Origin of the sequence: Microseira wollei NIES-4236, from assembly GCF_020521235.1 — a bacterium.
GTDB classification, from domain to species: domain Bacteria; phylum Cyanobacteriota; class Cyanobacteriia; order Cyanobacteriales; family Aerosakkonemataceae; genus Microseira; species Microseira wollei.
In genome coordinates this window covers 1-57,671 of sequence record NZ_BLAY01000027.1, presented here as the reverse complement: position 1 = coordinate 57,671, position 57,671 = coordinate 1, and the positions used below count along the sequence as shown (strand labels likewise).

Annotated in this window: 40 protein-coding genes and 6 pseudogenes (1 of these 46 running past the window's edge); 22 read left to right on the top strand and 24 right to left on the bottom strand. The window is 45.4% G+C overall.

Annotated elements, in window-relative coordinates:
• Positions 1-34, bottom strand: the beginning of a protein-coding gene (tnpA, locus tag MiSe_RS11075) for an IS200/IS605 family transposase (RefSeq protein WP_226578804.1). 323 nt of this gene lie to the left of the window's left edge; 34 of the gene's 357 nt are visible here — the first part of the coding sequence; its start codon is at positions 32-34; its stop codon lies beyond the left edge, outside the window.
• A gap of 124 nt (positions 35-158) precedes the next feature.
• On the opposite strand from tnpA, the pseudogene MiSe_RS11070 reads away from it, so the two are divergent.
• From MiSe_RS11070 to MiSe_RS11005, 10 genes and pseudogenes are all read left to right on the top strand, one after another.
• Positions 159-1,560: pseudogene (locus tag MiSe_RS11070) on the top strand (RNA-guided endonuclease InsQ/TnpB family protein).
• A 408-nt stretch (positions 1,561-1,968) separates the two neighbouring features.
• Positions 1,969-2,553 carry a helix-turn-helix domain-containing protein gene (locus tag MiSe_RS11065; protein WP_226578799.1) on the top strand — a complete coding sequence of 195 codons (585 nt, stop codon included), beginning with the start codon at positions 1,969-1,971 and terminating at the stop codon, positions 2,551-2,553.
• 70 nt (positions 2,554-2,623) lie between these two features.
• Positions 2,624-5,674, top strand: a pseudogene (locus MiSe_RS11060) (peptidase domain-containing ABC transporter).
• Positions 5,675-5,850: 176 nt separating this feature from the next.
• Positions 5,851-7,468: pseudogene (locus MiSe_RS53740) on the top strand (beta-barrel domain-containing protein).
• Positions 7,469-7,535: 67 nt separating this feature from the next.
• Complete coding sequence (locus MiSe_RS11035) at positions 7,536-8,276, top strand: peptidylprolyl isomerase (protein ID WP_226578785.1); 741 nt, start codon at positions 7,536-7,538, stop codon at positions 8,274-8,276.
• A gap of 504 nt (positions 8,277-8,780) precedes the next feature.
• Positions 8,781-9,407, top strand: a pseudogene (locus tag MiSe_RS11030) (phosphotransferase family protein); the annotation flags it as partial.
• Between the two features lie 26 nt (positions 9,408-9,433).
• Positions 9,434-10,516 (top strand): annotated as a pseudogene (locus MiSe_RS51995) (T3SS effector HopA1 family protein).
• A pseudogene (locus MiSe_RS53735) lies at positions 10,510-11,526 on the top strand (aldo-keto reductase family protein). The pseudogenes MiSe_RS51995 and MiSe_RS53735 overlap by 7 nt, the downstream one beginning before the upstream one ends.
• 5 nt (positions 11,527-11,531) lie before the next feature.
• A complete protein-coding gene (locus tag MiSe_RS11010; RefSeq protein ID WP_226578778.1) occupies positions 11,532-12,317 on the top strand; it encodes a peptidylprolyl isomerase in 786 nt (261 codons plus the stop codon).
• An 18-nt stretch (positions 12,318-12,335) separates the two neighbouring features.
• On the top strand, positions 12,336-12,644 hold the full coding sequence (locus tag MiSe_RS11005) for a hypothetical protein (protein WP_226578776.1): 309 nt from the start codon (positions 12,336-12,338) through the stop codon (positions 12,642-12,644).
• 70 nt (positions 12,645-12,714) lie between these two features.
• Here MiSe_RS11005 and MiSe_RS11000 read toward each other — a convergent pair whose 3' ends face one another.
• The 3 genes from MiSe_RS11000 to MiSe_RS10990 all read right to left on the bottom strand — a co-directional run bounded on the left by MiSe_RS11000 (position 12,715) and on the right by MiSe_RS10990 (position 14,361).
• Entirely contained in the window at positions 12,715-12,894 is a 180-nt protein-coding gene (locus MiSe_RS11000; RefSeq protein WP_226578773.1) for a hypothetical protein, read from the bottom strand.
• A gap of 103 nt (positions 12,895-12,997) precedes the next feature.
• Positions 12,998-13,243, bottom strand: a complete 246-nt coding sequence (locus tag MiSe_RS10995) for a hypothetical protein (protein WP_226578760.1) — start codon at positions 13,241-13,243, stop codon at positions 12,998-13,000.
• Between the two features lie 890 nt (positions 13,244-14,133).
• Positions 14,134-14,361 carry a hypothetical protein gene (locus tag MiSe_RS10990; RefSeq protein ID WP_226578756.1) on the bottom strand — a complete coding sequence of 76 codons (228 nt, stop codon included), beginning with the start codon at positions 14,359-14,361 and terminating at the stop codon, positions 14,134-14,136.
• A gap of 306 nt (positions 14,362-14,667) precedes the next feature.
• Between MiSe_RS10990 and MiSe_RS10985 the strand changes: the two genes are divergently transcribed.
• The 3 genes from MiSe_RS10985 (at position 14,668) to MiSe_RS10975 (ending at position 17,104) form a co-directional block, all read left to right on the top strand.
• Positions 14,668-15,060 carry a Nif11-like leader peptide family RiPP precursor gene (locus tag MiSe_RS10985; protein WP_226578753.1) on the top strand — a complete coding sequence of 131 codons (393 nt, stop codon included), beginning with the start codon at positions 14,668-14,670 and terminating at the stop codon, positions 15,058-15,060.
• 596 nt (positions 15,061-15,656) lie between these two features.
• A complete protein-coding gene (locus MiSe_RS10980; protein ID WP_226578750.1) occupies positions 15,657-16,895 on the top strand; it encodes a nif11-class peptide radical SAM maturase 3 in 1,239 nt (412 codons plus the stop codon).
• Positions 16,896-16,954: 59 nt separating this feature from the next.
• Positions 16,955-17,104, top strand: a complete 150-nt coding sequence (locus MiSe_RS10975) for a hypothetical protein (protein WP_226578748.1) — start codon at positions 16,955-16,957, stop codon at positions 17,102-17,104.
• Between the two features lie 506 nt (positions 17,105-17,610).
• Here MiSe_RS10975 and MiSe_RS10970 read toward each other — a convergent pair.
• From MiSe_RS10970 to MiSe_RS10935, 8 genes are all read right to left on the bottom strand, one after another.
• Complete coding sequence (locus tag MiSe_RS10970; protein ID WP_226578745.1) at positions 17,611-18,051, bottom strand: nitrogen fixation protein; 441 nt, start codon at positions 18,049-18,051, stop codon at positions 17,611-17,613.
• A gap of 239 nt (positions 18,052-18,290) precedes the next feature.
• The gene (locus MiSe_RS10965) at positions 18,291-18,539 is read right to left on the bottom strand and encodes a hypothetical protein (RefSeq protein WP_226578742.1); all 249 of its coding nucleotides are present in this window, start codon (positions 18,537-18,539) and stop codon (positions 18,291-18,293) included.
• 660 nt (positions 18,540-19,199) lie between these two features.
• On the bottom strand, positions 19,200-24,611 hold the full coding sequence (locus MiSe_RS10960) for a hybrid sensor histidine kinase/response regulator (protein ID WP_226578739.1): 5,412 nt from the start codon (positions 24,609-24,611) through the stop codon (positions 19,200-19,202).
• Between the two features lie 97 nt (positions 24,612-24,708).
• Positions 24,709-27,585: a methyl-accepting chemotaxis protein gene (locus tag MiSe_RS10955; protein WP_226578736.1), complete on the bottom strand. Its 2,877-nt coding sequence runs from the start codon at positions 27,583-27,585 to the stop codon at positions 24,709-24,711.
• A gap of 113 nt (positions 27,586-27,698) precedes the next feature.
• Positions 27,699-28,229, bottom strand: a complete 531-nt coding sequence (locus MiSe_RS10950) for a chemotaxis protein CheW (RefSeq protein ID WP_226578733.1) — start codon at positions 28,227-28,229, stop codon at positions 27,699-27,701.
• A 10-nt stretch (positions 28,230-28,239) separates the two neighbouring features.
• The gene (locus MiSe_RS10945; protein ID WP_226578730.1) at positions 28,240-28,605 is read right to left on the bottom strand and encodes a response regulator transcription factor; all 366 of its coding nucleotides are present in this window, start codon (positions 28,603-28,605) and stop codon (positions 28,240-28,242) included.
• Between the two features lie 116 nt (positions 28,606-28,721).
• Positions 28,722-28,925, bottom strand: coding sequence for a hypothetical protein (locus tag MiSe_RS10940; RefSeq protein ID WP_226578727.1), 204 nt, complete (start codon positions 28,923-28,925; stop codon positions 28,722-28,724).
• A gap of 116 nt (positions 28,926-29,041) precedes the next feature.
• A complete protein-coding gene (locus tag MiSe_RS10935; protein ID WP_226578724.1) occupies positions 29,042-30,277 on the bottom strand; it encodes a response regulator in 1,236 nt (411 codons plus the stop codon).
• 803 nt (positions 30,278-31,080) lie between these two features.
• Here MiSe_RS10935 and hmpF point away from each other — a divergent pair.
• Positions 31,081-32,847 (top strand): pilus motility taxis protein HmpF, encoded by a 1,767-nt coding sequence (hmpF, locus tag MiSe_RS10930; RefSeq protein WP_226578721.1) that lies wholly within the window; start codon positions 31,081-31,083, stop codon positions 32,845-32,847.
• Positions 32,848-32,849: 2 nt separating this feature from the next.
• Here hmpF and tilS read toward each other — a convergent pair whose 3' ends face one another.
• The 5 genes from tilS to cofH form a co-directional block, all read right to left on the bottom strand.
• Positions 32,850-33,866 (bottom strand): tRNA lysidine(34) synthetase TilS, encoded by a 1,017-nt coding sequence (tilS, locus tag MiSe_RS10925; protein ID WP_226578718.1) that lies wholly within the window; start codon positions 33,864-33,866, stop codon positions 32,850-32,852.
• 130 nt (positions 33,867-33,996) lie between these two features.
• Positions 33,997-34,353: a KGK domain-containing protein gene (locus tag MiSe_RS10920; protein ID WP_226578715.1), complete on the bottom strand. Its 357-nt coding sequence runs from the start codon at positions 34,351-34,353 to the stop codon at positions 33,997-33,999.
• Between the two features lie 319 nt (positions 34,354-34,672).
• Complete coding sequence (gene ccsB / locus MiSe_RS10915) at positions 34,673-35,710, bottom strand: c-type cytochrome biogenesis protein CcsB (RefSeq protein WP_226578714.1); 1,038 nt, start codon at positions 35,708-35,710, stop codon at positions 34,673-34,675.
• 359 nt (positions 35,711-36,069) lie between these two features.
• A complete protein-coding gene (locus MiSe_RS10910; RefSeq protein ID WP_226578712.1) occupies positions 36,070-37,857 on the bottom strand; it encodes a DUF3352 domain-containing protein in 1,788 nt (595 codons plus the stop codon).
• A 118-nt stretch (positions 37,858-37,975) separates the two neighbouring features.
• Positions 37,976-39,112: a 7,8-didemethyl-8-hydroxy-5-deazariboflavin synthase subunit CofH gene (cofH, locus tag MiSe_RS10905; protein WP_226578831.1), complete on the bottom strand. Its 1,137-nt coding sequence runs from the start codon at positions 39,110-39,112 to the stop codon at positions 37,976-37,978.
• 368 nt (positions 39,113-39,480) lie between these two features.
• Between cofH and MiSe_RS10900 the strand changes: the two genes are divergently transcribed.
• On the top strand, positions 39,481-41,154 hold the full coding sequence (locus tag MiSe_RS10900) for an LA_3751/LA_3752 family putative glycosyltransferase (RefSeq protein WP_226578711.1): 1,674 nt from the start codon (positions 39,481-39,483) through the stop codon (positions 41,152-41,154).
• Between the two features lie 57 nt (positions 41,155-41,211).
• On the opposite strand, the gene MiSe_RS10895 is transcribed toward MiSe_RS10900, so the two are convergent.
• From MiSe_RS10895 to MiSe_RS10880, 4 genes are all read right to left on the bottom strand, one after another.
• Positions 41,212-42,831, bottom strand: coding sequence for a glycosyltransferase family 39 protein (locus tag MiSe_RS10895; protein ID WP_226578708.1), 1,620 nt, complete (start codon positions 42,829-42,831; stop codon positions 41,212-41,214).
• A gap of 41 nt (positions 42,832-42,872) precedes the next feature.
• The gene (locus MiSe_RS10890) at positions 42,873-43,592 is read right to left on the bottom strand and encodes a TVP38/TMEM64 family protein (protein WP_226578707.1); all 720 of its coding nucleotides are present in this window, start codon (positions 43,590-43,592) and stop codon (positions 42,873-42,875) included.
• Positions 43,593-43,626: 34 nt separating this feature from the next.
• Positions 43,627-45,237, bottom strand: a complete 1,611-nt coding sequence (locus MiSe_RS10885) for a glycosyltransferase family 39 protein (protein WP_226578705.1) — start codon at positions 45,235-45,237, stop codon at positions 43,627-43,629.
• A gap of 63 nt (positions 45,238-45,300) precedes the next feature.
• A complete protein-coding gene (locus MiSe_RS10880) occupies positions 45,301-46,296 on the bottom strand; it encodes a glycosyltransferase family 2 protein (RefSeq protein ID WP_226578703.1) in 996 nt (331 codons plus the stop codon).
• 163 nt (positions 46,297-46,459) lie between these two features.
• Between MiSe_RS10880 and MiSe_RS10875 the strand changes: the two genes are divergently transcribed.
• From MiSe_RS10875 to MiSe_RS10855, 5 genes are all read left to right on the top strand, one after another.
• Entirely contained in the window at positions 46,460-48,196 is a 1,737-nt protein-coding gene (locus tag MiSe_RS10875; RefSeq protein ID WP_226578700.1) for a glycosyltransferase family 39 protein, read from the top strand.
• Positions 48,193-49,398 carry a glycosyltransferase gene (locus tag MiSe_RS10870; RefSeq protein WP_226578697.1) on the top strand — a complete coding sequence of 402 codons (1,206 nt, stop codon included), beginning with the start codon at positions 48,193-48,195 and terminating at the stop codon, positions 49,396-49,398. The genes MiSe_RS10875 and MiSe_RS10870 overlap by 4 nt, the downstream gene beginning before the upstream one ends.
• A gap of 31 nt (positions 49,399-49,429) precedes the next feature.
• Complete coding sequence (locus tag MiSe_RS10865) at positions 49,430-51,355, top strand: glycosyltransferase family 39 protein (RefSeq protein ID WP_226578695.1); 1,926 nt, start codon at positions 49,430-49,432, stop codon at positions 51,353-51,355.
• Between the two features lie 67 nt (positions 51,356-51,422).
• The gene (locus MiSe_RS10860) at positions 51,423-51,995 is read left to right on the top strand and encodes a hypothetical protein (RefSeq protein ID WP_226578693.1); all 573 of its coding nucleotides are present in this window, start codon (positions 51,423-51,425) and stop codon (positions 51,993-51,995) included.
• 7 nt (positions 51,996-52,002) lie between these two features.
• Positions 52,003-52,533, top strand: a complete 531-nt coding sequence (locus MiSe_RS10855; RefSeq protein WP_226578691.1) for a hypothetical protein — start codon at positions 52,003-52,005, stop codon at positions 52,531-52,533.
• Between the two features lie 160 nt (positions 52,534-52,693).
• Here the strand turns inward: MiSe_RS10855 and MiSe_RS10850 are convergent, their stop codons facing one another.
• Positions 52,694-53,299 carry a DUF3318 domain-containing protein gene (locus MiSe_RS10850; protein WP_226578689.1) on the bottom strand — a complete coding sequence of 202 codons (606 nt, stop codon included), beginning with the start codon at positions 53,297-53,299 and terminating at the stop codon, positions 52,694-52,696.
• A 151-nt stretch (positions 53,300-53,450) separates the two neighbouring features.
• Between MiSe_RS10850 and MiSe_RS10845 the strand changes: the two genes are divergently transcribed.
• Together MiSe_RS10845 and MiSe_RS10840 are read left to right on the top strand one after the other, a co-directional pair.
• Positions 53,451-53,720, top strand: a complete 270-nt coding sequence (locus tag MiSe_RS10845; protein WP_226578686.1) for a hypothetical protein — start codon at positions 53,451-53,453, stop codon at positions 53,718-53,720.
• Positions 53,717-53,941, top strand: coding sequence for a zinc ribbon domain-containing protein (locus MiSe_RS10840; RefSeq protein ID WP_307731330.1), 225 nt, complete (start codon positions 53,717-53,719; stop codon positions 53,939-53,941). The genes MiSe_RS10845 and MiSe_RS10840 overlap by 4 nt, the downstream gene beginning before the upstream one ends.
• A 144-nt stretch (positions 53,942-54,085) precedes the next feature.
• On the opposite strand, the gene ltrA is transcribed toward MiSe_RS10840, so the two are convergent.
• Both ltrA and MiSe_RS10830 read right to left on the bottom strand, forming a co-directional pair.
• The gene (ltrA, locus tag MiSe_RS10835) at positions 54,086-55,852 is read right to left on the bottom strand and encodes a group II intron reverse transcriptase/maturase (protein ID WP_226578684.1); all 1,767 of its coding nucleotides are present in this window, start codon (positions 55,850-55,852) and stop codon (positions 54,086-54,088) included.
• Between the two features lie 693 nt (positions 55,853-56,545).
• Positions 56,546-57,574 (bottom strand): RNA-guided endonuclease InsQ/TnpB family protein, encoded by a 1,029-nt coding sequence (locus tag MiSe_RS10830; RefSeq protein WP_226578681.1) that lies wholly within the window; start codon positions 57,572-57,574, stop codon positions 56,546-56,548.
• Positions 57,575-57,671: the final 97 nt, after the last annotated feature.

The following is a 57,671-nucleotide window of genomic DNA, read 5'->3' as shown; positions in this document are numbered from 1 at the left end:
TGAAAATTTTGTAGCGATACTTTGGGTTTAACACTCAATGACACTTGAGGTTTGAAACCCCTCTCGCCTTGTGAATAAAATCCTTACTCATACCTTAACACTAAATAGATTCCTGGTGCTATGATAACACTAAATCAAGCGAATAAGGTCGAATCGCCATGAAGACTACATATCAATACAGATTCTATCCAGACAATAAACAGAAGCTAGAACTAAATTACTGGCTGCGTGTCTCTCGCTACTGGTATAACTATCAGTTGGGGGATAGATTTGATTGGTGGGGAATGAACCGTACAGCGGTTAATTATTGCCCCCTGGTAAGTAGCATCGCTTCGCGTGAAAAACCTAACTTCTATTCCCAAAAAGCACAATTGCCAAGCTTAAAAAAGGAATTGGTGAAAGTGCATCACAGCGGAGAGTTGCTTGATTTTTCACGGGTTGATTCAACTATCCTTCAGGAAGTCTCTAAGCGAGTAGAAAAGGCTTTTCAACGATTCATCGTGGGTGACAGCAACGGGAATCGAAGCGGTAAGCCTAGATTCAAGACTGAAGCTGATTTCCGCACTATGACTTTTGCCACAGCCAAAAACGACTGGCTCAAACTGATTCGGAAGAATTGGTTTTACTTGAGACTGCCTAAACTGGGAGTTGTGAAAGTCCGAATGCACAGGGCTTTACCTGAAGGTTTCAACCTCAAACAAGTCAGTGTGACTAAAAAAGCGGACGGTTGGTACATCAACCTGATACTAAGAGAAGATGATTCGGTACCTGAATTCACCCCAGATGAAATTGTTCCGACTTGGGACAATTCAACAGGGTTGGATGCAGTTTTGCATGAGGATGTGTACTTGGCAACATCAGAGGGTGAAAAAATCCCATCGCTGAAGCCACTTGGCAAAAATCAAGCCAAATTGGATCGAATCTCTACCAAACGCAACAAACGTAAACGCGGATCTAAAGCCCGTCGTAAACTGGCAAAGCGAGAAGCTAGGCAGCATCAACGCATTGCCAGATCGCGTCAAGATTTCCAGTACAAAACCGCTCACAAGTTGGTGAGAACTGGGAAAAAGGTTTTCTTCCACGAAGACCTTAACCTCAAGGGTTTAACTAAACGCAATCAAGCGAAGCAAGAAGAGAAAGGGCATTATCTCCCTAATGGACAAGCCGCTAAATCTGGCCTGAACAAGTCCTGGAATGATGCAGCATTCGGCCAATTCTTCGCAACACTGGACTACATAGCCGCAAAAGCTGGAGCAGTGGTAATTGCCAAAAATCCCGCCTACACGTCAATGGTTCTCAGCTATCGGAATGAACTGATATTCACCGATTGCAGCATCAGAGGCTATTGGGATGAAGCGGAAAACTTGATGGTTGATCGTGATGTCAATGCCGCGATCAACCTCAAAAGAGTGGGGCCCTAGCATTTTCCCCACTATAAAACGGCGTAGTGGGAAACCGAGCATAGTTGGAACTATGGACAACAGTACCACGAAGTCAATCTTGAATATCCTTAACCGGACTTCAGGGGATGCCTACGCTGTACCTGAAAGGTCAGCGTAGGAGGATGTCACCCTTTTACTGCCCCAATTAGCTTTTTGCGATCGCTGTGCCAGTTGCGTAATTCCTCTGGGCATTAAGGCATCTTTACTTTATTTACTTGCACCTACTTACTCGACAACAGTCTCTCAGCTTATGAAAATTTCATACTTTAACTTTACTACTTTACAAAAAATTCATCAAAGCATATCCAGCTGGCGAGTATCAATAAGTAAAATCATTTGTAAAAATTTGTAAATATTTGGCTATTATCAGCTTTTAGTTGATAGGGTAGGTTTCAGAAAAACATGAGACAGATTTAACTGTCTATTAACCTTTTGGATAAATAGTACTATTATGTTTGGGGAATATTAAAAATAAAAAATCTGTCAGTTACAAAAGATTCAGTGTTTTAGTGAGAAGGTGTCTATCGTGGAAAATCAGGGGCTTTACTTGACATCTTTTCAGCGAAAACTATTGCTGAAAAGTCTAGAAACAGATCTGCGTCCGGAGTATCGTCGTCGGATTGAAATCATGCTAAGAACAGACATGGGACAGTCTCAGGCGCAAATTTGTACCGAACTAAAATGTTCCCAAGAAACAGCTCGATATTGGATTTCTATGGCACGTTCTGGTAATGCTCATCGCTGGAACGAGCAACCAATGGGACGTCCAAAGGCTATTAATGAAGAATATATAGAGCATTTGAAGGAATTGGTAAGCCGCAGTCCTCGCGAGTATGGCTATCCATTTCAACGTTGGACAGCGCAATGGTTGAAGAAACATTTAGCCAAAAAACTAGGGATTGAAGTCAGCGATCGCCACATCAATCGCATTCTGAAGAATCTGGGGCTGAGTACTCGTTACAAAACAGAAAAAATAGAACAGGATGATTGTTTGGTTCAAAAAAAATCTGCTTTTAAAATTTGCGATTTACCCGCTTCTGCATCACCAGTTTTTGTAGGAACAATTGATTTTATCAAAGTCAATAAAAGCCAGTCGAGCGAAAATATTTAATATTTTTTGCTCGGAATATTTTTTTGGCAATGATGTAGCCGATCCGGTAGTTGTCAATCCTCTACAATTTATGGATCAAAATTTATCAGGGTTTTCTGCTCAGCAGCTACAGCAGCAACTAAAGCAAGCATTAAATTTAGTTCTGGCAGAACCAGAATTAGTTAACTTTTGCAGCCAAGCTGAGCTGCAAAAGCCAGCGGCAGGAAAACGTTTTTGGCAAACAGCAGATGCTGGCGAGGGAATTTATATCATTCTGGGGGGTAAAGTTCGACTACTGGACAGTAACGATAACTTAGTCGCTTCATCAGAAACGGGAGCATCTTTTGGAGAGTTAACGCTGTTTCCAGAAGAACAATTTCAGGCCGACGCGATTAGAGCCTCTGTTAATTCCAATCTCTGCTATATTCCCGGCAATTATTTGTCATTGTTATGCAGGCAATATCCTAACTTACGGGAACATCTTTATCAAAAAGCAACCCTGGGAGATTTGCTGCTACTTTGCCGCCAAACCGCTTGTCTTAACGAGGCACCCACAGAAGAGTTGATGCAAGTGCTTTCACTGCTGAAACCAAATCATTTGGAAGCGGGAAGACTGCCAAAATCTTTGACGCAAAATCCACAACTTTGGCTGCTGCGTCAGGGGGAATTGGTACATTCGTCTGGTCAAAGGCTAATGGTGGGAAATATCTACGGGACTTCCCAGCTACCAAAAAATGGGACTTGGCAGGTGACGCGGTTGACTCAACTTTATAGCTTGCACAAGTCCGACTGGGAAACAGCTTTACAGCATTTGCCACAATTGGCAGCGCTTACCAAGTCCAATCCTACCCCATCTGTGGCAACACAACCAGTGGAAACGCGGGTAAGGAAACCGTTACCGCCTAACGAATCAAATAAACAGAAAAAAGTCAGTAAAGCTTATTTTCCCAGTCCCAGCGTCAGAATCGGTCATTTGTGGCAGCGAATGACTCGCCGCTATCCTTTTTTTGCCCAACAAAGTGCCTCTGACTGCGGTGCAGCTTGTTTGGTGATGATCGGTCGTTACTGGGGTAAGCAGTTTAGCGTCAATCGCCTGCGGGACATTGCTAATGTGGATCGCAATGGTGCTTCCCTGGGAGGTTTGTCGGCAGCGGCAGAAAGTATTGGGTTTACGACTCGACCTGTGAAGGCGAGTTTAGACAAGCTGGCAGAACAACAATTACCCGCGATCGTGCATTGGGAGGGAAAGCACTATATTGTGGTGTATGAAGTGACGAGAGAGCGCGTAATAGTCTGCGACCCAGCGATCGGTCAACGCCAGCTGACCTATGCAGAGTTTAAAAAGGGTTGGACTGGTTACGTACTTTTATTAAAACCAACAGCTTTACTGAAAGCGGCAAAAGAAGCAAGTCAACCTTTCTGGCAATTCTTCGAGTTAGTCAAACCTCATTGGCTAATTTTGTTAGAAGTATTGATTGCCTCGATTCTGATCCAGATTTTTGGATTGATTACACCTCTATTTACCCAGTTGTTATTAGATCGAGTAATCGTACAGCGAAGCGACCTCAGTCTGCTAACTATTGGGTTGGGCTTACTGATTTTTGGCTTATTTCGAGTAGCAATTACGGGATTGAGGCAATATCTTTTGGATCCCACGGCAAGTCGAGTGGATTTAGCCTTAATTGTCGGGTTCATTAGTCATACGTTCCGATTGCCGCTCAATTTTTTTGAAAATCGCTATGTGGGAGATATTATTTCCCGCGTTCAAGAAAACCGAAAAATTCAGCGGTTCTTGACAGGGGAAGGTTTATCGATCGTCCTGGATTTATTCACAGTCGTCATCTACGTCGGATTGATGTTATGGTACAGCTGGAAAATGGCGCTATTGACCTTAGTAATAGTGCCGCCATTTGTCCTACTAGCATTAATTGCCACTCGCTTCTTACAAAAAGTTTCTCGCGAAACTTTTGTTGCTTACAGCGAAGAAACGGGTTACTTAATTCAATCATTAACGGGGATTCGTACTGTTAAATCGATGGCTGTAGAGCAGACAGTACGCTGGCACTGGGAAGACTTGTTTGGCAAGTCTCTGAAAGCGATGCTTTCGGGACAAACAATCAATAATATCCTGCAAGTATTTAGTTTGGGGATTCAAACTATCGTCACGACCGCGTTACTTTGGTTTGGCGCGTGGTTAGTGATTCAGAACGAGTTAACAATCGGTCAGCTAGTGGCTTTTAATATGCTACTAGGTAATGTAATTACTCCCTTCCAGCGACTGATCGTGCTGTGGAACGAGTTACAGGAAGTGGTGATTGCAATGGAACGAATCAATGACGTGATCGATGCCGAACCAGAAGAAGACTTGCCAAATCAAACTCGTCAATCTTTGCCTTATCTTCAAGGTCATATTCGCTTCGATAAAGTGACGTTTCGCTACCATTCAGAAAGCGATACTAACACGCTATAAAATCTCAGCTTTGAAGTTAAACCAGGCCAAATGGTAGCAATGGTAGGACGCAGTGGTTCAGGCAAAACAACGATTTATAAACTAATTTTAGGGCTTTATCCGCCCAGGGAAGGTAAAGTTTTAATTGACCGTTATGATGTGACGAGTATATCCTTGCGCTCGCTGGGGCGACATATTGGTGTCGTCGAGCAAGATTCCTTCCTATTTGGCAGTACAATTCGAGAAAATATCAGCGTCGGTCATCCAGAAGCATCTTTAGAAGATATTATCGAAGCGGCAAAATTAGCAGGCGCTCATGACTTTATCAAAGAGATGCCAATGGGTTACGAAACCCAAATTGGTGAAGGGGGAGGAATGCTATCTGGAGGACAGCGACAAAGATTAGCGATCGCGCGAGCTTTATTAGGCAATCCCCGCCTGCTGATTTTAGATGAAGCTACCAGTCACTTAGATGCAGAATCCGAGCGAATTATTCAGAATAATTTAAACAAAATTCTGCAAAATAGAACTACTTTTGTGATTGCTCACCGCCTTTCAACCGTTCGCAATGCCGACTTAATTCTAGTCCTCGATCGAGGTATTTTAGTTGAGAGTGGCACCCACGACCAACTAATGGCAAAACGCGGTCAATACTTCTACCTCAATCAACAGCAACTTACTTCTATTGGTTGAAATTGATTTAGAAGAATTAAGCGAAGTTCATAAACATGAACTTAGGACACTCCATTTAAAAATTTACAAAACCTATGCCAAACCCATCAGCTATAGAAGATAAATTTCATCAAAACGGTCACTTTACAAACAATCCCGTTTGGCCGGAAGAAGTACAATAGTTAGATAAACCCAGTCTGGAAAGAGCCAATTTAGAACCAGAATTATCTCCTGAAACAAATGAAGAGTGGTCTTCATTAACAAAAGATTTAATCGATACGCTACCGCGAGTTTGGACGCGAGGATTGCTGTATTTTTTAGTTATATTTGCTGGCATTGTTTTACCTTGGTCGATGTTATCAAAGGTTGATGAAACAGGGAGTGCGAGAGGAAGATTAGAACCTAAAGGATCTACCCAAAGATTGGATACAATCGTCTCTGGAACCGTAGCGAAAGTGCATGTAAAAGAAGGTCAAACTGTCAAAGCAGGACAAGTTATGATTGAGCTAGAATCTGATGTTCTCCGCACGGATCTTCAACAAGCTCAAACAAAATTGGAAGGTCAACAAAATCGACTCGCGCAGTTGGAGTTACTGAAAAATCAATTAAACGTGGCGATTCGCGTTCAAGAACATCAAAATCAAGCTCAAGAGTTGGAAAAGGTGACGCAAATTAATCAAGCTCAACAAAACCTTGATTCTAGACAATCGGCTTCTAATTTACAAAAACAAGAGAAAGTAGCTCAAGTAAATCAAGCACAGCAAAACCTTGATGCCAAACAAACTGCTTATAATCTGCAAAAAGTAGAAAAACTGTCTCAAGTCGATCAAGCACGGCAAAATATTACTGCCAGTCAGACTGCTTATAACTTAGCTAATCGTCGTTTGCTTAAAGATTTGGCAGAAGTCCAACGCTATCGCCAACTTTTAGAGGCAGGTGTCGTACCAGAAATTAAAGTGGTTGAAATGGAGAAGCTGGCAGAAGAAAGCAAACGCTTACAAGAGCAAGCGCTTGCAAATGTTAAACAAGCAGAACTGCGGTTAAAAGAGGAACAAAGCCGCTATCAAAGTATTGTTCATCAAGCTGAGTCGGATATCGAGCAAGCCAAACTGCGGTTAAAAGAAGAACAAAGCCGATATCAGAGCTTAGTTCAACAAATTCAGTCAGATATTGAGCAAGCTAAGTTGCGCGTAGAAGAACAGCAACGCAGCCGTCAGAGTTTAACTCATGCTAGCAAATTAGCAGTGCTTACAGGAACAGCTGAAAGATTTGCCAACCCAAATTACGGCGCTGCAAGCAGAAGTTTCTCAAAGCAAAACTCAAATTCAAGCTTTAAATCTGCAATTGGATCAACGAATATTGCGCTCGCCAGTTGACGGTACGCTTTTTCTCTTACCAATTCAACGTCCTGGAGTTGTAGTACAACCCGGTCAAACGATTGCTCAAATCGCACCTCAAGGAGCAAAACTAATATTTAAAGCACAGATGCCGACTTCTGAAAGTGGATTTATCCGCCAAGGAATGCCAGTTAAGTTGAAGTTTGATGCCTATCCATTTCAAGATTATGGTGTTGTTTCCGGTCAGTTAAATTGGATTTCTCCCGACTCCAAAATTGTAGATGTTCCCCCAGGTAAAGTTGAAGTTTTTGAGCTATAAATAGCAATCGACAAAACTTCTATTCAAGCTCAAAATAAGAGTATAGCTCTGACACCAGGACAGACAGCCACGGCGGAAGTGATTATTCGGCAGCGTCGTGTTATTGACTTTATGCTCGCTCCATTTAAGAAATTACAAAAAGGAGGCTTGGAACTCTAAATCAGCAGCTTATGCCTCGTTTATAGCAAGTAAAAAAGAATTTCCCAGTTATCTAAGGAGTTTCAAAATGTCGAATATGCTGACTATTTCCCGTGAAGACATCATTCAACAAGTTAAGATTTCCTGCCAAATTCCATCTATTGTTGAAGGAATTGTTACTCGTAAAATTATAACTCAGGCAGCACAAGAACGGAAAATACAGATAGAGACTGAAGAACTGCAAGTAGTAGCAGATAACCTGCGGTTAGTTAGCAATCTCCGCAGTGCTGATGCAACTTGGTCTTGGCTACAAAAACATTGTTTATCTCTCGACGATTTTGAAGAATTAGTTTATGTTTCCGCTCTCTCTTCCAAGTTAGCTCAAAATCTCTTTGCAGATAAGGTAGAACCTTTTTTTGTCGAACACCAGCTAGACTACGCTCACGCTGCGATCTGTGAAGTAGTTTTGGATGATGAAGACTTAGCGATGGAACTTTTCTATTCGCTTAAGGAAGGCGAGATTAGTTTCCCGGAAGTGGCAAGTCAATATATCCAAGATACAGAGCTACGACGAGCAGCAGGGTATCGAGGAAAAGTCCGCCGTCAAGACCTCAAACCGGAAATTTCTGCTGCTGTCTTTGCCGCAACTCCCGGCCAAATTCTCAAGCCAATAGTTACTTCTAAAGGCATCCACTTGATTCTAGTTGAAGAACTGATTCAACCGCAATTGGATAATCTATTGCGCCTCAAGATTACTTCTGATTTATTTTCTGCATGGATAAAGGAACAAATAGAGCAGGTGGAAATTCTCACGCAACTCGACTCCTAAGCCATTGAGGAATTGTCAAGAGCCGAGCGAGCGCATCTCTCGCAGCAAAAATGCGATCGCTCTGCCTCTGTGTAAAAAATTAGGAGCGATTTGAGTGGGTTAGGAAATAAATTTTTTTTTATTTTAATTATATAATACACTTGTGCTGGCGACAACTTTTTTAAACATAATTTAATTTTTATTGAAAAACAGAACTTTAGTATAATCCAGGTATAAGTAAGAGATTTATCTCCAAAATAAACCACTTAAAACCTCGACATTTATAGCTAAACTTGGGAAAATATAAATAACTAAACCGAGACATTAGCTAGATTTTTGAGATGAATATCATCGGTTTTTAACTAAGACATAACAGCTTGATTTATAGCTTTTAAAACGATTTAAAACACTTGATATAGCGAATTGAATAAATAAAAATAAAAATAAAGGAATTAGGTAATCTACTTCCTCTTCAGCCAAACCAATACAAACAAAAAAGGATACTTTCCAATGGCTTGCATCAAAGTGCCACCAGATTGTCTGAAATTTTTCATTCTTTATCAACGTTATAGTAGCCTGGGAGAAGCAGTAGCAGAATTGAAAGATGCGTGGCATCCCTGCTGTTTAACCCATAACGACTTAAAATTGAATAATATTTTAATTCACAAAGATTGGGAAAATTATCCAGAACAATTAAACGAAAGGATGTTACGATTGATTGACTGGGAACGGTGTGCTTGGGGAGATCCAGCCTTTGATTTAGGAACAATAATAGCCAGCTACCTACAAATGTGGTTAAGTAGCTTAGTTGTAGCTTCTTCCATTCAAATAGAAGAATCTTTACGTCTTGCTGAAACGCCGTTAGAATTGCTCCAACCTTCAATTTTAGCGCTCGCCAAAGCTTACCTTAGCAATTTTCCCATGATTTTGGAGTACCGCCCCGATTTTCTCAGACGGGTGATTCAATTTACGGGTCTTGGTTTAATCCACCAGATTGAATCAATTATGCAGTACCAAAAATTATTTGGAAATACAGGGATTTGTATGCTTCAGGTAGCCAAAACTTTGTTATGCCGTCCAGAGCAATCGATCTTCACAGTTTTTGGTACTGCTGAGTCTGAATTAACTTCTCTCGAACCCGTTGCCGCTTAAATAATTTTAGTTACTGAATCACCTTTATGGAAGTCATAAATTTTTTGCAAGACGTTGCCAAAAACGTTCAAATAGACTCCAACTTTTGCGTCAGTCATCCCAGTTATAAACCCCTGGAACTTCCCGCAGAAATGGTAACTCGCTTTCAAAAAATGCCTGCGGATGTTCAGCATAAATACCTGAGCCTACAGCTAAGAAGTTTTCTCTACGGTATCTATTACAATGGTTCTCTGCAAACGAAATTGGCATCTGAATTGGAATCAGATTTAGCCAATTCTAACCTGTACCAAAATTTAGAAAATAATACCTTTCTAGGGGTAGATGTAGAATTTTACGAACGCTTGCACAAAAGCAATGCGGGAGAAGGCTATTTCGCTCCAAGCTGGCAGATAGTTAAGGAAGAAAGCGATGGCACTCTGGCAGTAATTAAACATGGTTTAACTTTGCATATTGAGCGCGATCGCCATTTATCCCCAGCCGAAAAATCGGCTACCGTAGGAGATACGGTTGCCATCAAAATGCCTCCCAATTTGGTTCAAAACGGCTTTTATGTAGCAGTCAGCAATCTGGGAAGCGAAACCTTCAGTAATCCAGATAATTATGCTGGTACGGCGCGGATATACTTCAATTTAAAAGCTGAAGGTGCTATTGCAATCATGGGAAGTTTAACCCAGAAACTGAAATAAATTCGGATTCCTTTCACTTTCAAAGTGTTATATAACCCTTCTGACTATGGCAGATATGATTCAGGTGTACTATACTTTGAAAAAATTAACTATCAAGCGTTTCGGCAAATTCTCCAAACTGTTTACACCGAAAATCAATCTTACTTTCAAGCAGAAGTTCCCCTGTTTACCAAATTACTAGCACCTGGACTAGCTTTAGCAGAAGAACCAGACCGCAAGTTTACTATCCAAGAAAGTTTTGGCATGAATCGTTGCCAAATTGTTGCTAATGGATTGCTAGAAGCTCGACAAAAAGGTGACGAGTCTCCCGAAAATCGCCTTAAATCAGTGTTCGATCAATTTTCTCTGCTTAGAATTGACTGGCAACGTCCTTACCTAAATTCAAATTCCGAGGACATCTACGCTCCCTTAAACTTATGCTAATCACCGATTTGGTACCACAACCCTCAAGTACAGTTAGGGAAGTTAACCATGCGATCGCTCAATCTTCAGAATCAGATTTGCCCTTCTATCGTAAACTAGGGCGGACTGATTTAACAGTCAGTTGTCTCGGATTAGGTGGAGGCGGCGGGATTTCTAGTGAAGATACACTCTACGCTTTTGATCGCGGTATCAACTACTTTTTTTACTCCAGCGATCTTCACCATTATTTATATAGCAACATGGCTGGATCTATCCGCCAAATATGCGGACGCGGTTCCTCAGTTCGGGAAAAAGTTGTTCTGGCAACGGTTACTTATATCAAAAGTCCAGAAATGTTACTTGGCGCTTTAATGGATCAGTTTTGCGAACTGAAAATTGACTACATTGACGTGCTGTTTTGGGGTTGTATCGGGTCTAATGATGGCTCTGTTCTGAATGATTGCTTAAATATTTATCAAGAAGTTAAAGGTTGTAATTCTGTTTATCAACGAACCGTATAAAGAATGCTTGGCACATCATAACGTCTTAAAAAAATGGGAATTGTTCGCTATATTGGTGCCTCTTTCCACGATTTAAAACTGGCTCAACAATGGTTATGTAGTCCCCTGTTAGATGTGGTCATGGTGAGGCATAATGTTGCCCATCGCTCTGCTCAAAACTTAATATTTAATCAACTTGATGAGCAAGATAGGCAGCGACCAGGTATTGTCACATTTAAGTCTACAGGCTCTCATACAGGAGTGCTTTGGGAAGCTCCTGATGGTTTACCAGCCAAGTGCTGGCGACCTTCTGTTCCAGACTTATATCGTTACTCTTTAACGCAAAACTGTGTAGATGTCTGCTTAATGGGTTTACAACGGCGTGAAGAAATTGATGCTGCGATAAGTGGCGTTAAACAAGGCAAACTCTCCCCTGATGAGCTTGACTACCTTAACATTTATGGCGATTTACATCGTCATAAACTAAAAAGCCAAGAAATTGCCCCTGAAAGATTAATTTATCGACCTTAAAAACCATGAAAGATACTTTAGAACAATCTGCTCCGCCAACTCAGCAAGAATTGGAATTTCCTAAAATTTCTCCAGCCACAGATGCAGATATCATTGCTCATCTGCGGCACTCTTGCAAAATTGCAGAAATAGCAACTTTAGCGGAACGGGACGCCTTAATTCTAAAAATTTGCGAAAACCTTGGTATTGGAGTTACCGACGAGGAACTACAAACAGCAGGAAATACATTTCGCATGGAACATAAGCTGCTGGAAGCTAATACAACCCTAGCTTGGCTTTCTCAGCAACGCATTACGGTAGAAGATTGGACTCAAGGTATTAGACTTAACCTGCTTGCAAAGAAGTTAAAAGAGTATCTCTTCGGTGAAGCTGTTGATAACCATTACTTGCAAAACCGTAACGACTATAAGCGGGTTGCTCTCTCTCAAATTGTAGTAACTAACCTAGAAGAAGCTTTGAAAATAATCCAGGCAATTCGAGAACAAAATGCTTCGTTTTGTGCTTTAGCTCTGGAATACTCGAAAGTTAAACAAGCTAAAGAAAACGGTGGTTTTGTAGGCATTCGCTTTTTAACCGAACTGATGCCAGAAATTGCTAAGGTTGTTTCTGAAGCCAAGGAAGGTGAAGTTCTCGCTCCCATTCAAACTAAATTTGGTTATCACGTTATTAAAGTTGAAAAGTGGTTTCCTGTTGAATTGAATGAATCGATCAGAGAACGAATTATGGAATCAATTTTTCAAACTTGGTTACAAAATAAAAGCCGTCTAACATTACCCAACAGTAAAGGATAATTTTAAGGAGGCAAATAAATGTACAGTTTTCCCGTTGTTGCTGGTATCATATTCATACTCAATGGAACGATTGAGTTCTTGCGTAGAGAGTATGTATCAGGGAGTATCTGGGTTATTCTAGGTACATTATCTCTGCTAACTCATAATATGAGAGAATTGGAGAATTTCCAATTCAGCGATCTGAGGCGGTTATCTGTAAAAGCAATATCTTTTGGTATTGCGCTAACAATAGCTGTGGCTCTATTTGGCTATCAAATTTTTCGTGATTACACAGCTAAATATAGTTTGAATAAAGACCGTTCGGAACACATTCAACGTCGTCAATAACACCAATAAATGGAAAATGCAGCACCAAATAGAGTGCTGTTTTTTTGTATTTTAAAAATAAGCCAGCTGATTAAAACAATAGCGGCGTGAATATGACAATGCTAGGCAGAAATGGCGATATAATTCCACCATGAACGCCGTTCAGATCGGCATCGCTCAGTTCACTAATAAAATTTTCTTCACCCATGAAGAACTCGGAACCTACTGGTTGTAAGTCAGAAACTTTGATAACAGCCATAATTTGCCTCAAGTTAATAGTTGTTTGTGCTGAGAGTCACGGTACTGCAATTTTTTTAAAGTGGAAGTATAGAAGTATAAAATTTATGTTCATACCTCCACTTTAAAATACTGTTTTAGAAGTACTTGCCAACCACGTAAGAAACAGCCGCACTACCAACCGCACCAGCCACAAAGAACAAGGGTGTAAGTCCACCATGAATGCCGTTAAGATCGGCATCGCTCAGTTCATTGATAAAGTTTTCTTCACCCATGAAGAACTCGGAACCTACTGGTTGTAAGTCAGAAATTTTGATAGCAGCCATAATCTTGCTCCAAATAAACAATAGTTGCTGGCGCTGAGAGTTTAAGAGTGAATTCAATGTTTTATTCAACTCTTGAGTTGCTATTAGGACTTATTAGCTATTTTTGAAAACATTTTTACAATTCAATTTAAGACATAATTTAGATATTTATATTCCATATTTTCAGTTTAACTGTAAAGCAATAATTAGTTGCGATGTATTACTTATGTCAATTTCTATAACATAAATTACCTAAGTTTTTGCTACACAACTGGTTGACCAGGGTGAGGCTACCAGTACCCCTGTAGCAATCATTTGCATAAACGATATAACTTTTGTAAAAATCAACAAGTTGCCAAAATTATAAATTGAAGTTTCAACTGAGTTTGATAGCATAAAAATAAGATAAAAAAGACGTAATTTTATAATTAATGTCTGTAAAAATCGCTCTCGAATGACTTTGTTGTTAGATTTATTCTCTAAGATAGCTATATATAATTACTCAAAAAAGGAAAACTAATGACTGCTATTACACCGCTCTGCATCCGGCTGGTTCCGATCTGTTCCTTGATTCTGAAAGCTTTCTGAGCGATTTGTCAGATAGCGAACTTCAAATCCAAGGAGGATTGTTTTACCCTACTATCACCACTACAGTGATTACAATTCTTACACCGTCTTTCGGAACACCTATATTTCCTGTACTCTAACTTTGAGTTAATTTCATAGTATTAAAAAACTGGCGTTCGCACTAAAATCGCTAGGTTTTATTTAAAATAAAAAAATAATTTTTAGACGAAAATAAGAGTATTATGTCTAAGTATCTTTAATTTATCCGTTACCCACTACGTAAATAGCCCTTCGGGTTTTATCGAAGGGCTTAGTTTATCCAGTTATACAACTAGATTTTAAATTTTCATCCGTAAGATGGCAGCCAAAACCCACCCGTCTCTACAGTGTATAGCAAATATTTAGCAAATCGGTGAGGCTGGGATGTAAATTAATCCCATTACGATCGGGGGGATGATTGGTTTGATAGTAGATAAACCACCTTTAACCGCAGCTGCCTCCTCGTCAGACAAGGATTCTTCTGCGGCGGCGATCGCTTCCTGGCGTCGTGCTTCCGCATTAACAACAGCTTCAGCAATCAAATCGTTAATTTCGATTTGACTTTGGTGTTTTCTTGAAATAGCGTCCATTTTTACTTTTCTCCTCAGTGTTTGAGTGTGAATAAGGTAGACACATAGCGTTAGTTTAAATTTAGCCAAATTTAACTAATAATTTCAATCTTTTATTGATTCACCAATAATTAATTGTAAATGAAAAATTTATGATGTTTTCCATCATAAAAATTAATAAAGACATAAATACAAGTTTTTAGGCCAATAAAGTTATTCATAAGATTGACTGATTATTCCAAATTATGGCAAAGTATAGACAAGATTGCTGTTCTGTTTTCTCCATTCGGCTCTGCGGTTTTTAAATTTGATTCAAAGGACGACTGTATGTCTGTAAATTTGTTAGAAAGACTGAAAGAGTTTTTGGTAAGGCTGGTTAAAGACCAAGCCTTCCGCACTCAACTAGATAACAGCACGGTTGAGGAACGTCAACAAGTATTGAAAGAGGCTGGCTACGTCTTTTCAAAAGAAGAATTTGAAACTGCCGCTCTCCATGTAATAGAGTCAAAAGAGCAGGGTGAATTCAGCGACCTGAATGAAGAAGAGTTAGCCGCAGTCCTCGGTGGATTTGTTGGCGGAAAATATCCCATTATCCAACCCATGTACGGCGTAATTGTTTGGCCTCCAAAAGACTGGTGGCCTCAACCGCTGTATGGAGTCATTGTCTCAAGCGACCAATCATTAACTCAAGTTGCTAGTTATCTCTCTGGGAGCGGCTAATGGCGTTACTAGGCTCTGCCCTGGTCACGAGGCTAATGGCGAGATTGGTAAAAATCCTTTATTAGCAATTAGCAATTAGCCATTAGCAACGCCCTTGTTTATAACTAGCAACTTGCGTTAATTACTTTTTCATCTGCCGCTTTGAGGATGAAAAGCGCGAGCGCTGTGTTTTTAGCAAGTATTTATTGCTATGCTGAAGTTTGTTCCTCAGGCGGCAAACATTTAGAGTGGGAGTTTAACAGTGATGAGTGTACTTTCTCCCACTTCAGTAAGTTCAATCATTTAAATGACGAGGAGATTCTAAATGGCTAATATTACTATATCTGACGTCCATCCTGCTGGTTCTTAATTGTTCCAAGGATCGGAAAGCTTTCTGAGCGACTTAACAGACCACGAGCAGATTTATATTACGGGTGGTTTGGTTAGCATGACTGGCCTCAGTATCGTCAGAGTTCCCGTATCAGAAGATATTTACTCCGTCTCTATTTCTTTTGTGTTCTGAGGCTGAATAAAAATGGAGACATACTCAAGCAGTTATGTCTCCAAAATGAAGTTTAAGAAATTAACTTACCCAATCCAAAAAACTGAAGGTTTTTATGACATATCGCCGCACCAGTTATGCCGTTTGGGAAATTACTCTAAAGTGCAATTTAGCTTGTAGTCACTGCGGTTCGCGAGCCGGACAAGCACGCACTAAAGAACTTACCACAGAAGAAGCGCTTGACCTCGTTCGGCAGATGGCAGAAGTCGGCATTAAGGAAGTTACACTGATTGGCGGCGAAGCATTTCTGCGTCCGGATTGGTTGCAAATTGCCGCAGCGATTAATAAAGCTGGGATGCTTTGCAGCATGACTACTGGAGGTTATGGCATCTCGCTGGAAACAGCACGTCGAATGAAAGAAGCAGGCATTGCAACTGTCTCCGTTTCAATTGATGGTTTAGAAGCAACACACGATCGCTTGCGCGGACGCCAAGGATCTTGGAAATATGCTTTTAAAACCATGAGTCATCTGAAAGAAGTCGGGATTAAATTCGGCTGCAACACCCAAATTAACCGCTTGTCAGCACCTGAATTTCCTTGTATCTACGAACATATTCGTGACGCCCTTGCGATCGCTTGGCAAATTCAACTAACCGTCCCAATGGGGAATGCCGCAGACAACGCAGATATTCTCCTGCAACCCTGCGAACTACTCGATATCTATCCGATGCTAGCCCGAGTAGCTCGGCGAGCAAAGCGCGACGGCGTGCAACTCCAACCGGGTAATAACATCGGTTACTATGGCCCTGACGAACGATTTTTGCGAGGACGCGGAGAGGGAGACGAGTGGACATTTTGGCAAGGCTGTTCTGCGGGACTTTCTACTTTAGGAATTGAAGCAGATGGCGCCATTAAAGGTTGCCCCTCCCTGCCTACAGCAGCTTACACGGGTGGCAATATCAGAGACCTTTCACTGCGAGAAATTGTTGAAGAAACTGAAGAATTGCGCTTCAATTTAGGAGCTGGAACTCCCCAAGGAACAGCGCACTTGTGGGGCTTTTGTAAAACCTGCGAGTTTGCCGAACTTTGTCGCGGCGGCTGTACTTGGACTGCTCATGTTTTCTTCAACCGTCGCGGGAATAATCCTTACTGCCACCATCGGGCGATCGTACAGGCAGAACGGGGAATTCGGGAGCGCGTTGCTCCTAAAGTTCAAGCGCAAGGGCTACCCTTTGATAATGGTGAATTTGAACTTATTGAAGAGGGTATTAATGCGCCTTGGCCGGAAAATGACCCGCTTCATTTTACAAGCGATCGCATCCAATGGCCTGAAACTTGGCAGGATGAACCATAATTTTCCCATCCCCGATTAGTTGAAGTTTAATCAGTTACAGTTGCCTGGAGCTATAAGTTATGGCAGAAAATTCCAATTCCCTCAATGATAAATCTCAAACTTCCATCCTTCCTCGCACCGCATGGAAGAGCGAATTAGCCTTTTTAAAAGCCATGTTAAAAGCCAAACAAGCCTTAGACAAAAGAGAAAAGGATACGCTCAAAAAATAAATTATAACTTTCAGGACTTACGCAGAAACTCTAAATGTAGGGTGCGTTAGACGAGAGTATGGCACCATCACCACCATATACCACCCACCATATATGGTTTTGGTGCGTAATATCATGTCCGTTGAATTGCCCATCATAAAAAACCTCACCCCGTCGTTGCGTAGGGACACGGCATCAGAGATATCTCGGACAAACAGATAACGTTAATCGTGCCGTGTCCCGGCTGATGATTATGGGTAATCTTAAGGACATGATATAAGTCCTGCTTTTATAAATTGGCAAGGCTTTCTAAGTTGAGTAAAAACCCCCTGATGATTAATCAGAGGGCTTTTTTCTATTTAACGCAAGTTGCTAGTTATAAGTTGTGACATTGGTAATTGGTAATTGGTAATTGGTAATTGGATTCATGGCTCAGTCTACTCTTGACAATTACCCATTACCCATTACCTATTACCAGCAACCTTCGATGTAACTAGCAACTTGAGTTATTTAATTGATTGAATTGATTACACAGGCGCAGGTGTCGCTACCTGACGTATTTGTTCAGATGGGCTGTAGTTATCTGTGATAACTTGCGGACAGCGCATACACGCTGCTTTACCTTCTTGCTGCCACCACCGACACTCGCGACGGATAGGGCAAGATGGTAAATTCTCCGATACGGCAGCCAGTTGATTTGCAACTCGCGTTGCTAGACGACAATTTGCGCCATCAAAATGCTGGCAACCTGTCCCCGCACAGGGAGCAGCAACTCGAAACACTTCCCCTGGCGTAACAGGGCCGCTCAGAGCCATCAGTTCATCAGTCAGAGGCTGAACCTGCTTAAGATAAGCGACTTGGGGTTTTTCTACTGTCCCAACAACTATCCCAAATACCGCACTATTCCCGACTTCAGGTCGCGCACTGGGGCAAAGGGGTGTAGAACTTTTGACATCGATTTCTTCCATTGGATCGGCCTCTACCTACGAATTTTTTACCATCAGGACTTACGCAATCCTAGAAACCGGGTTTCTTGCTGCGTTCGCTAGTTCCAAGTCGAAGATTTTTCAGAGAAACTTTGGTGTTTGCGCGGGTTTCTTGCTACATTCGCGTAGCGGAAGGGAGGCATATCTCTGGTTCCCTTTCCCAACGATTTTTCAGAGAAACCCGGATGGGTGCGCGTAAGTCCTCACCATTTCAAACTTGACTAAGAAATGGAAGTTTCAGTAGGTAGAGCGATTAAACCAACTATAATCGGCGGACAAATCATTCTTCCTAAAATGATTGGCTTTACAGGTGCACAAAAACCACCTTTAACAGCAGCTGCTTCTGCATCAGACAGAGATGCTTCTACATCAGTAATTTGATGGCGGCGTGCCTCTGCATTAGAAACAGCTTCAGTGATTAGGTCAGTGATTTCAACTTTAGCGCGATGATTTTTGGAGATGCTGTCCATTTTTTTGGGGATTGTAGTTGTGGTTATCTTGAAGCTATTGATAGCTTCTTATTGCTTTAAAATATAGCCTAATTTTTTCTGATATTTCAAATAATACAATCGATTTTTTGGACTTAATTTAGTAAGTTTTGTCTGAGAATCCCCAGAGGCATTTTTGGAGTAAAATGCTATGCAGTATCTAATCTGCTTTCATGGCAAAGCTCTTCAAAAAGACAGGAATTAAGCAAGGGCGTTGCCAGAAACCCGGTTTCGAACGTCGAACGCGAGTGCGGAAGGGAGGCATATCTCTGGTTCCCAAACCACGATTTTTCATATCACCAAAGTTTCTTTGCGTAAGTCCTGAAACAGATGCAATTTGAGCTTATATCATGTCCTTTGGCAACGGTTGTGTAACTGCTAATAGCTAATCGCTAATGGCTAAATAAAAAAGAACCAGTCAATAATTATTGAGCAGAGCTGGAGGCAATTGACCAGCAATTAGCAAGCTTGCAATTAGCTATCCATACACTACCGATGCCTAAGGACATGATATTAAATCAACAGTTTTTAATCGGATTAAAATTAGACAGCCGAGCAAAATTAAAGGGCTGGAGGTGACTCCAGCCCAAACATTTGATGTAGCTTAATCCCCTAATTTTTTCAGGTAATTGGGCTAAAAACTTATGAAGCGCTAATATTACTGGGCACCAATTTTTCTCCTTTCAGCATCCGCGAAGCCGCATCGAGCAACGCTTCTTCTAGATAAGGCTTAGTGAAGTAACCGCTAGCACCCAAATCGAAGGCCATTTCTCGGTGTTTTTCCGCACCCCGCGAAGTCAGCATTGCTACCGGCAGATGAGTGAGGTCGGGGTCTTTATGCAACCGCGAGAGCAACTCCAGACCGTTCATTCTGGGCATTTCGATATCGCAGAAGACTATATCGCAAGGCAAACCCGATTTGAGTTTATCCCAAGCCTCCTGACCATCACGTGCTTGTTCCACGCGGTAGCCAGCCTTATTAAAGGTCATCGAGAGCAGTTCGCGTACAGTGATCGAATCATCCACGATCAAAACTCTCGGCTCGTTGACGGGGGTTTCTGACGCCGCTGCCAGATTATTTTGCTCCCACAACATGGCGCGGCGATCTTTACCTACCCGTCCCATCGCGATGTCGATCAACTCCAACACGTCACCAATCGGCATGATCCGACCATCCCCCATCACGGTAGCACCCGCGATGCCGATGGGTTTAGGTACCGGGCCTTCGAGTTGCTTAATTACAATTTCCTGCTCGCCGACCACCTGATCGACCTGGATCGCCAAGAAGTTACCAGCGCTACGCAGTACAACGATCGCCACCGAATCTTCATCTTTGCTAGCGCCGTACACGCGACCCCGACCTAGTTGGCGATTGAATGTCAGCAACTCGTTGAGATGCTTGAACTCCAACTGCATATCGCGCCATTGAATATACTGATTGCCTTCACCATTGACTTGAACCCGAGATTTAGGCACATCGAGCGCATCTTCCACGCCATCCATCGGGAAGGCAATCCGAGCTTGGTTGCTGACGCAGCACAGCGCTTTACAAATACTCAGCGTCAGCGGCAGGCGAATCGTAAACGAGGTACCTTTGCCTTGAGTCGAATCGGTGGTGATCGTTCCCCGAATTTCGCTGACGTTGGTACGTACCACGTCCATCCCAACCCCTTTACCAGCGATCAAGTCAGCCTTATCCTTGGTACTCAAACCAGAAAGGTAGAGCAGTTCGTAGGCTTCGATGCGGGATAGGCTCTTGGCTTGTTCTGCGGTGATCAGTCGTTTTTCCACCGCCTTAGCCTTCAGCAGTTCCACATCGATTCCCGCACCATCGTCGGAGAACGAGATCACCGTCTGGTTACCTTGGTGGAAGGCAGAAAGGGTAATCCGACCCACGGGTGGCTTGCCTTGCCGCTGCCGCACTTCAGGCGCTTCGATCCCGTGGGCGAGGCCATTGTTGATTAAGTGCTTCATCGGGTCGGAGAGGTGTTCCAAAATCAACTTATCGATTAAGGTTTCCCGCCCTTCGATTCGCAGTTCTGCCTGTTTGCCCAATTCTGCAGCTTTATCGCGCACGTAGCGGAATAACGGAAACACCCGTTCAATTTCGGCAAACGGCACCATGCGGGCGCGAGTCAAGCCTTCTTGCAGCTGGGTGGTCACCTGCCGGAACTGGCGGCTGACTTGATCGGTTTCATCAACGATGAATTCGATGTCAGAGGCAGATTCCCGCACTCGCACAATCAGTTCGATCATTTCTTGGGAGAGAGTGTGGAACGGCGTAAAGCGATCCATTTCGATATGATCCCAAGTCGAACCCGATGAGTAACCGCTAAATCCATCGCCACCTGTGGTGGAGAAGCGATAGCTCTGACGGCTAGCCAGCAGCGCCGATTCGAGTAGACTGCGCTCGTACAAATCCTGCATCCTAGCGCCCACATCGCTCAGTTGCTGGACTTGGTGCAGTAAATTATCCAAAAACTGCCGCAGCCGTTCTTGATCCTGTTCCAGGCTGTTCCGGTTGACTACCAGTTCCCCCACCAAGTTGGTGAGGTTGTCTAGCTGCTTCACCGGCACCTTCATCGTTTGTTCAAATATCCTCGCCCTTGGCTTAGACGCATTAGCCTGCCCCGGCCTGGATTTCATTGGCGGGCCACCCAGGGTTTCCGCACTGGCTATCATGGCTTCCAGGTCTTCAAATTCGTCGCTAGCCGCCACAGCTTGGGTTTTATCGGTGGTTGGCACGATCTCCGGCGTACTCTTGCCCTCTCCTGGTATAGCCGACACCATCGATGACATTGTATCCAGGGTAATATCCGCGCCGGTTGGTGCGATCGCCTCTTCCCCCAACATCGCTTCCAGGTCGGCAAAATCTAACTCTGCCGATGGCTGGCTTGAACTTACACCCGTTGCCCCTATATCCCCTGCTTCATCCAACATCGCTTCCAGGTCGGCAAAATCTAACTCTGCCGATGGCTGGCTTGAATTTACACCCGTTGCCGATGGCGGATCCCCTACTTCACCCAGCATCGCATCCAGGTCGGCAAAATCCGGTTCTGGTTCCAACTCTGCCGTTGTTGTTGTCTCTGCAAAAGCCAACTGCTCAAACGAAAATTGCTCTTCTCCCTCAGTGGTTGTTGTTGTCTCTGCAAAAGCCAACTGCTCAAACGAAAATTGCTCTTCCCCCTCTGTTAAATTTAATACTTCCTCCTCCGTGTTTTCCTCATATTCTTGTTGAGCCAAATCCGATTCGGCATCTACATCCTGAGTAATTTCTGACAGCCATGCCAAATCATCATCATCTGCCCCTGTCTCGCTCTCCGCTGACGGAAAATCAAAGCTTAACAGTTCTTCTGCCGTTGCATTATCAGCAATCTCAAAAGCTTCCTCCTCTGCCGGTGTTTCATTTCCGAACAAATCGAACTCAGTACCAGGCTCATCGGCAAAAAGGTCAAACTCCCCTTCTCCACCATCGGAGATCCGAGCCTGGATTTCTGCATCTTGTGGAGGTGGTGTTTCCATATCGGCAAACAGATCCGCGGAAGCCAAGAGCCAATTGGCATCCAGTCCTAGATCGGCTTCTGTTTGAGATGGCTCGCCCCAAAGTTGGGACGGTTCATCCAGGGAGAAGAAATCATCTATCGATGCTTCAGCATTCTGCGGTGACGGATAGTCCGTTGTGGGTTTTGAACCAACCTCTGGCGCGCTAACGATACTTTGCGCCGACGGGGTTTCTCCTGCGGCTGCTTCTGACCCAAACAGATCGTTGGCATCCCAATCAAAATCATCTGTCAGGGCGCCGAATTCAACCGCTTTTGCATCCCCCGCGATTTGATCTGCCCAGTTTTGGTTGATTGCTTCGAGTCCCATCAATTCCGACTCGTCGCCCAATAGCATTGCTGCTTCATCTTCAGGCGAGTTAAAGCCAAAATCTACTTCACCAAATGAGAGCGCTGGCGTCAGCGCTGCCAAGTCAGATCGGCAATCTTCCCTATTTAATTCTATTGGCGCTCTATCCGACAAAGCGCTGCCTGCTGCTGGGGAGATCTCCTCCCTGGCGGTGAATAATTCGCCTTGCCAATCATCAGCGGGGGCAGAGGGTTCAAAGCCAGCCATATCTAACTCATCGGGAACTTGCCCTGCTATGGCGGCGTTATCCCAGCCTTCGAGCCAATTGCTATCGTCCAAGTTAGAGATGTCTGCACTTTGGGACCTTGCCAAGTCAAGCGCCTCTGACTCGTTGGTCAGTTCTGCTTGCCAAAAGTCATCTTCGTTTAATCCGGCAAATAATTCGCTCAAGTCGTCCGCTTCCGGTTCTGATGCGGCTGCAGCTGATGGCGAGGTGGCGCGAATTTGCTCGGTGGGACTATCCTCGAAGCAGAAATCTTCCCCAAACAAACTCAGGTCTTCTTCATCTTGGGAGGTAGCACCAGTCTCTACAGCGGGGAAATCCTCCTCAAACAGGTCGGTCAATGCACTTTCTGCTTCGGCTTCCCCCTGGAACGCTACCGGATCTGAGGTACTGTCGTCGTCGAAGCCGAAATTTTCCCCCAATAAACTGATATCTTCATCTGAACGCGATGCAGGTGTTTCTGTTGCGGAGAAATCCTCGTCAAACAGATGAGCGGTCAACCGGGTTGCCGCTGCGGCTTCCCCCTGGGGCGGTATCGGCTCTGCTTCGCTGTCATCATCGAAAAATGCCTTACCAAACAGCGTCACGGTATCATCTTCTGGGGAGTCGTCGGGGGCTGCTGTATAGGTTTGGGCAAACAGATCGGCTAATTCATTGTCTGTCGCTGCATTGAAATCGTCGAAGCTTTCCAACAGAGGCTCGCTTTGAGCGTCGCCGAGAACTTCTTCCAATTGCCAGGTAGAATCGAGTTCTGGGACTTCTTCTGGGAAAAGGTCGTTTAAGGCAATCAGTTCCGCTGCCCCAACTTCCGGCCCTGTAGGATCTGCCGGTGCCGTCACGCTCGGCTTTTCCGGTCTATCGCTGCGAGCGGTTGTTTTTGCGGGGGTAACATCGGTGTCAGGTACCCAGAAAAATTGTGCAGCGTCATCCCCTGGTTCCCATGCGTTCGCGCCGAAGTCAATCGCGCCAGAGGGCGGCTCGCTGGCAACACCGTCGCCGAGAGCGTCTGCGGGGGCCTCTGCGAGGGCTGACTGGAACCAGTCTTCCGAGTCGTCGCTGTCTCCGGTCACTGCTAGCAGGTCTACCAAATCGGATTCTATGGCTGCTTCCGGTGTTGGTGCTGGTGGAGCGAGCGCTGCGAGTTGGGAGCTGACCGCCACTTCGGCTTCCCGTCCTGCTAATACCAGTTCTTGGGCTTGTTTGATTTCCTTGATGACGATCGGTGCTAGAGTTTGGGAGGAATTGTCGGGGTTAGCGATCGCCCTTGCCCCACAGGAGAGCAACTCGCTCCAACCAGGTAGGTTGAAGCGAGACCCCAGTTCCTGCAATTGCCTGCAGCGCGACACCAGATCCTCCCGACTGTTGGGCCACTGGGGTGGCTTAAAAAGCTGCAACATCTGCCGCAGATGCTCCATCACCTCTTGTTGAAACGCCACCTGGATCTGATCTTTTTCCTTCGCTGCTGCGGCTACAGCTGGCACTTTGACGCCGCCTACTGGCTGTTTGGTCAGAACTTCTAGGTGTTGTTGCAGTTCGCTAAAGACGGGTGCCGTTGTTGACATCAAACTGGCGGCGACCTCCTCGGTTAAACCAAAAGGCCCTTGCAGTTGTTCTATCAGGGATTGCAGCGTATCAAACACTCGCAAGAACAGGGACTCCAGCTTTTGGTCAACTCGCACCGGACTGCCTTCCAGGATCTTGAAACAGTCTTCTAACAGGTGAGACGTTTTTTGGATGCTGCTAAGACCGAGCATCCCTGCTCCGCCTTTGATCGAGTGAGCGGCACGGTATACTTCCTTCAACATTTCCGGGTCGTCGATCGTGTTTTGCAGCGCGAGCAACCCTTGCTCGATCGTGTTGAGGTGATCTTTGGCTTCTTCGATGAAGTAGCCCAAAATCCGCTGTTGTTGTTCAGGCAGCATAGTTCTATTTTGGGTTTTAGAGTTTGGATTTTAAATGGAAATAACAGCTTTTGCGGGAAAGCTGCTTCTGACTCATGACTGCTTGACCTCAGATCCTCTACCGTTCTGTCACGTCCACTCGGAAGCGTTCGACCCCGGTCAACAGGTCGCGGGCGACGCCGACCAGGTTTTGCAGCGAACCCGATACGCGCTGAGCTTCTTGAGAGGTTTCTTGCGCGGTCAGTTCTACGGATTGCACCACCTGAGCCACGTTGCGGGTGATTTCCGCCTGTTCCACGGTATCGGCAGTAATCGAGCGCACCAGGGCGTCGATCCGATTCGACACCTGAATGATGTCGTCGAGGGCGCGCTTGGCTTGTTCTGCCCGTTTGGTACCTTCGATTACCTGCTGGGTGCCTTCTTCCATTGCCATCATCACCGATGAAGTTTCGCTCTGGATTTGCAACACAATTTGTTCGATGTCCTTGAGCGCTTTCGCTGCCCGGTCTGCCAGCTGCCGTACTTCATCTGCCACGATCGCAAATCCCCGGCCTGCTTCTCCTGCCCTAGCCGCCTCAATGCTAGCATTGAGCGCCAACAGGTTGGTGCGGGAGGCAATAGTCGCGATCAACGCGACGATTTTGGCAATTTCTTGGGAAGATTCTGCCAATCTCTTGACTTTTCGCGTCGTTTCTGCTACAGTCTCCCGAATGCTCAAAATCCCCGCTACGGTGCGTTCTACGGCTTCGCCGCCTTTGAGCGCGGTGGCGGCGGAGGTGCGAGCCACTTCCTCGGCTTGTTTGGCGCCGTCGGCGACCCGTTGAATCGCATCGGTCATCACTTGGACTTGATTGAGGGTGACCGCGAGTTCTTCGGCTTGGCGCAGGGCGTCAGCCGAGAGACCCATCGCGAATTTTTCGCTATCCGATGCGTTTTTATTCACTTTCCGGGCGGCGTCTTTCACCTGCTGCACGATATCCCGCAGGTTTTGAATCGTTAAGTTAAAGGCATCGGCGACCGCTCCCAACACGTCGGCGGTGACTTCGGCTTGCACGGTCAAGTCCCCTCTAGCAGCGCCTTCCACATCGTCCAGCAGCCGGATCACTTGGCGTTGCAGGTCTTCTTTAGCCTGTTCTTGCTCTTCAGCTTTCCGTTGCGCCTCGCTCATGGTGGTGAGCATAACGCGGGTCATTTGGTTGAAGCCGGCACCCAGTTGTCCCAATTCATCTTCGGAGTACACCGTTGCTTGAACCGCGAGGTTGCCCCCACAGACAGCATCGAATTGGTTTTGCAACTCCTCGGTGCTGCGCCGGACTTGCTTTTCGATCAGCCCGCCGACGGCGAGGGTGGTGGCACAGCTAGCGACCCCTGCGACTCCAGCCATTGCTAAGCCAGTCCATTGCAACTGTCCCAGGACTTCTCTATTGCTCGATCTAAAAAACACGTTTTGGCTGGTGAAGCTGATCGCCGCCACAGCGATCGCCGATGAGATCCCCACGACTCCCGCCGCGATTAGCCGCTTTCTGCGCAAAGGTGCGTTTTCTAAGAAAGCCAGCCAACCTTGCTCGACCGTCACGGTAGGTTCGATGTGGCGGCTATCCCCCTGGGTAAAGCTGGGGACTTGATCCGTTGCTCCTGGTAGGAGAAACTCTTCGTCGCCAAAGGTCGAGCGATCGCTTCCGGTGCTTATATCTGCCGAGCCCCCTGTACCCAGGTTGCCGCTTGCAGTCGTTAAACTAAACCCAGAATTAGTCGTAGCTGCCGAGAAGCCTGCTGAATTCTCAGGCATGTCAAAATCCGGGATATTCCCCAGATCGTCATCGTCAAAGTCTAATTCGTCAAAATCGAAAGCGGTACTCCCCGTCCCCATTCCCTCTGACCCCTGAGTCGATTCAGCCTTTGTATCTTCATCAAAGGCTGAATCGAAAACCCTGGCATCAAAGTTGTTGGTGGCGTTAAAGCCGTTGGATGTCATCGGGGAACTCCACCGCGAAGGCGCTTGACCCGTTCTTGGGGCTTCGTATGGCTCTTCCTCTCCCAGTAATACGGTTTCATCTTCACCCACTTGGCGTTTGGTAGAGGGAGGTTGGTGGAAGCCATTGGTGTCACCGCCGGTATGGGGCGTTCCCAAGTCACCCGAATGCCACAGGGACAGGGGTCCGGTATCGTCTATGGCGGGGGGTTCGTCTTCTAGGGGCGCGAGCGTTGGTTCAAAATGTTTCGCCGATTGGTAGAACTGGGTTTCTTCATCGTTCGACGAGGCTCCGAACGGGGAAGACTCGTTCCACTGGGCTTTCGCTGCATCGTTGTTCCAGTTAAAGTCGTCATCATCCATCGAAAACAAATCCGATGACCCTAATCCTGGCGAGGATTCCTGGTACAAATTCGACCGCGCGGCGTTATCCCTGTAGGAGCCGTAGTCATCGACAAATGGATTGTCCAATCCCTCTGTTTGTCCTTCTAACCCAGAAGGCGCATAGGGTGAAGTCGAACTGCCGAAAGGATTGGCAAACGGTTGGTCTAACCCCGGTGTATTTTCGGTATCATCAACGCTATCGAGATCCAAACCGCCCAGGTCTACATAACTTCCTGGGTTTGCATCTCCTAGATTTTGCCAATTATTCATCCCTGGCTGGGCGAAGTCTTGATAATCTACCTCGGGTGGAAAGCTATCATCAATATCTTCCAAATTCCCAGGCTCTACAGGTGCCCCCCTCGGCGTTTCGCTTTGATTAACGTAAGCCAGACCGTTGTTGGCATAATTGACGTACTCCTGGTTATCCGTCAGCGATAGGACTTTCTCGTATTCTTCCCTCGCTGCGTCGTACTGCTGCAAGTCGCAGTAAATATGACCCCGCAGCAGACGGATGCCTGCATCTTCTGGGAAATCCTGCACCAGTTGATCGACTATTTCCGCCGCATCTTGGTAATCGCCTTGCATGTAGGCTGTTTGAGCCTGGAGATATTTCTGCCCATAATCTGTTTTGGATGCCATTTGCCTCCTCCAAATAAAGTCAAAAGTTAATAGTCTTGGATTAAAAAGAAACAGCTAGCCTAAGATACAGCGGCAGTGGTTAGTTGAGATTTTCTTTTTTATTGTCTGTTTTTTTAAGCTGCCCACCTTGCCGATCTGAGGATTTTTACCGGATCGAGCAGTCGGAGGCACTGATTAGTTTCAGCGTCTAACACCCACTCCCCGCGCAGAAATGGTTCCATACTGTCAGGGGCGCTGTTGCGCGTCTGGAGCCAATCCGCGTCCAGCCAATCCATGCCCACGATCTGGTCAACTGCTAACCCTAACATTGTGTCTCCGTCTTCCACCGCAATCACGGGAATTTCCGGTCGGTCGGTATTCAACAACGTTGGCTCTCCCAGAAACTGCCCCAAATCCGCCACCCATATTACCCGTCCCCGAAAGTTCACCGTTCCTAATAGCAACGGCGATGCATTGGGAATTGGCGTAATCCTGTCTGGTGGCTGGGAAAGCACCTCTTTGATTCCCGTTGCAGGCAGTGCAAACTCCTGCTCCGGAGATACATAAAATCGCAAGTGCAGCTCACCTTCAGGAGTTTCAAGTTCCTGGAACTCCGGAGCTTGGTCAGCGCCTCTGCCCGTTAAAAAATCCGGATTTCCAACCATAAGCTTTAATTTATCCTCTTAACAGTTGTTTGACCGTTCCAATCAGTTCTTTCGGCTGAAAAGGTTTGGCAATGTACGCATCTGCTCCCTGTTTCATGCCCCAGTAGCGGTCGAATTCTTCCCCTTTAGAAGAACACATTACTACCGGCACGTTCTGGGTTTTAGGGTCTGCCTTCAGCCTTCGGCAGACCTCATAGCCATTCATTCTGGGCATCACAATATCCAAAACCACTAAGTCAGGACGATGACCCTGAATTTGTTCGAGTGCTTCGACACCGTCGCTGGCTACGGTTACGCTTAACCCACTTCCTTTGAGAAGGTCTGAGATCATCTCTCGTTGAGTTACACTGTCTTCCACAACCAGAACTGTACTCATAAGTTCCCACCTACCTGCTGGTTTAACAATTGTTAACAATAACGCTTCTTTAGGGTTAACCCTTTTCGCCGATATGGAACTAAAGTAGCTTGAATCCTTGACGAAAAGATCGCCGCTCAAGTGAAAGCTACTTTGCCAAGGCCAGCCCCAGATTGGGTTCTGGGGCTACAAGCCGTCTTGGGATAGCGAGTTGAGTTAATCCGCGCCAGACTTGGTAAAGTGAATGTTCTTGGCTTAAAATCATCGATTAGCATTGCTATCTGCTGCTGTACGTACATCTGTGCTTTTGCCAAACCTTTGGAGATTAGATCCCTTAGCATAAGTAATTCCGCAATAACTTGTTGTGACCAGACTGGCAATGGGTCAGGCTGGAAAGTCAGGTGCTAGAGTCGGTGGTACGGAACGCAACAGAGTTGCAACCCACAAATCCCTTCTTTTAGGCATGGGAATTGTCAATGGCTCCTATCTCCTCTTCTATCTCATTAATTGACTCTCGATCGGTTTTAGCTTTAGCAGCATCGGCAGAGCCGACGTATTTTTCTACCAGCATCAATAACTCGCTGTCGCCGAACGGTTTGGTCAGGTAGTCAGTCGCCCCTACCATCCGCGCTTTGACTCGATCGATAAACCCATCTTTGCTGGTCAGCATGATAATCGGTGTTTGTCGAAACGCGGTTGCTCGGCGTAACATCGCACAAATTTCGTACCCGTCTAGTTCTGGCATGGCAATGTCGCACAGGATCAGGTCGGGTTTGATTTCAAACACCAGACTCAACGCTTTCACAGGATGGCTGATCGCAGCAACGGCATAACCGTGCTGTTTTAGGGTATACTCTACGGCTTTACAAGTGGCAACGCCATCATCAATAAAGACAATGCTTTTGCTGCCGGTTTCTCCAAACAGCGCTAATTCTCGTCCAGTCGCCGTCGCCACCTGGCCGGAATAGAGCAGTTGCACCCAGCCTTGCTTAACATAAGGATAGATGGCTCGTGCCACTGGTAAAATCTCTCGATTTAAATAGCGGGCCATTCGGCGAATCGAAGTTTTGCCGTCTGCCCAATGCTCCAATATTTTAAAAGTATTTTCTGGCAGAGCTTGGCGTAGCTTGGCAGCATCGGCAACGATCGGACACTGGTCGGGAGATTGGATGTGGGGGTGAAACTGCTTCCACTCCTGCACCTGTTTCATAATTTTCGCCACCACTGGGCCAATTTCCAAGGTCATCAGTTGCGGTGCTAAAGCTGGGCCAATTTCAAACATGAATGACCCGTTGTGTAAGCTCAGCAAGTCAAATAGGGTTTCTTTGACCATACTTTGCAGGATGCTACGCCCTTGAGCTGGAGTGAGGACGTGGTTTTCTAGCAAAGCCCAAAGGTAGCCGTATTCTGGCGCATTGGTAGAAGCAATTGCCGGAACGATCTTGCTGTTGAGGGTCACCTCTACCCGATAGCGCCGCACGTAGTCCCGCAACCGCGATAAACTGCTGTTGCTGTCTGCTGCATAAGCAATTTGACCGTTGAGGAAAAAGACAAACCAAAATCGCTCCCCCAGTCTCGACTTGGAATCCCGGTGCAGGCCAAATGCCTCTACTTCCAGGTAACCCGTTCGCTGACCTAACTCAATCAGTTGCAGGATACTGCGGATATCAATTTCATTCAACGTCCCCTGCATGGAACTTAAAGGTTCTCCTAAAAACCGTATTGGTCAGCCTTCAGTTGCCAGCTTGTTGCCAGCGCCTTTTTGCTGACTTTTTTTGCTTGGGTATGGCAAAATCCCAACCAATCTGGACCTATTCAGTCTAGGTTAGAATTTAACAAATTTTGCGTAATTCCCCATACGCTATGCGGTAAAGATAGATTTTTGCTGGTGACGAGTCCCACCCCGACCAATTGGGATCTGTAGGACAGACAGGTCCCAGGTAAGGAATATCCAATAGATTTGTGCTAAAATCAACAAGTGCTTGTACATCAATGCCATACGCGCTCGCTCAGCTAATAGGTATATGTGACAGCAAAAAGTTTTGGGTCCCAGGAACTAGGACTCCTGCTACTGGAGGGAATCTCAGACCATATCTTAGCAATAGGACGAGGCGTTTCCCGCTCAAGGTAGAAGCTCCATCCGCAATGGGATGGGGTAGTTGACCCTAGCTGCCAACACCATGTTACGATCCGTCCCCTCTGGGTAAATCTGTTGTCAACCATTTTCTCATTTCCCTGATGGCAAATTCTCCTCCCCGGCAAGGGAGCAACTGTCCTGGCTTAGGGAAGTCAGACAATAGAGGCTCTTCGCTGTTTGAGTTAGTCTAATGGTGATTTCAGTGGCGCGCCTCGTAGCGAAGGTCCTTGACAAGTAAACCCAGATTGTTTTAATGCCTTTGTCTACCTAAACTATGTTTAGTCAGACAAAAATTGAATATACGGGGAAGGTCGAGCTATGGCTCGTTGCTCGTTTGACACATCAAGAGGATAAGCGGTGTGCTGTATCTAGCAGAAGTACAAAAGAAAAGCAGTGGCGTTTTTGGGGGCAGCAAGGCCGATCTTAAACTGCTGGCCTGTCAGCGGGGGGAGCAATGGAGTCCAGTCCCTGGTGATGAGGTCATTCCCGCGCCAGAAGAAGCAAACAAATTTGGCGATGGGGGGCTGGTGTTAGTGGAGCTGGCCTCAAATCGACAGGTGCAGCGGATTGAGTCGGGGCGTCAGCTAGTCGGGATTTTGCAAAATTATTCCCGGCAACAAGAAAAATATAAAACCAAAGAAGAAGAAATAGAACAGTGGAAGGAGTCTCTAACGTATCAGGCTCAGGAGCTAAATCGCCGGGAGATGGAAATTCAAGCACGGCAAGAACAGCTCGAGCAAATGGAAGATGAGTTTGAACGGCTCGAGCAACAACGGCAGGAAATTAACAGCGCTCGCGAGGAAGCAGAGCGACTGCGGGAAGAAATCGATCGCAATCGTCGCGAGCTAGAGGGCGCTTGGGAGCATCTGCGGGGTGAAATGCGGCGCTTGGAAGAGCGTCAGTCCCAAGTGCAACAAACTAAAGCGGCAGCACTGGACGAGCATCAGGCAGCCCAAATTCAGGAGATACTAAATAACTTGTCTGGTGCGATCGCCTCCCCAGAACCCGTATTGGAACAGTTAAATTTCGCCTTCGAGACGGTGGCGGCACAACAAGCCGTGCTAGACCAACACTGGCAACAACTCGAGCAAAAACGGGGAGCAGCCTCCCAACAGCAAGCAGATGTAGACCGCACTGCCACCAAGATCCAGGAACGTTGGGCTAATTGGCAGCAGGCTCAGGATTCTCTGATGACCAGACGCTCGGAGTTAAAGGGGCTGCAAAATACTCTGGCTACTAAGCAGGAGTACGTTCAATCCCTCAGTCTCGCCTTGCGAACCCAAAACGATTTAATTCAAGAGGTTCAGCGTCTAGTAGCGATGTCTACTGATGTTAAACTTAGCGCCCAAATCGATATTGCTGCCCTAGAGCGGATGCCCGTGGGTGACCTGCAAGCAATTGTAATAAACCGCCAGCAAGAGTTGGAAAAAGCTAAGCGCTTTGTCAGCGACCAAGAAGAGGAATTGAAATTACGCCAGCAGGCTATCGATGAACTGCAACAGCAAATTCAAAAAGCTAGCGAACAGGAACGTCAACAGCTGCAAAGCGATCTCTCTGACGAGCAAGACAGTTACCAAATGCTGGAAGAATCCTATATGGGTTGTCTCCGCACGCTGCGGGAACGGGAAGAAATTTTCACCCAACACGTAAAAGTGTTGCGCCGTAGGCAAGGACAGGAAGATGAGGAGGGTTTTGATCACCAAAAAATCGATCTCGGCCCAGTTTTGAGGCAGTTAGAAACTATGCGGCAACAACAAGCTGAGCAACTGCAAAAGCTGGAAAGGGAAATCGATCAGATGCGATCGAGCATTCAGCAAGCTCAAGGGATGATCGACCATCAGGCGCAAGAACAGGAACACCAGCGTCAAGAATTAAAGCAGCTCGATCAGAATTTACAATCTCAGCGCGCCGCAGCCGCAGAACTGTGGGGTCGCGTGCGAGTATACGAGGAAATGTTACAGCCAGTCCAGGACAAGCTAAACGAACTGCGCCAGAAGTTAGAAGCGACTTCCGGCACGCTCAATCATATTCAGGAAGTCGGTAACTATCAACGTTGGGCTGTTGGTGAAATGGGCGGCATTGTCATGAGTCTGACTAACCAAGCACAACAACTGGCAGCTTCTTGATTTTAGATTTGGGATTTGGGATTTTGGATTGAGATCCAGTTGCCGTCCACCGTCGCAAAAGCTCCCTTCAAAAACGGATCGGTTTGCGAGCGATTCGGGGCTGTAATCAAAGCGGTAATTTTTTCTACCTGCTCAAAACTGGGTGCCATCTGTAAAGTTTGTTGTAGAAACTGCCGCATCACTCGCCGTTGTAGGGCAAGGTGTGCTTTACGCAATAGCGAACGATTTAAGCATAAAGTAGTCTCGCCTGCTCCTAGTCTCCTCTCCTCGATAGCCTCTTGTAACAGCGCAGAAGCCGCATTTTCCAGATACTCGACTTCTGCGCGTAAAAGTTCCGCAGTTTGAGCTAAGGCTGGCTCGACTTGCGGGTTAAAGTGTTGTTGTAAATAAGGTATTAATTCCTGGCGGATGCGGTTACGGGCGTATTTTAACTCTTGATTGGTGGAATCTTGCCAAACCGGAAGCTGCATGTCTTGGCAAAATTGGGCTGTTTGGGCGCGGGTGATTTCCAGGAGGGGGCGCACTAGCTTGAGGTTATCAGTTAAGGGGCGAACCCAGGTGAGGCTTTGCAAGCCGTCTGCGCCGCTGCCGCGCATCAGGTTGTAAAGTAGGGTTTCGGCGCGATCGCTCTGGGTATGTCCGGTAACGATGTAGGGGTAGTTGTGGGATTGCGCGATCTCACTCAAAGCTTGATAGCGCCACTGTCGCGCTGCTGCTTCACCGTTCAAAACTTGATTTGCTGAAAGTTTGTAGAATGGTAATTGCCAATTTTTAGCTATTTTTTCTACGTGGTTGGCATTGGCTTCTGAGTCTGGACGCCAGCGATGATCGCAATGGGCGATTCCTAAATGCCATTGCCATTTTGGTTGTAAGTCTAATAGTAATTTTATCAAACAAAGTGAATCTTGTCCACCGGATACTGCTATTAATAATTGTTGGTTTTTTGGCAATATTTGACGTTGTCGCAGGGTGCGATGTAGTTGTGCGTGGATGGGTGTCCAGGTGGGGCGGGAGAGCATTATAAGAATTGAACCACAAAAGACGCAGAGGACGCAGAGGAAGAGAAGAATAATTGAACCGCGTTAGCGAAGCGATTCGCGGTAGCGAATTAGGCGCGAAGAACGCGAAGGAAGAGGAAGAAGAGAGGTTTTAGTTTTCGGTTTCTTGAATTTTTTGACGAAGATCGTCTAGAGGGGAGGGTGGGTTGATCGGTTCATCTGGGGAAAATTCCAGAGTTACTTTTACTCTGACTTTGCCTTTTTGCCAGTTACCACCTGGCTTCATTACTTCACAACTGACGCCCTCATCTAGCCACTTTTTCTTTTGTTTTATCCAATCTTCTTGTTTCTCAAAAGAGTTAATGTCTATTTCTATTACCCGTGATTTCATTGTTTTGAGCAATTTACCTACTTTAAACATAGGTTCGTGAATTAAAACTCGCTCTTGAGAGTTTTCTATAGACAAAACGGCATCTTCACTGTTCAGTGGCTCAAATTTATTGTTCATGTCAATTTTTTGCTTTAATTATTTTGTTGGCAATAAATGAGCGCGATCGCTCTCATATCAAAAAACGCCCGACGCCCAACGACTGAAGTCGCGGCTATACAAACAAAGCCTGCCTACGCAGGCTTGAAGTTAGTTAGTCCGCGCAGGCGGACTTTGTCTGTGTAGCCCGACGCCCAACGACTGAAGTCGCGGCTATACAAACAAAGCCTGCCTACGCAGGCTTGAAGTTAGTTAGTCCGCGCAGGCGGACTTTGTCTGTGTAGCCGCGACTTTAGTCGTTAGGCTATGCATGTGTAGCCGCGAATTCATTCGTTTGGTATTAGAAAAACCAACCGTAGGAATGCAATCCTTTACCTAAGAGATTGACGCCGAGGTAGCAAACCCAGACAACAACGAAGCCGGTTGCTGCTAAAATGGCGGGACGACGCCCTTGCCAACCGCGAGTGATGCGGGCGTGGAGGTAGGCGGCAAAGACTAGCCAGGTGATTAATGCCCAGGTTTCTTTGGGGTCCCAACTCCAGTATGAACCCCAAGCTTCGTTTGCCCAAACTGCACCGGCGATAATGCCGATGGTGAGTAGGGGGAAACCTAGTCCGATGATGCGGTAGCTGATGTTATCTAGGGTTTCGGCTAGGTTGAGGCGTTGGGGTGAAAGGGGTTCGGATGGTTTGAGTTTTTGCGCTGGGGCGGTTTGTATGGGGCTGAGAACGGCTGTTTTGGCTTTGCCGTTGCGATCCGCTGGTTGTTCAATTGTAGTGTCTGCGGGTTGGGAAACTATTTCTTCGGCGCGGCGCAATTTATAGTGGTTATTGCGAAAGCCGCCTGTACCGACTGAACTACCCCTCAGTTCGATGTTTTGTCCCCGCGTCACGAATAGGAATGCGATCGCTAGCAATGAACCTACCATTAAGGTGGCGTAACTCAGCATCATGACGCTGACGTGCATCATCAGCCAATTGGATTTTAAGGCAGGTACCAGGGGCGCTGCTGACTGCATCTCTGAAGGTAAAGTCATGGTGGCAAATGCAGTAATACCCATTGCCACAGGTGCCGTCGCGACGCCGACCAAGCGCGAACGGCTCATATTTTCGGCGATTAAGTGAATTGTTGTAATTCCCCAAGTTAGGAAAAATAGGGATTCGTACAAGTTGCTTAAGGGGAAATAACCGGCTTCTAGCCAGCGCGACCCTAGCATAGCAGCAATGCAGAGGTTTGCGATCGCCATCCCGGCTGTCCCCAAAGCTGGTAAATACGGGATGTTGGGGAATGCTGCGCCTCCCCAATAGATCAGCATGGTAATAAATAAGACAGCGAAGCTTGTATTATCCAGCCAGTTCTGGAGTAAAACCAGATCCATACAGTGTTCTCCCCAATCGATGTTTTAGTATTGTATCTATAATGTTCCCTACAGTCTGAAATTTATTTTAAGGCTTTATTTTTTCTCATCGCCCCTCTTCCTATTAACCCAACTAGGGGCGGTTTTAACGATACCAGAAACCGGGTTTCGACCATGATCTCTTTCCTGGCTCAACAATTTTTCACAGAAACCCGGTTTCTTGCCACACAGTGGTTTGTAAAACCCGCCCCTACCAGTTATAAATTTGGTCTTTGCTAATAGCTAATAGTTAATTGCTAATCTAGCATTTTTTGGCAGCGATCGATTAACCATTAGCCATTAGCGGCCTATTTGAGAACACTAGCAACTTGAGTTACTGTCTAAAGAGATGGCTGAGAAAAGCGTTCGGGGGTAGGACTGGGTAAAGGTTTGGGAACTCCGGCTTTTTTCAGCGAAACGAAGATATCAAAGCGGGTACTGCGTTCATCGCTAACGGCGGCGGTAACGCCGATACCGCGAATTGGTAAAAGTTGATTGGTGAGGGTTTTTTGGGTGTTGGGATCGGTGGAAAGTTGGAATAAAAAGGTTAAGAATCTAGCTGTACTGTCTATGCCTAAACGTTCAACATCGAGGTAGAAATGACCGTTGTTGGATTTTAGTTCTAAGGGGACGGTGTTGCGGAAGCGATCGCTTTGAGCCAAAGTTGTCTTGGGTTGAGGGACAATCCTGTTGGTAACCCCTCCTCCTAGTGACAAGAAAGCAACGTTTTCATCTAACCAACCTTGGGTAATTGTTAATTCCCGATCGGGTGCGATCCAATTTGTGACGGGGTTATTGCCGATGGTCGTTTTTTCTACCTTGAATTTATTTTGATTGCTCATTACTTGGTCGATCTGCTGGATCGTTGTAAGGGCGGCGGCGCGATCGCTTGCTTTTACCATAAATATTAAACCGGGTGCTGGGTTCGCTGCCGATTGATTTTCCCCTGAATTCGAGTTGTCTTGCGGCAAAGGCACTAAAGATAAAGAAAACTCTCCTGACATCCAGGAAAGTAAATCTTTTTCTAAATCCAAGTTGGTAAATTTTTTAACTGAACTGCGAATTTGTTCTGGTTTAAATGGCGTTAGCGGATTTGATTGGGCGTCTTGGATGTAATCTTGCCAAAATCGCTGTAAATTGCCGCCAGACATCATCATTAGGGTGTTGGCGGGTAGGCGGTTGGACATTTTAACTGCTGAGTTTTTGACCGCATATTTTTTGTCGCTATTCGGCTGAAGCCAGGAAATACTTTTAAACAGCAACCCTTCTGGTTTAATTGTCATGGTTGCTGCTAAGCCTTGCTGTTGAATTTGGGCTAAGTTTTGGGCAGACAGTTGCGGTTGGGAATTGATAGCAGCGGCGGCGGCTACTGGCACGTTGATAAATAATCTAGCAAAAGGTCGCTCGGTTTCTATTTTACCCAAAGCTTCTCTAAAGCCTGGAGTGTTTGCCAGAGATTCGCTACTACCGAAGGTGTCGATGATTCTTTCGGTAGCTTTTGGATTGGTTGTAACGACTAAGAAACGCCGATCTAGTACAGTTGCTGAATATTGAGTAGAAGCAATATTGAGCGCGTCTCCGGTTTTGGTTTCTTTGATTTCGATGCCTTTGTAGGTGCGGCTAATCCATTTTCCCTGTTGCAGGGGGCTGTTGGTAGGTTCTAATGCCTGTTTCGCTTGCAGGGGGTTATCAATCGGCAATATCATCACTACCGACTGTTGACTGGAGTTATGGGTTGGTGGGGTTAGGGTTGAGGATGACTGGGTGGGATTGGTTTGTTGGGTTGGCAAATAGGCAAAAGTTACTTCTTTACCTGCCCAAGGTTGGATATCCCGCTGGTAATTGTAGCCGTTGGAGGAGAGGAAGCGATCGCGCAACTGCCCCAAAGTCTTGGCAAAAGCAGCTTGGGTTTGAGGCGTGCCAAATGACCGCAATTGCTGCCATTGGTTGGGGTCGGTGGAGACAGAAAGCGCGATCGAGGCATCTTTAGGAATCAGATTAGCACCAGGGGGCAATCCCAAAACTGGCTGTTTCTGAACCAGTACCCAGCAGGTAGCAGCGCCACCACCAATCAAGAACGCAGCTACCCCCAACGATAGCAGCAACGACGGTTTCTTTTTTTTCTTCATGGGTCAATCGCTAATTGCAAACTTGGCGATTTTTCAGTTTTGTAGGGGCAGGTTTTCCCAACCATGTAGTATAAGGGGGGGGTTGGAGCCATCGCGATCAACCCCCCCCCTGACGCGATTAGGCAACAATGTTATAAAGTGTATCCCGTTGTTTGTAAGGACGCCCCAGGGAACGAATCGCCTCTTGCAGGGTTTCCACTTCCATACAAGTGCCGCCAACCGCCCCAGCCATCGTGGTAATATGCTCTTCCATTAAAGTACCGCCTATGTCGTTACAACCCCATCTCAAGGCTAATTTTGCACCTTCTAGACCAAGTTTGACCCAGCTGGGTTGATGGTTGGGTATCCATTTTCCCAAAAACAGCCGCGCTACGGCAGTCAGTACGAGGGCGTCTTCTAAAACTGGTTGATCTCGTCCGACGCGGCGGCGCAAGGGTTTGGGGGCTTCCTGACCGACAAAGGGCAGTAGAATGAATTCGGTGAAGCGAGCTAGGTAGCCGCTTTCTAAAGCCTTTTGTTGCAGATTTCGCAACCGAGTTAAATGGATTATCTGCTGTTCTGGCGTTTCAATGTGACCGGAAAGCATGGTACTGGTTGTCGGTACACCGAGTTTATGCGCTGTCTCGACGATTTCTAGCCAAGTTGCGGTATCGATTTTTTCCGGACAAAGGATGCGCCGCACTTCGTCGTCGAGGACTTCTGCTGCGGTTCCAGGCATCGAACCGACTCCAGCATCCCGCAGGGCAGCAATTACCTCAGAGTACGACAGTCCATCTTCTCTGGCAATAAATTGCACCTCTTGGGGGGAGAAGGCGTGCAGGTGCAGTTGGGGAAATTCGTTTTTGATCGTTTCCACCAAGCGCAGATAATAAGGCAAGGAAGCGCCGTTGAGTTTAGCGTCGAGATTGAGTCCTCCCTGCATACAGATTTCCGTTGCACCCCTCGCTACCGCATCGGTTGCTTTTTCGAGAATTTGCGCCCAATCTAACCAATAAGCGCCATTTTCCCCAGCATCGCGCCGGAAAGCGCAGAAATTACAATGTTGCTCGCAGATATTCGTGAAGTTAATATTGCGGTTGATGACGTAGGTGACGGTGTTGCCAGCGATGCGATCGCGCATCCAATCCGCAGTTTCCCGCATCGCCCCTAAGGCATCCCCATCGGTTTGCTTTAATAAAAAAACTCCCTCTTCCGGCGATAAGTCGTAACCTGCAACGACGCGGTTCAAAATCGTGTCAACAGTTTTAGTCGTCACGGCACATCCACCCAACGCTCTTGTCACTTTCTCAATTTTGCCAGGAAATCCTCTCCCAGGTGCGTTTGTTAGCAAGGAATGCGGCTGATTTTTCTCCCTGGGCGCGCTAAACTTTGATCGGGAACATAAAAAATTGTTGGTGCTAACCATAACGATGTTGATGTTCCCTACTCGCGTTAAGGAGGTATTTCCAAATGTTTTAAATCAATCTTTACATTTTTTTCAAGTATTTAAAGGTATAATGCAGCCAAAGTAGCTGCTAATGGCTAATGGCTAATCGCTCAATCAGAAAAACTGCTACCATCAGCAATTAGCAATTAGCAATTAGCAACTAGAGTTAAACTATTGGTTGGAGAGGTTATAGAAAAATGGATAAAGAGAAAAAACAGTCAAATGAGAAAATCATAAATATTGGCAGACATGCGTTGCCTTGGCTGGTCATATTTTTGGCCGGAATTATATTTACACTTTACTTGCAATTACTAATTCCAGAAGATGTATTTTTTAGCGGCGATGCTGGACTGAAAGCTCTGTTATCCAAGCAACTGGGTTCTGGTCAGTTGCGGTTTGATTTAGTCCCCCCTCCACAAACGTGGGTACAAAACCTTTGGAATAATGGTTTGTATCCGTTTGAAACCCCTTTTGTCTATAACTTATACAACAAGTATTGGATTACATTCCCCTATACATTTCCCCTAGTAACCGCGCCATTTTATGCCCTGTTTGGATATCGAGGATTTTATCTAGTTCCTCTCCTAGCAACTTGGGCAATCTGGTTGAGTTTTTATTGGGCGTGCCGTCGGTTAAAAATCGACAGCTTGCTCACAGCAGTTGGTTTAGTTGTCTTAATTTTTGCTTCCCATTTATCGATGTACAGTGCCATGTATTGGGAACATAGCCTTGCGGTAGCGCTGGCTTTTCACGGATTTTCTACTTTATTAATTCCCGGCAATTCCCAAGGGTTATCTAAAAAAGATGCCATATTAAGTGGAGTTTTAATTGGTTTAGCCGTTTGGTTTAGACCGGAATTTCTCTGCCTGGTTGGACTTGGCGTTGTGCTAGTTTATTTTGCCTCTTTAAATAAGTTCAGGCAATTGGATTTTATCAATAAAAGATTGACCTTGGGGAAACTAAACTATCTAACCAAAAACCGCGAAATCTTTGTCATCAGCATGGTGGTGACAGTCGCATTGTTCTTTCTATCGAATAAATTGATCTACAATCACCCTCTAGGGATTCATGCAATTCAAGTAGTCGAAGAACAAACATTAGTGCAAAGATTAAGAGATGCGCGGAAAAACTTTGGCGAACTCAGTTGGGCAATATTTGAATACTTGCCGATAACATTTTTCCCGGTTATATACTTGGTAATCGCTGCGATCGCCAAAAGAAGATTCAACATAAAACTTGCCGCTATCTATCTAATCTGCTTCTTCTTTATCGTCGGAGTGTCTTTGATAGTTCCCGTTAGCACCCAAAAACAAATTGCCGGTGGATTGCAATGGGGAACTCGATTCTTATTAGTTTTAGTTCCCATTATTTCTTTAGTGGCAATCAAGGAGTTACAATTAATCCAATTAAAAGCGAAACCGGCGATAAAATACGGTTGCTTCTTGCTGTTTTCTATACTCGTTGTAATTGGAGTTCATAAGAACGTAGTTGCAGGCACGGCTTTTTTAAATAAAACTCATAAAGGTTATTTACCAGCGATCCAATTTTTGCGAAAAGATCCGCATCAGGTTATTGCCATGTCCCATCAATTTGTAGCGCAATCTTTAGAACCAGGATTAAGCAGAGAGAAAATATTTTTTAGGGTAGAAGATAGCCAGAAATTGGTCAAATTAGGCAGTGCTTTAGCAGATCAAGGGAATCAAACATTTATTTATGTATGCTATCCCCACCGCAAGTGCAAGGTTCCCGAAGCCAAACCTGAAGCGCTCAAATTTAGCAAAGGAAATCAACGATTTGGAATTAAATTATCCAAACTAGGGAAGTTTGGTCAGTATCCTATATATGAGGCAGCGATCGCCAAAGAATCATAAGTTGGAGAAACCCGGTTTTTGAGAAAAACCGGGTTTCTAAATTCATCGCATGTGCAATTACTTATCAGAATTAGCCTTGCCCTTTTTGGATAGTTGCCAGAGTGTGGTTTGAACTTTTTTAACAGGATCTGTTTCACCCTTCCAAGAGTAAGTCTTGACTAGGCGATAGTTATACTTTTTTTCCAGGAACTCTTTTAATCCGTCTGGAGGAAGATATATAAATACATCCCTAACCTCTTTTAGCGGATTTGATTTCTTCTTCTCAACAAGTTGAAGATAAAATGATACAAGTCGCACTTGCGGTTTAACTGCATACCTCAGACCCAATAAATTGTACCAATTACCTAGCACAAGCGGGCGTTCAGTTTGGTTAATCACCTTAGTCGCTTCGGGAAGATAAGTTTGTCTATACCGATTCCACCAGGTTTCTGATTGAGAACTGACTGCACAGGAAACAACCCCCATAGAAATTAGGAAAACCATCGCGATCTGCCATAGCTTTTTTTGCCAGTTTTTCATAGATAAGGCGGATATCTTAGTAGCAAGAAGGTAAGCAATAGCGATTTGGATACCCAGGTATGAAGGGATCAGATATCGAATCACAGCAGAACGTTTTCCGCCTGAAATTACATCTGGCAGTGCTAAAGCTACCGCTGTCACTCCAATCAAGGTTAAAACAAATAGCCAAACTTGCTTTGGAGTTTGGCGACAGAGAAAATAAACTGCATATCCCACCAAAACTATAATGAATATATAAATTAATAAATTTCGAGTCAGGAAACTTTCATTGATATCAAAAAAAGACCGGCTTAAATTTAAAATCCACGTCCTCATTAAAGCGGGTAAGTGTACTTTTTCCTTTGACCAGTCTGTAGTTTCGGTAGCTTCTGAAAAACCACTCAAAATAGCAATTATCCAAGGGATGAAAATGATAGTTCCAGTTAAAGAGGCAAGCAGGTAAGCCTTAACTTGGTTAGTGAAGCGGAACCTTTCGTTAACGATTGCGTAAATGCCATGTCCAATAGCGACTAATCCGGAAAGTAGATATGTATAGAATCCCAATACTAAAGTAGCTGCATAAACACCCCAGCTCAACTTTGTTTGCAGCCGCATTGCTCGCAATAGAGCAGCGCTCGAGAGTAAGATAGTGACTATCCACAGACTAAAGGGTCGCGCTTCTTGGGCATACAAGAGGTGCAATGGAGAGATAGCTATCAGTGCCATTGCCACCCATCCGGTTAGTGGAGAGGCAAATAATTCTTTGCAAAGCCAATAAATGCAAGGAAACGCCAGCAAACTCACCGCAGCAGAAAAACTTCTGGTGACTGCCACAGAATTACCAAACAACTGCACCCAAAATCGGGCTAATACAAAGTATAAAGGCGGTAGTTGAGGTTCTTCTGTTGCCAAACCCTTAACTAAATCAACCAAACCTTTTTTTGGATTGGGATACTGATATTTTCGCCACTCTTCTACAGTCATTTCATTACCCTGCAAGGCTGACTGTTGAATTTCTTTAAAGCTGTAGCCAGAAATTCTGATTGAAGTAGCGACTTCATCATTCCAGTAGAGTTTTTTATCCAGGTTAGCAAATCGAAAAAACACGCCCAACACTAACAGGATAATTATTAAAATTCGTAACCAATTGTAATAAATTGGTTGTTCTTTTGAAAGCATGACATCCTCGCTAACTGGTGTTTAAAGGGGATAGAATTGAGTTATTTAGTTCGCTCGATATCCGGAGCGCTTTGATTTAACGAATTAGAGACTTCGCTTTCTTCTAAAGCTTTTCGGGGATCGCTGCGGCGACGGCGATACCAAGTCGCACCGCCTACAAGTATACCCGTCAAACCCAAAGCCCCCATCAGCGGTAAAACATCCCCGGTTCTCAACGCTTGTAAACCCGAACTACCTAACAGTACAAACGGCAAAACTCCCGGTACCGTACCCAAAAGCGTCCCGACAAAATAATCCCGAAATCGAATCGAAGTCAACCCCGCAGCAAAATTAACCAACCCATAGGGAATAATCGGCAACAAACGGATCGCAAACATATAAAATAATCCACCCTGACGCATTTCTGCATCCATTGCTTCCCAACGTCCAGCGAATTTTTTCGCTACTAAATCTCGTCCTACAGTGCGGGTAAAAGCAAAAGCTACCACAGCAGCAATTACAGCCGCAATTGTAGTCCAAAGCGTACCCCACCAAGCGCCAAAAATCGCCCCGCCGCTGAGATTGAGTGGCGTTGAAGGCAATATTAATATCGTTCCTACTGTATAGAGGAAGATATAAGTAACGGGTGCCCATACACCCGCCTGTCTTAGCCAAGTTTGCAACTGCGCTTGGTCAATTCCTCCGAGTAGGTAAACGCCCACTCCTGTAGCGATAATACAGACGACTGTAAGCAGGAAAACGCCACTTTTAAAATTCAACACAAAGCACAACTCCTCAGTTCTGTAAACTTCATAATTATTGCTTTCTTTCTGAGGTTTTTTCTAATTCCCAGAGTTCGAGCTTGCGGCCTTTATAAGCCATATTTATTTTGTAGTTTTGCTCTTGTTCAAGTTTGGCCTTCAAGTTTTTAGAAGGTTTGTATAAAAACATTTGACTGAAGCCTTCAGGAATCTTAGGTACATTGGGTTGATTCACGACTAAAATTTTTACATTAGGAGCGAGCCTATGACTAAGAGGCAGCGTACTAAATATGTTTTCTGTGATAAAAAGCGGCTGGCTAGCTTGATTAATAATGCTAGCTGCTTGTATTTCATCATAGCTGGTAGTTCTTTTATTCCACCAAGTTTCTGCTTGAGAGCTGATTGTGCCGGATAGGATACCAACCGATAACAGGGAAATTAGGATCGGCTTCCATAGATTTTGTATCCAATTACTAGCAGGTATAGAGTTAATTTTGCTTCCGAGTAGGTAAGCAACAGCCAACTCCATTCCTATATAGCAAGGGACAAAATACCTAGCCATTATTGACCGATATCCTCCAGAAAATAAATCTGGCAAAACTATAGCTACTGCTGTAGTCCCCATTAAGGTTAAAACAAACAACCAAATCCTTACAGGTGTCTGGCGACATAGTACATAAATTGAATATCCGACCAGAATCAAAATGAGGGGAATTAAATATTTACCAAACCCCCAATTTAAAGGCGAATTTGGAAAATATGTGAAAATATACCAAAAATCAGCAAAACCATAGCTGAGGTTATAAATCCAATTGCTTACCAAAGATGAAAGTGTCATATTTTCGCTTGACCAAGATGTTGCACTCTCAAAGCTGGAACGATTAGCCATCATAGTCAACAGCCAAGGTGTGAAAGCTAAAATACTTGCCAGAGAAGCGAACAGATAAGCAATAAAAGTCTTACTCAATCGAAATTTTTCAGTTACGATTGCATAGATTCCATGCCCAATTGCCACAAAGCCAGTAAATAAAAATGAGTATAGCCCTATTGCTAAAGTGGCTGCATAAATTCCCCAACTGAGCTTTGTTTTCAGCCGTATAGCTGCTAGCAGTGCTGCACTTGATAGTAAGATTGTTACTGTCCACAAACTATACATCCGTGCTTCTTGAGCGTATAGTACGTGAAAGGGTGATACGGCTGTCAGTCCGATGGCAATCCATCCCACCGCAGGTGACTTAAATAATTCTCTACATAGCCAATAGATAGAAGGAAATACTAGCAAGCTAATTAGAGCGGAAAAGCTTCTAATAGCGGCAACTGAACTGCCAAAACAAGATGCCCAAATTTTCAGTAATATATAATACAAAGGTGGATGAACATCTTTGCTTAAAGCTTTTATTGTGTCCCCTAAATTTTTTTTGTCGGGATTGATGTTTTGATACTTCTGTAAATCTTTAACGCTAATAACCTGACCATTGAAAAATTCCCGTTCTAATTCTGAAGCTGTGTACCCAGCAATCTGTAATGATGTAAAAACCTCATCCCCCCAGTATGCTTTCTTGTCAATATTAATAAATCGAAAAAATATCCCTATAATTAAAACGGTCAATATCGCCAAGTACAGCGGATTTTTATGCTTCAAAGCGGTCAGCGATTGCCTTTTCATTATTTTGGTTTAACTCGACTAAAATAACTCTTTGATGCACCCAGAAGCAAGTGATATAAATCCTTACGTTCGATCTAATTTTGAACTATCAACCTCTTCATCTATACTTGGCTTATTATCAAACCCATAAGATTCTCGTACTAAATAAAGCGGGCGTCCTTTAACTTCTTCGTAGACGCGACCTAGATATTCGCCAATAATTCCCAGGGTCAGGAGTTGAATGCCTCCCAGAAACAGTACGGCTACCATTAACGAAGCATAACCGGGAACATCGATGCCATCTATCAGCGTGCGAATGACTAAATAAACAGCGTAAACCAATGAAATAAAGGATATACTCAAGCCAACGTAGCCCCAAATTTTCAAGGGGAGAAAGCTAAATGAGGCAATCCCGTCAAGGGCAAAATTCCACAGACGCCAGTAATTCCACTTAGTGGTTCCTTTAAGACGGGGTTGGCGGTCGAACATCACGGTTGTTTGCTTATATCCTACCCAGGCGAACAACCCTTTCATAAAGCGAGTCCGTTCTGGTAATTGTTTGAGGGAGTCAACTACGCGCCGATCCAATAAGCGAAAGTCGCCGGTATTGGGGGGGATGGGAACCCGACTCATGCTACCGATGGTGTTGTAGAAAGCGTTGGCGGTAAAGCGTTTGAACCAAGTTTCACCGGCGCGCGATCGCCTGGTGGCATTAACCACATCATACCCTTCGCGCCACTTGGCAACCAATTCCTCAATTACCTCCGGCGGATCTTGCAGGTCGGCATCAAAGGGTATCACCGCCGCACCCGTAGCATAGTCAATCCCAGCAGTGAGAGCGATTTCCTTGCCAAAGTTGCGCGAGAAGTTGACAACTTTAATCGCTGGGTTACGATGATGATGCTCGACCAAACACTTAAGGGTGTTGTCTCTACTGCCATCATTGACGCAAACAATCTCATAGCTTGCATTCAGGCGTTTTAGGACGGACTCTAACTCGTTAAACAGGTGGTCGATATTAAGTTCCTCATTGTAAAAAGGAACCACTATCGAGAGTTCTACAGGATTATGGGAGGACATAGTAAAAATACGGAGAAGCTTATAGACTCAAGTCGCGGCTGCTAAAAAATTACGCGGTCTTTGCTTTTATAGCACAGTAATTCTTGGGTATCCTGAACTTTAAGATCGTACTGGGAAATGTCATATCGATGTCTTTGGTAAATTTTTATTGCAATAAAAGTCTATGAGCCGCAGCTTCCCGATTTTTAAAGCCCCGACACGCTTTTCCCTAGAATTGTTGCTAATCGCGGGTATAGCCATCGGTATCCTATTACGCCTTCTCAACCTGGGAAGCCGGGAATTTTGGTATGACGAAGTGTTATCGCTCCTCGTCTCTAGCGGGCAAGCGGTAAACTATGATGGGCCGGGACCTGTACCCGTGGTTCTACGTGAATATACGGCTTTGTTTAGCGTACCGCTAAATGCAGGCGTGCAAGACTTCGCCAACGTCTTCAAAGGTCTGGTCAGCGACGTTCATCCCCCGCTGTCGTTTTTGTTCCTCCACTTCTGGATGCGGTTGTTTGGCAGCAGCGAAATCGCTACGCGGGGTTTGATCGCGTTAATTAGCGCCTTAGCAGTAGCTAGCGCTTACGGACTGGGACGGTTTTTACTAGGACGTGGCGGCGGATTGATATTAGCTGCCTTACTCGCCACCAATCCTTACTATTTATCCCATTCCCTCAATATCCGCATGTACGCCCCCTTAGTGCTGTGGGCGATTCTCAGCGCTTGGGCGATGCTACATCTAACGGACATGGGGAATGGGGCAGAAAGTGAGGAAAATGAGGAAAAAAACCCTTCCCCGCTCACCAGCTCACCAGCTCACCCCCTCAACCGCTCAACATTGTTCTGGAGTGCGGTATTAATTGGCTCCGTAGCGGCAGGGTTGTTGACTCAGTACCTGTTTGCCCACTGGGTGATAACGCTGGGTATTTTTTCCCTGGTGTTCGACCGGCGTCGGTGGTGGCAGCATGGAATGCGCTTGGGGATTGGCGTCCTGCTGACGCTGCCTTGGGCATTGTGGGGAACCAGACAGCAACTGCGAAATCGACCCAACCTCGGCGGTCAGTTTGACAGTACGGGTGGGTTACAGCACTTCACAGATGCAGCTCAAACTTTGGGCAACCATTTAGTTTTGGGAGACTGGGGAACGAGCTTCCCGGTAGGGGTTTCCACCGTAGCTGGGACAATTGCGATCGCCCTGTTGGCTGCTTGTGCCATTAGCCTGTGGCGGATGGGAGAACGTCGCAGCTTGGCTGTGGCTTTTGTTTTGGGCATCGTTCCCCTGTTGCTGGCATTGACCGTGGATATAGTAACCAACAAGTTCACGGTTGGTTTTGGTCAAGGGAGAACATTGATCTTTATTCTGCCCGGATGCTTGCTGTTGATCGCGACTTGGCTGTTGCAGGCATCTGGGAGATGGCTGCCAACCGTGGCGGGGGGTTTGCTGTTACTATATTTGACCGTTGGCGTGGGCGACTACACGCTGCGGCAGCGCGCCATGTTCCATCAGGTAGCCGATTTGATTCGGCAAGCACCTAAAACCCCAACTTTAGTAGCAATGAACTCCAATGCTTGGGGACACGTTCTGCGTTTGGCTTATTACACGCCTCCCAATACTTCGGTGAAGCTATTGGCTCGCGCGCCTGCTAAGCTGGCTCCGAGTTTAGAAAAAGTTCTCCAGGGTGCAGAAGGCTCGAAATATTCTCGCTTAATTTTCTTGGACAGCGCTAAACCCGTTTGGTCTGCTCTAAAAACCGAAACCCAAAAGCAAACCGAAAAGCGCAAAATCGAAAAAGTGTTGCAAACGGCTTTTTGCAAGAGCAAACAACCGTGCAAACCAACCAAAACACAGCAGTTGTCCGGCACGATGGACATCGATCAATTTACTGTCAACCTTTACACTCGTTCTGGTAAATGAGTATCAGCCAACCTAATTCGCTCCTGCCGGTTCCAACTGGCGCTTTAGTAATTCCTGAATTACCGCCTGCTTCGAGCGATCCAGAGAATCGCCCCTTGATTTTTTCCCTAGTTATTCCTACTTTCAACGAGGGAAAAAATGTCGCTAAAATTGTTCAGCAATTGAGTACTTTGCTCGATGAATTTCTCCCCGGAGCCTACGAGCTAATTGTAGTTGATGACAATAGCCCCGACGGTACTTGGAAAATTGCTGAAGATTTAATGCCCCTGTATCCCCAACTGCGAGTGATGCGGCGCGTGGAGGAAAAGGGACTTTCTACTGCCGTGATTCGCGGCTGGCAAGCGGCGCGCGGAGAGGTGCTGGGGGTGATCGATGCAGATTTGCAGCACCCTCCGGAGTTGTTAGCCAAACTGTGGGGCGAAATTAAGCGGGGAGGCGATATGGCGATCGCTTCTCGTCACGTAGAAGGCGGCGGCGTCAGCGACTGGAGTGTTATTCGCCGCTTTCTATCCCGTGGCGCCCAAACTATGGGTTTAATTATCCTGCCAGAAGTGATCGGTCGCGTCACCGATCCGATGAGCGGTTACTTTATGGTACGCCGCAAATGCATCGCCGGTCGCGAAATGAGTCCCCTGGGTTACAAAATACAAATTGAAGTGCTAGCCCGGGGACGTGTACCCTGGATTGGTGAAATCGGCTATGTATTCCAAGAGCGCCAAGAAGGTGAAAGTAAGGTTACTTGGAAACAGTATGTAGATTATATCCGCCACCTGATTCGCTTGCGCTTTTCCGTTGGTCCTGTGGCGAGATTTTTCCGGTTTGGTATGGTGGGTTTCAGCGGCGTGTTTGTAGACATGACCGTATTTTTTATATTGCGTACCATCCTTGGTTTAGGGCTGACTCGCAGTACCATACTTTCCGCAGAAGTGGCGGTGATCAATAATTTCTTGTGGAACGATTTCTGGACTTTTGGCGATATTTCTAAACGGCAGCCAGGAAAGCGTCAGCGCTTAAAACGGCTGCTGAAATTCAACATTATCTGCCTCGCAGGAATTATTTTACAAACCTTGATCGTAAATTTGCTGTTTGCCATTGGCATCAATGCATATGTCTCAAAGCTGATTGCGATCGCTTTAGTCACCGTCTGGAATTTCTGGCTGAATTTAAAGCTCAGTTGGCGCGTCACCGACGTGCAAAAATAATTGCAGATTTTAGATTTTAGATTGGAGATTGATGATAAATCCAAAATCTGCGTTCCCAGGCAAAGCTCTGGGAACGAGCCAAAATCTAAAATTACACTGGTTACTATTGTTACTGTGGATCGCAATTGGTATTGCGTTGCGCTTCACTCATTTAGCGTCGAAATCGCCTTGGACGGATGAGTTTTCCACGCTGGTTTTTAGCTTGGGAAACAGTTTTCGCACCGTGCCTTTGGATAGAGCGATCGATCTAGATACCTTGTTACAACCGCTACAAACAAATTCAGCGCTAGGTGCAAGGGAAGTAGTGCAAAGCTTGCTATCTGAAACTAACCATCCGCCGCTTTATTTTGTCCTGGCGCATTGGTGGATGGATATGTTTCCCTCCGATGATGGGTTAGTTTCTTTATGGGTGGCGCGCAGTTTCCCCGCTTTATTGGGTGCAGCTTCAATCCCGGCTATCTTTGGTTTGGGAGTACTAGCTTTTCGTTCCCCCTTAGTCGGTCATATAGCTGCGGCGATGATGGCGGTGTCGCCCTACGGCATTTTTTTGGCACAGGAAGCGCGTCATTACACTTTAGCAATTTTATGGGTCATTGCCTCCCTTTGCTGTTTGATTATTGCCGTGAAAAACATCCAACAGCAAAAACCAATATCTATTTGGATAGCACTTATTTGGGTAGCAATTAACACTTTAGGAATTGCCACCCATTATTTTTTTGCCCTAACTTTGTGCGCCGAGGCAATAGTTTTAATCATGTGGGGCATAGGGCAGACGGGCGTTATAGCGGTTTGCAGGCGCATGAGGTACACCTTCGTTTGTGTAGCGGCAGCATTAATGCTGCCGCTACGCAAACGAAGCCTTAAGGCTGTACTTCACTCGCTGGCAATCCGCTGTAAATTTATACTCTCACCTGCAAGCCTGTACGCCTGCACAAGAGCTATCTTTCTTAAACATTGGTGGCGCATCTACGCCGTGGTAGCGGCAACCTTGGCGGGAGGAGCGATATGGTTACCTTTGATGCAGCACGGTTACGACAGCAAACTGACTGAATGGATTAAGAATAGCGATCGCATGGGAATAGAATGGATTGCGCCGATTTTTCAAGCGATCGCTGCCTGGGTGACTATGTTGTCTTTACTACCAGTAGAATCATCCCAACTACCCATTATTATTGCCTCTGGCTTGGGGATGATTGTCTTTTTTATCTGGGCGTTACCTATTTTAGTACGCGGGCTAAAAGTCCGGATGCAACAACCAGGAAATCGTATAGGTATACAGGTATTGGGTGGCTTTATAGTGAGTGCGATCGCCATATTTTTTATTATTACTTACGGACTCGGCATCGATTTGACGCGCGGTGCAAGATACAATTTCGTTTACTTTCCAGCCGTTATCGTTTTAGTAGGAGCAAGTCTCGCTGTTTCTTGGCGTCAATCTACATTAGAAAAATCTGCTTATACACCCAGTTTAAGAGGTAAAAAAGCCGTCGCGCTAATTTGGCTGATGGGATTGGTAAGCGGACTAACTGTAGTCTGTAATTTGGGATATCAAAAATACTATCGTCCCGACCTTTTGGTGTCTTTAATTCAACAACAATCTCAGATACCCGCGTTAATTGCAACGACCCATAAAACCCACGTACAAACGGGCGAACTCATGGGAATCGCTTGGGAATTTAAACGTAAATTGGGTCAAATAGCAGGAATTCCTCAGTTTCTCTTGGCGCATCAAGAATATAAGGGTTCAAGAACTGCGACAGTTACGCTGCAAAAAACCCTCTCAAAAATGCCCCGACCTCTGAATTTATGGTTGGTAAATTTCCACGCGCCAGTCGAGTTATCAGCACAAAATTGTTTGGCTGACTCGCAAGCAAAGCCATCGGTGGATGGCTACGAATACAAACTTTATCATTGTTTGCAGTTAAGCGAGCGCCTGTCAGATTCAAGCCCTAATTAAAATCGGGAATTTTCCCGGTATTTTAACACAAAAAATTGAAAAAATAATTTATTACAGGACAACAAGTATGGCCAAACATAAAGAGTACAAAAGCGTCAGTGAATTTCCCCTCCATACTGAAAAGCTCAGTCGCGATGAATTAGAGGCGACCTATCAAAATATTCGCAATACTTACCGCAGCCTAACTATCAGTCGAGGTCAGCTAGTACGACGCCAAAATGAGACAAAAGCGAACCTTATAACTTTACAGCAAAAATTCAAACAAACGACAACTACACTTGAGAAAGTTAACGCCGAAACAGAAAAGCTGCAAAAATCACTTGCTCACAGCGTTGAAGCGCAGCAACAGTTAAAAAGCTGGGGGAATAGCCTGAATGAAGAAGTAAAAGACTTAAAGGAGCAGATGAATGCAACAACTCAGTTAATCGAGGAGTTTGAGTCAGTTTATGCTCGAGTAAGTAACGACAAAGGGCCGCTTTCTGTGGGGCGTCGCTTGCTGCTATTACTAAAAGCAGCACATCGACTCCTCAATACCGATATTAAAGACTTGATACCGAAAAAATTGCCGCCACAGCAGTCGGAGTCTTGGACAGAGGAAACACCCCGCGCTATTGGTCGCGATCTATTAGATAATAAATAAAAGCAAGATGGGCAAACTAACAAAATCGCTGAAAGAAGCTACTCAGAAACTTGACCAAGTCCAGTATGGTATTAACCAAATGCAGGAACTCGGTCAGGAAATTACAGAGAACACATTCCGCGTTGCAGAAACAGCACTTCGCACTGGCTATCTTTACGCTAAAGCTGAAGCTGAGGAAACACCGACCCAGCACCTTCTTCCAGGCGAGTCCCACCCATCAGAAAAAAACCAACTCAAGGGTGAAACACACTGGACAGAAGCATCATTAAAAGCTAAGTTTGGTAGCCGTGATGCCGCGTATCAATACCTGCGGGATGTTCGCGGAATTAAATTGCGATCGCGCAGCTGGAAAAATATTGTAGATGCTTTCAACCAGGGTGTAGAAGAGCTATCTCTAGCGCAACGAGTGGTACAACTGGAGCAGACTCTAACTCAGCAGACACAATACATCGCGACCCTAGAAGAAAAAATACATCAAATGCACCTACAGTTGTTAGAGTTAACAACTGCTGTTGAACGGCTGACTAAAGAACGTTGAAGGTAGATAACTCAAGTTGCTAGTTATAAAATTCGGTCTTGGTAATTGCTAATTGCTAATTGATCGTGGGCATATTTTTGAGTTCTACCATTAGCCATTAGCTATTAGCCATTAGCTGTTAGCAGCCCTAATAAAGATAACTAGCAACTTGCGTTAGATATTATTCTTGCTTGATGGTATCGGGAACGCCGACGGGAGAAAGTCCGGCGAGCGCTCGCAAATTTTGCGATCGTACCAGTTCGGTAAAATCGAGGGGACGCCTTTCGATTTGGGCAACGGCTTCGATCGCTCCTAGCAGGTTTCTGGCGGCTTCTGCTTCCTCGTAGCCCCGTCTTAGGGCAACTTTAATCGCGGCTTCGTCAGCATCGAGTTGGGACTGGGTACTGCGGCTTTGACGCCAAATTTGGTATCCGGCGATCGCGCTTAATCCCCCAGAAACCAAAATCCCCATCCCATCCCCTTGGGAAAATTGAAACGTTCCCGCCAACACCCCAGCCACTACAATACCTTGATACAAATCCGGCTTAAACCACTTCACCCCAATCAGCCAGCTAACGGTTCGCAACAGCAGCATATCTCGCTGCGGTCGAGGCAAGAGTCGCCACAGGTCAAAATTAATCCAAATCGGTCGTTCTTGGTTCCAAGGCAGGGGAAACTGGCAGTCAATCACTTTTGGTTGCTCCGGTTTGCTGGTGATTTTGGTCATCATGCGCCCGGAAGCAGGCATTACATCTAATAGGCGGCGAATTTCGGCAGTTGGCTCCATACAGTTTTTTGACCCCTCACCATTTAGGGTAAACGATCGCAGCACTTTGCCAAACGATTAATATTTGTCTGGTTTAGAAAAATTATTTGGCGATACCACATTGACACTCAGAAAGCTGATAATGGGCGATAGACCCCAATCTGTTTGACGCATGGATGCTTTCGCCCCAATTCCACCCGACTGGACTAATAAGGCAATCCACGCCCACGAGTTCCACTGTCCTGCGTGTCGTGCTTCCTGTATGGAGGCGCAGCGAGTTTGGATCAACCGGCGATCGCCTGTTTATACTGAAGACTATCGCAAAAAGTGGCAAGAGTTCTACGAGTGCAAGTGCGGCACCGTTTGGTGGGCTTGGAGTAACGAACGTCCCCCTTCAGAGTTTACCAAGAACGATCTCGACCCCAATCCGTTTGATGAGTGACCTCAAAAACTTGCGGTAGCTGTGGCTATATTCACCACAAACTTGGCGGCGCAAAAGTATTTAAATGCCCACGATGTGGCGTTCGCATCCCGCGCGATGTGAATGGCGCGCGTAATATCTTGTTACGCGCTTTGCAGGCAACTGCCTTTACCGTGACGCATGATTCTATCGTGCTTTCTGGTTTTCCAGAATTGACGGATGCTTTAGTTAATCATGGTTAAGCGCTTTGATTAGCTTGAAAGTTGCACTCCCGGTATCCCGTTCGACAAAAACTCTCGGGTAGAGTCGAGGGGAGTGTTACCACTGGGCCCCTCTCATCCGAAACCGTGCGTGAAACTTTCGCTTCACACGGCTACTCAATGTGTCTACCTTTTGTCATTAACGGACTTCAAACTTCCATCGTTGGCAGTTTTTTCATCATGGCAATGTCGATGCAATAGCTGTAGGTTTTTCCACTCGTCTTTGCCTCCAAGTGATAGTGGATTTTTGTGGTCTACTTCTAGTACATCTTCCGCTCTAAAATGTAGTCCGCACCAAGCACATTTCCCTTTTTGCTGTTTGAGTAGCTTAGCTTTACGCTCTGGCATTTCGGGATGTGTGCCTAGTCTTGAACTCCAGTAAACTAAATCGCCGTCGAAAGGGCTTTTTTCCCCTTTTACCTTCACATAATCGTCACTACTACTGTGGTGTTCGATGTGTGTAAGTAACCGATAGAGGTTTTTACCTTCTTTGGCTGCGAAAACCCAGTTGTTGTTTTCAATAGTTATCCAGTAGAGTTGATGTCCTTTACTGGCACTTTTTGTCCGGCGTTTTGCCCATCTTCGGAGTTTCAGATACGTTCTTCTATCTTGATTACTAAAGGCTCTGGATGTTCCGGCATCCGAAGCTTTGTAATAGGAAGCCCATCCCCTTATGACAGGGTTTAGGTCTTTAATGAGCGCAGCTTGCGGCGATGACCTATGTTTTAAGATGATGCTTCTGATATCTTGCTGGTGTATCTTATTTGCTTCCTTAGTTGGGGTAATGAGGGTATGAAAGCCTAATATTTCTCGATTACTGTCTTTATCGCTCCGATACTTTCCAACTGGAAACTGCTGAATGTGATGACCCAAAAAGTCAAATCCAGCTTGATTATCCTCGCTGAGTTCGTGTCGAAGCGTGTGGGTTAATCTCGTTTTTTCAGGCAGTTGCAAGCGAATGCCTTTTAACCATTCCGAGATTAATTCTCGGCATCTTTGGACAACGGTTTTATCTTCGTGTAGGACGACAAAATCATCAGCATATCTCACCAATGTCAGGGAACTTATTTTGTCCCTTTTACTCATTCGTCCACCACTTCGATATTTGAGGGTAAGGGTTTCAGCTAGCTGTTTTACCATTTCTTCTAAACCGTGGAGGGCAATATTAGCCAAAAGTGGAGAGATTACCCCACCTTGCGGTGTTCCAAGAGATGTTGCTGAAAAAGCTCCTTGGTCTATCACTCCAGATTTTAACCAGGCTTTAATTTGTTGCCTGATTTTGCCTTTTATGTTTAACTTTTGGAGCAATGCTTCATGGTTTATGCGGTCAAAACATTTCGCTATATCAGCATCTAGCACGAATTTAGCTTTTTGCTGTATGCTCAGTTTAATTTGCTTAATCGCATCTTGGCATGACCTTCCGGGTCTAAACCCGTAGCTGTTTGGCTCAAAGTGAGCTTCCCACTCAGGTTCTAGAGCCGCTTTAACCACGGCTTGTAAGGCGCGGTCGTACATCGTGGGTATTCCCAATGGGCGTTTTTCGTCTTTTCCTGGCTTTGGTATCCATACCCTTCGGGTGGGTTTGGATTTACCAGTGAGTTTCAATTGCCCTGCAAGTTTTAGACGCGCTGCTGGGGATAGCGATTTTACCCCATCCACTCCTGCCGTCTTACGACCTTGGTTGTCTTGTGTTACCCGTCGTACCGCTAAAACCCTGTTAGACCAAGACCTCATTAATGTCTTCTGGAGTTTTCGGACTCGTTTGACATTGCCACAACGTGAAGCGGCGTAAATGCGTTTTTGCAACTTGAAGACATATTTTTCGGCTTGTCGCCAATTAACAGTCTTCCATCCCTCAGTATTCGTTTGTGAATCTGATTTAGGCTTTTCCATTACTACTTGCACCTTTAGCACTTAACACATTGCGGTTCACGTCAGCATATCCTGGCAGTTACGCCATCCTTTTTCAGGCATTACCCGTTATTTCGGGTTAGGCGCTTTGCTTTTTGAACCATCCTTCCCTTTGATGTCTTATGGGTGACTTCCTACCTACAGACCGACCTCTTGTAGGAGACATCAGAGGGTTACTTCGTTCCTGATATCCATTGTTTGAGTCCTTTAGGGCGTGTCTCTCCACCGGGGTTCTAGGTTGTGCGCTAACTCAATTAAAGGAATTTGTTAGACCTTACCCTTGTCAGATATTTCTAACCCAGGAGGTGGATTTTGGTTCCACAAGCTTATATCCCCTGGTTCCGGTCTAGCGATGGCTCAACGACACTTTGTCTGTTCTACCCCACGATTTCCCATTGCTTCACTTATGATTAAGTTTCACGTCCGGATCGGTTATTAGACTCTTGCTTGCGGAGGGTGCTTTCAGCTATTACCACCTTTTCCCGCTTTCGTCCCCGCTTTACAGATTTGATAGTCAATCTCTTCTGTAGGGGCTACCAAGAGAACTTGGTAGTTTACGTGCTTTCAACCCCGCACTAGGGCGACAGGATTTAGTTTTCTAGGATACTAACTTCACCTGCATGGATATCAAGTTGTCATCAGCAGAGGATGAAAGTGCGTACTCAACCTTTTGGGTTACTCTACTGAAGCCAGCCATCCCTCCGTAAAGGATTTCGGCTGAACGAATCGCACCTTTAAGGACGGGATGCCCCACCGCCTATTTTTTATATTTATTGCTGCATTATGGTCGCGGTGTAGACTGCACCCACAGTTAGGGCAGTTGTGCCATCTTTCATGCAACTTTTTTCTCACTGTACGACCACAACTAGAACAATCTTGAGATGTACCGGAAGCATTCACAGCAATTACCAACAAACCAGCATTTTCGGCGTTTGCCAGTATCGATAGGAAGCTTGACCATCCAGCATCATGTACAGATAAGCCAAGTCTGGATTTTGAAAGACCTTTAATGTTGAGGTCTTCATCAACCACAACATCGTATTTTGACAGCAATTGCTTTGCTGTCTTGAAATGAAAGTCTTTGCGCTTATCAGCAACCTTTTTATGCTGCCTACCTAGTTGTTTAACAGCTTTTAGCCTACGTTTACTCCCCTTCTTACGACGCGATACCCGTTTTTGAATAACTCTTAAGCGCTTTTCTGCTTTGCGGTAGTGCTGTGGAATAGTAACCGTTTCACCTTCAGAAGTAGTCAAAAATTCCTTTAAACCCATATCAATACCAGTTATCGATTTTGCATTAATCTCAGGCTTAATCATGGGAACATTTGCATCTTCTATGCTGAGATTTAGGTAATAGCCATCGGCTTTTTTGGTAACAGAAGCGGTTTTTATTTTGCATCCATTAGGTAGAGGTCTATGCAAGATGACCTTGACTTTTCCGAGCATTGGCAAGTTAATTAAGTTGCCTTGCCAACACCCTTCTTTCATTTGTGGATAAGTAAAAGTTCGGTAGCGGTCACGTGATTTGAATCTCGGCCTACCGCTACGTTTACCTTTGCTATCTCCTTTGAGAAAACGGTCAAAAGTAACTTTCACCCGTTTGACTACATCCTGCAAAACCTGGGAATAAATTTCCCCATAATGAGGATGAGTCTTTTTAAGATTGGGCCTGGTTTTCTTGTCGGGTAGGAAGGTATCCGTCACCGCATCCTTCCCCCCTAAGAACCGTACTTGACAGTTACCCATCATACGGCTCAAGCATCCTCAACCTTTCGGTTTTGCTTTCCATGCACCGATTTGT

Excerpts from the sequence above, each read along its gene's own strand:
- MiSe_RS10860 (WP_226578693.1), top strand. The coding sequence starts at position 51,423 with ATGGCCAAACATAAAGAGTACAAAAGCGTCAGTGAATTTCCCCTCCAT.
- MiSe_RS10955 (WP_226578736.1), bottom strand. The coding sequence starts at position 27,585 with ATGGCATCCAAAACAGATTATGGGCAGAAATATCTCCAGGCTCAAACA.
- MiSe_RS11010 (WP_226578778.1), top strand. The coding sequence starts at position 11,532 with ATGAAAGATACTTTAGAACAATCTGCTCCGCCAACTCAGCAAGAATTG.
- MiSe_RS10950 (WP_226578733.1), bottom strand. The coding sequence starts at position 28,229 with ATGGTTGGAAATCCGGATTTTTTAACGGGCAGAGGCGCTGACCAAGCT.
- MiSe_RS11005 (WP_226578776.1), top strand. The coding sequence starts at position 12,336 with ATGTACAGTTTTCCCGTTGTTGCTGGTATCATATTCATACTCAATGGA.
- MiSe_RS10910 (WP_226578712.1), bottom strand. The coding sequence starts at position 37,857 with ATGAAGAAAAAAAAGAAACCGTCGTTGCTGCTATCGTTGGGGGTAGCT.
- MiSe_RS10965 (WP_226578742.1), bottom strand. The coding sequence starts at position 18,539 with ATGGACAGCATCTCCAAAAATCATCGCGCTAAAGTTGAAATCACTGAC.
- MiSe_RS10870 (WP_226578697.1), top strand. The coding sequence starts at position 48,193 with ATGAGTATCAGCCAACCTAATTCGCTCCTGCCGGTTCCAACTGGCGCT.
- MiSe_RS10880 (WP_226578703.1), bottom strand. The coding sequence starts at position 46,296 with ATGTCCTCCCATAATCCTGTAGAACTCTCGATAGTGGTTCCTTTTTAC.
- MiSe_RS10980 (WP_226578750.1), top strand. The coding sequence starts at position 15,657 with ATGACATATCGCCGCACCAGTTATGCCGTTTGGGAAATTACTCTAAAG.
- MiSe_RS10900 (WP_226578711.1), top strand. The coding sequence starts at position 39,481 with ATGGATAAAGAGAAAAAACAGTCAAATGAGAAAATCATAAATATTGGC.
- MiSe_RS10970 (WP_226578745.1), bottom strand. The coding sequence starts at position 18,051 with ATGGAAGAAATCGATGTCAAAAGTTCTACACCCCTTTGCCCCAGTGCG.
- MiSe_RS10945 (WP_226578730.1), bottom strand. The coding sequence starts at position 28,605 with ATGAGTACAGTTCTGGTTGTGGAAGACAGTGTAACTCAACGAGAGATG.
- MiSe_RS10875 (WP_226578700.1), top strand. The coding sequence starts at position 46,460 with ATGAGCCGCAGCTTCCCGATTTTTAAAGCCCCGACACGCTTTTCCCTA.
- MiSe_RS10975 (WP_226578748.1), top strand. The coding sequence starts at position 16,955 with ATGGCAGAAAATTCCAATTCCCTCAATGATAAATCTCAAACTTCCATC.
- MiSe_RS11035 (WP_226578785.1), top strand. The coding sequence starts at position 7,536 with ATGTCGAATATGCTGACTATTTCCCGTGAAGACATCATTCAACAAGTT.
- ccsB (WP_226578714.1), bottom strand. The coding sequence starts at position 35,710 with ATGGATCTGGTTTTACTCCAGAACTGGCTGGATAATACAAGCTTCGCT.
- MiSe_RS10985 (WP_226578753.1), top strand. The coding sequence starts at position 14,668 with ATGTCTGTAAATTTGTTAGAAAGACTGAAAGAGTTTTTGGTAAGGCTG.
- MiSe_RS10855 (WP_226578691.1), top strand. The coding sequence starts at position 52,003 with ATGGGCAAACTAACAAAATCGCTGAAAGAAGCTACTCAGAAACTTGAC.
- MiSe_RS10845 (WP_226578686.1), top strand. The coding sequence starts at position 53,451 with ATGGATGCTTTCGCCCCAATTCCACCCGACTGGACTAATAAGGCAATC.
- MiSe_RS10960 (WP_226578739.1), bottom strand. The coding sequence starts at position 24,611 with ATGCTGCCTGAACAACAACAGCGGATTTTGGGCTACTTCATCGAAGAA.
- ltrA (WP_226578684.1), bottom strand. The coding sequence starts at position 55,852 with ATGGAAAAGCCTAAATCAGATTCACAAACGAATACTGAGGGATGGAAG.
- MiSe_RS10865 (WP_226578695.1), top strand. The coding sequence starts at position 49,430 with ATGATAAATCCAAAATCTGCGTTCCCAGGCAAAGCTCTGGGAACGAGC.
- MiSe_RS10885 (WP_226578705.1), bottom strand. The coding sequence starts at position 45,237 with ATGAAAAGGCAATCGCTGACCGCTTTGAAGCATAAAAATCCGCTGTAC.
- tilS (WP_226578718.1), bottom strand. The coding sequence starts at position 33,866 with ATGCTCTCCCGCCCCACCTGGACACCCATCCACGCACAACTACATCGC.
- MiSe_RS10935 (WP_226578724.1), bottom strand. The coding sequence starts at position 30,277 with ATGCAGGGGACGTTGAATGAAATTGATATCCGCAGTATCCTGCAACTG.
- MiSe_RS10850 (WP_226578689.1), bottom strand. The coding sequence starts at position 53,299 with ATGGAGCCAACTGCCGAAATTCGCCGCCTATTAGATGTAATGCCTGCT.
- MiSe_RS10990 (WP_226578756.1), bottom strand. The coding sequence starts at position 14,361 with ATGGACGCTATTTCAAGAAAACACCAAAGTCAAATCGAAATTAACGAT.
- MiSe_RS10940 (WP_226578727.1), bottom strand. The coding sequence starts at position 28,925 with ATGCTAAGGGATCTAATCTCCAAAGGTTTGGCAAAAGCACAGATGTAC.
- MiSe_RS10895 (WP_226578708.1), bottom strand. The coding sequence starts at position 42,831 with ATGCTTTCAAAAGAACAACCAATTTATTACAATTGGTTACGAATTTTA.
- MiSe_RS10920 (WP_226578715.1), bottom strand. The coding sequence starts at position 34,353 with ATGAACAATAAATTTGAGCCACTGAACAGTGAAGATGCCGTTTTGTCT.